The organism is Amycolatopsis sp. NPDC104587 (assembly GCF_055583645.1).
In genome coordinates, this window is sequence record NZ_JBVJNO010000004.1 from 359,203 (window position 1) to 414,506 (window position 55,304).

The window sequence follows — 55,304 nt, forward strand, 5'->3', positions numbered from 1 at the left end:
CGAGAAGCGATACTGCTACGGAAAGGGGGCGGAGTGGGGCGCACCGGAGGCCCCCCCCCCCCCCCCCCCCCCCTCCCGCCCCCCCCCCCCCCCCCCCCCCCCCCCCCACCCCGGCACTGGCGCACAACGTGCTGATCTCCTCGGACCCGGCGAACGGCTCGTCCGTCGCCGCCGGCCCGCAGAAGGTCAGCCTGACGTTCGACCAGTACGTGCAGGGCGCGGACGTCAACCAGATCGCGGTGACCGGACCCGGCGGCGGCCAGTGGGCCGAGGGGCCGATCAGCGTGGTGAACAACGTCATCAGCGCGCCGCTGCGGCCGCTCGGGCCGGCCGGGAAGTACACCATCGGTTACCGGGTGCTCTCCGCCGACGGCCACCCGGTGACCGGCGAGCTGACGTTCACCCTCACCGCGGCGGGCACCGGCACCCCGGCGACCGTGGACGCGGCGAAGTCCCCGGGCTCGGCCTCGCAGGCGACGTCCTCGGCGTCGTCGTCCACCGGGGTGCCGATCTGGGTCTGGATCGCGGGCGCCGTCGTGCTGCTGGCGATCGGGCTGACCGTGGCCCTGCGGTCCGGACGGTCCGTGGAAGAGAAGAAGTAACCGGATGACCCAGGCCGAGGCCACCACCAAGCCCCGCTACGCGACGCTCCTGTGCGTCGTGACGGCGGGACTGCTCGGCGCCCTCATCGGCGTCGCGCTCCTGTCCACCACCCCGGTCCCCGGTGTGGTGGAACCCAGCGCGGTGGTCTCGGCCGGCATCCCGGTCGTGCGGGTCCTGCTCGACCTCTCCGCCGTCGCCACCATCGGGCTCTCGCTGCTCTCGGTCCTCGCCGGCTACGACCGGCCGAAGCTGACCGAGCCGATCATGCGGCTGGCGCGGCCGGCCGGGGTCGCGGCCGCGCTGATCTGGGCCACCACCGCCGTCGTCGCGCTGGTCCTGCAGACCGCGGAGTACAAGCCGGGCTCGTCGACGCTCACCGCGTCGGACATCGGCGGGTACATCGCGGCCGTCGGCGCCGGGAAGGCGCTCGTCATCGTCGCCGCGCTCGCCCTCGGCCACGCCGGGATCGGCGCGCTTGCCCTGCGCTTCGGCGAGAAGGTGCCCGCCGAGGTCCGCGTCGGGCTCGGCCTGTTCGCGCTGCTGCCGCTGCCGGTCACCGGGCACGCGTCGAACTGGAACTACCACGACTACACGATGATCTCGATGGAGCTGCACGTCATGAGCGCCGTCGCCTGGACCGGCGGCCTCGGCGCGATGACCGTGCTCCTGATCGCGAACCGGACGCTGCTGGCGCACGCGCTGCCGCGGTTCTCGAAGCTCGCGACGCTCTGCCTGATCCTCTCGGCGGCGACCGGGCTGTTCAACGGCCTGGTCGAGATCTCGCTCAACCCGACCATCGGGTTCTGGGCGGCGATCTTCACGACGCCGTACGGGCAGCTGTTCGTCCTCAAGTTCCTCTGCACCGGGGTCATCGCGCTGCTCGGCGCGTACACCCGATTCCGGCTGATGCCGCAGATCGTCCGGCACAACCGCACGGCCCTCGCGTCGTGGGCAACGCTGGAGCTGACGGTCATGGGGCTGGCGTTCGGTTTTGCCGTGGTGCTCACGCGCGCGCCGGTCGTCGCGTCCTGAAAGCCCTTCCACGCAGGTGAGAGCCGGTGATCTGTCACGGCGAGTAGCTGCAAATTGCGCATTGGGATGACTGGTGATCCATTGGGGGTGACCGGTCGGACCGAACTTTCTACCCTGAGAAGACTGCATTTGAGAAGCGACGAACGGTCATCTGCAGTCGTCGAATGCACGTGCAGACTGTGGCGCCGGTCACACGAAGTGACAGTCCCGGCTCAGCGGTAACGCGCCCAGCGAGTGTCCGTCCGGCCGCTGCGAAGGTCGTCCAACCGGCGGAAAAGCTCGGGCCGGACCTGCGGCCGGCTACGCAGGATCGGCAGCACGCTGGTCGTCAGCTTCAGCTCGCGGATCGCCCGGAGCACGCCGAACCCGGACCACGACGTCACGTCGAAGCCGTACTCCGCGGCGAACGTCCGGTAGCGCACCGGCGGGTCACCGAACCGCTCGCGGCCGACGGCCAGCGGCGTCAGGTCCCACTCCGGCGGGCCGACGCAGGAGGAGTCGAAGTCGCAGAGCACCGGACCGTCCGGTCCGGGGATGACGTTGCCGGGGTACGCGTCGCCGTGCACCAGGCCCCTGGGCAGCGGAAACTCCAGCCCGGCCAGCGCGGCCTCGAGCTCGGCGCAGCGGTCGAGCAGGAACGCGCGGTCGGCGGCGCCGAGCTCTTCGGCGTCGGAAACCCGGGCCCGGACCGCGGCGAACGGCGCCCACTCGGCCAGGCCGTCGGGCGCGGGCAGCGCGTGCACCCGGCGCAGCAACCGGGCGAGGTCGGCGGACGTCGCCGCGCGGCCGATGCTCGGCACCTGGTGCCACACGGTCACCAGGTGCTCGCCGACCGCCATCGGCTGCTCGACCCCGTCGAGCAGCCGGATCGCGGGGACGTCGTGCCGGGCGAAGTGCCGGGCCACGGTGACGACCGTGCCGACCCGGTGCCGCAGCTGCGTCGAGCCGACGATCCGGACCACCACCGGGGCCGTGACCAGCGCGAACACCGCGTTGTTGGTGAACCGCAGCAACCGCGCGCCCGCCGGGTCGAGGCCCAGCTGCGCGCAGGCCTCGGCCAGCACGCCGCGAAGCTTCCCGGGGGTGAACCGGCCGTCCAAGACGGTGCCGGCGCCTTCGGCGTTACGCGGCGTAGAAAGCGTGGAGGCGGTCGGCGAGGTCACGCGCGTCGGCGTTGTTCCGGCGGCGCTCCGCCTCTTCCTGGAGCGGCCGCATGCGGTCCTTGACCCGCTCGGACTTGATGCCCTCGGCGCAGTCGATGGCCTTGCCGCCGACCTTGGCGCCGTGGTCCAGGTCGCCTTCCAGCAGGTGGTTGGTGGCGAGCGCGCTCAGCATGAACGTCTTCGACCGGGCCATCTCGTCGTCGTAGGACTCGACGGCCCTGGTCAACGCCGGGATCGCGTACTTCGTGTGCTCGGCGTTCTTCTGCGCGAGGACCGTGTGGACGGTGCCGACCATGGCGTAGACGTCGGTCTCGGTGAAGAACTTCACCCAGGACTCGGCCTCGGCCAGGTTGGCGCGCTCGAACTCGTCCTTGCTCCGGCCGAGCAGCTTCACCGCCTGCTCTTCGTTGCCCATCATCGCGTAGGCCCACGCCTCGTTCGCGCAGAGCACGGAGACGGCCAGCTCGGAGCCGGACTCCTGAGCGGCGATCTGGCCCAGCTGGAACAGCTTCAGCGCGTCGTTCGGGGCGTCCTGGTGCAGGTAGACGCGGCCCATGCGGTAGAGCACGTTGGCCACCAGCGGGTGGTTGTCGCCCTGCTTGGCCAGGTCCAGCGCGTTGGCGAAGTGGCCACGCGCGGAGTCCATCAGGCCGGTGTCGAACGACGTCCAGCCGGCCAGCGAGTGCAGGTCGGCCAGCGCCACGTACAGCCGGTTCTTCACCATGTCGGTGCCGTTGGACTCGAGCATCTGCTGTCCCCAGGACAGCTGCGCCACGACGGCGTCGCGGCAGAACCCGCCGCCGTACTGGTAGTCCAGGGCGCGGAGCGCGCGCGTCGCGGCCTCCACCTGGCGCACGTCGGTCATGCCGATGCGCCCGGGCGCCGGCGTCCGCGCCGGTCCCGCCGACCACGTGCCCGATTCCGGACCGAACACCGCCGCACCCATCGTGACCTGGGCGGCGTGCGCGAGGAACCTCCGTCGCTTCACGGACTCGTCCTCCTCAGCCTGCTGGCCGTCGGCGGAGCCGACGACGCGTATCGCCGTGGCCTCGTCGTAGGCGAGGCCCATGTATCCACGGGGGACACCCAGGCCGTCGGCGATCCGCGTGAGGACGTCGTAGGCCATGACCTGGCGACCCTTGAGGATCTCCGACACCTCGGACTGGGACTGGCCGGTCATCGCGGCGATCTGGCGCTGCGAGACACCGTGCTTGCGCAGGAGCCGGTAGACGGCGCTGATCTCGCGACTGGCGAGAGCAGCTCTCATCTCGGGCTGCTCCCACGCGTCGGCGGGAACGGCGTGGTTCTGCCGGGTTTCGGCACCACCGCTACTGGCGTCCATCGCGCCCCCTCCACTGTCCGGTCGGGCGTCTGTGAAACAGCGTAAGCAAACCTGGGAAACCGTGTGAACAGCCGAACTGGCGCCCTGATCGGTCCGGGCGAAGTCCGTTGACCGCTTACCGTGGAACCGAGTCCGGTCACCGCTATGACGCCATTTCGACCTTCTATCGCAGCCGGTTGCACCTCACTGTAGTTGTCAGATCTCCGTCACCGCCCGGACACCGGCAGCGATCACGGAGAGCTACGAAAACCGCAGCGTTGTGACAAAGCGATGTTGCAGAAGGCATCTTCGAAGACTTCGACAGAGCGGAGAAGGGCGTGGAGTTCGTGGACTCGTTCGCAGGGGGACATGCCGGCACGGCCACCCGCGCCGTGCGGCCGGCGGTCACCACCGTCTCTCCCGTCTCCGCCGTCCGCCCCGTCACCCCCGCCGCCGCGGTGGACCCCCGCACCGCGGCCGTCCGGCACTACGAAGGCGGGCAGCTGGTGTGGCGCGTGCAGTGCGGCGACCTCATCAGCCGTGAGCGCGCGGTGACGGTGTTCGTCGAAGACAACCAGGTGGTACTGGTCTCGCCCCCCGGCGAGACCGCGCGGTTGACGTCCGGCCAGCTCGGACAGCTGCGCGCCGCGCTCAACGAAGCCGCCAAGATGGCGGAAAGGTAACGGTGAGCTGATCATGGATCAGGTACTCGGGCAGGTCCTCCGCAATGCGGTCTGGGAGCGCCTCGACATGCTGACCGACTTGGCGAACCGCGCCGACGCCCAGTCGCTCGTCTCGGTCGCGCGCTCCGAACTCCCCCGCTTGACCGAGGCGTGGCGCGCGATGCTGAAGATGCACGAGCCCGACGAGCGCGGCGACTGCCCGACCTGTTCGACCCGGTGGCACCGCTGCAAGGCGCCGTGCTCGGTCTGGCAGGTCGCGCACGAACACCTCGTCGCCGGCGGCCTGGCCCCGCAGCAGGCTCCGGCCCGCGGCGGTCTTCAGGGCCGGCGCAAGAGCCCGGTGCCGACGCAGGGCCGTCCGGCCCCCGCGCCCACCCCGGCCGAGACCACCGGCCGCCACGCGCTGGTCAACCCGCGCCGAGCAGTCACCGCCTGACCCCTCTTGTGAAGTCCACGTGAAGAAGCGCATCTTTCCCTGAGAAAGTGGCGTGAGGTTCGCGTGAAGGGGCGCATCTTTCTCAGGGAAAGTGGCGTCCTACCCCAGATCCGGCGAGCGCGGCCGGCCGATCGCCCCATCGGGCCCGCGTCCGTGTTCGCCCGGCCGGGGACTGTTTCGCCCGCACCCCCGAGCAGTGCGAACCAGTCCTCGGCCCTCCAGCCCGGTCCCCACCGCGATTAATCGAAAAAAATACGCGTTAGCCCTAGCCCGGGCGGTAATCCCCCGCTAGATTGATCAACAAGCGCGGCGTGGACCACTGGTCCAGCTGCGGCGACCCGCCCCCGAGCGGCCCTCGAATTCCGCGGGCCGGTGCCGTTGCACTCCCCTCCCCCGACCGGCACCGGCCCGCGGTTCCAAATCTTTCAGCGCACCGCCTTCACGCGGAGCACGAGCACCGCGGCCAACAGCGTCGCGACGGCCGAAGCGGCGAAGAGCCCCGGATAACCACCCAGGTAGGCGAGCACCAGCGGCGTCAGCAGCGGCGCCACCACCTGCGGCAGCGAGTTCGCGATGTTGATGACACCAAGATCCTTCGCGCGGTCCTGCGCCGTCGGCAGCACCTGCGTCAGCATCGCGAGCGCGACAGCCATGTACGCCCCGAAGCCCACCCCCAGCAGCGGGGACGCGGCGAGCGCGACCGGCCACGTCTGCCAGAGCACCAGCAGCAAAGCGGCCAACGCCATCACACCGGAGGCCGCAAGGACGTACGGCTTACGCCGTCCGGACTTGTCCGAGAAGTGCCCGGCGACCACGGCGCCCGCGACGAGCGCAACGCCGTACAACCCCATCATGATGAGCAGGCCCGTGTCCGGGTCCTCGTAGTGCACCGCGTCCTTGAGGAAGAACAACAGGTAGAGCGTCCCGAACGCGTTGCCGAGGTTGATCATGAAGTGGCATGCCCACGCCCAGGCGAAGTCCGGGTGCCGCCGCGGGGACACCCAGAGGTTGCGCAGCACCTCGCCGGCTGCCGACGACGGCCGGAACTCGACCGGCAGGCGCGCGTCCGGCGTCCGGAGCACAAAAAACGCGGCGCCGACCAGGACGATCCCGGCGCAGACCGCGTAGGCCAGCGGCAGCCCGGCGATGCCGAGCATGACGACGACCACGAGCGCGCCCAGCACGGTGCCGAGCATCTGCGCGATGCCGACCAGCCCGCCGACCTGCGCGCGCTGCCCCACCGGGACCCGGTCGGCGATCGCGGACATCAGGGTGGCGAGCATGCCGTTGAGCCCGGCCTGCACCAGGCACCAGCCGACGATCAGGAGCGCGACGCTCGGCGCGAACGCCAGCACCAGCAACCCGACGGCGGCGACGGCGGCGCCGATGACCGTCCACGGGTGGCGACGGCCGAAGCGCGAGGTCGTCCGGTCGGACAGCAGCCCGACCGCCGGGTTGACGATCAGCGCCACGATCGCGCCGACCCCCATCACCAGGCCGAGCACGAACTCCTTGTTCACCTGGTCGAGCAGCTCGGCCTGCTGCGGCAGCAGCACCTGGATCGGCGCGTAGATCCCCAGCCAGAGCGCGATGTTCGCGAAGAACAGCAGGCTCATCCAGCCGGGCCGCACCCGCACGACGGGCTCGGCGAGCGCGTCCGGCACCGCTTGGGTCGTTTCACTCATCCCGCACCAGCTTCCGGTACCAGTGGAACGAGTCCTTCGGCGTCCGCCGCAGGGTCTCGTAGTCGACGTGCACCAGGCCGAAGCGTGGCGCGTAGCCCTTGGACCATTCGAAATTGTCCATCAGGGACCAGCAGAAGTACCCCCGGACGTCGACCCCGGCGTCCATCGCCTCGCGCAGGGCCGTGAGGTGGCTGTGCAGGAAGTCGATGCGTTCGGGGTCGTGCACACCGCCGTCCTCGGCGACGACGTCGGCGAAGCTGCAGCCGTTCTCGGTGATCTGGATCGGCGGCAGCTTGTCGCGGTAGCGGCGGTGGAAGTCGAGCAGCAGCTCACGCAGGGCGTGCGGGACGATCGGCGAGTCGTTCGTCGTCATCGGGTAACCCTCGATCGGGCGAAGCTCGAAGGGCAGCGGGTTGCCCGGCCCGGGTTTCGCGACCCCCTGCGGCTCGTAGTAGTTGACGCCGTAGAAGTCCAGCGGCTGCGCGATGGCCGGCAGGTCGTCGGCGAAGCCGGCGGGGAGGTGCTCGTGGAGCTGTTCGGGGTAGGTGCCGAGCAGGACGGGGTCGGCGTAGAGCCGGTTGAGGAGCGCGTCGAGCCACTCCGCGGCGTCGTGCGAGTCGTCGTCCGCGGGCCAGATGGGCGAGTGGTTGTTGGCGGTGCCGACGTTCGTCGCGCCGGCCGCCCGCAGCGCCTGCACGGCGAGGCCGTGCGCGAGGTTCTGGTGGTGCGCGGTCGGAATGGCGTCGAGCAGGAGCGTCTGACCGGGCGCGTACTCCCCGATCGCGTACCCGAAGATGGACATCACCATCGGCTCGTTGAGCGGAATCCAGAGTTTCACCCGATCGGCGAAGCGTTCTCCGAGGATGTGGGCGTACTCGGCGAAGCGATCAGCGGTCTCCCGGGCGAGCCAGCCACCGTCGTCCTCGATCGCCTGCGGGGTGTCCCAGTGGTAGAGCGTGACGGCGGGCGCGATGCCGGCTTCGCACACGGCGTCGATCAGCTTGTCGTAGAAGCCGAGGCCTTCGGGGTTGGGCGCGCCCTTGCCCTCGGGCTGGATGCGCGGCCAGGCGATGGACATCCGGTAGGCGCCGACGCCGAGCTCCGCCATCAGGGCGATGTCTTCGGGGTAGCGGTGGTAGTGGTCGGCGGCTACGTTGGCGTTCTCATCGTGGGCGATCTTGCCCTCGGTCGCGGTGAACGTGTCCCAGATGGACGGTCCGCGCCCACCTTCGCTGGTGGCGCCTTCGATCTGGAACGCCGAGGTCGAAACACCCCAGAGGAAGTCGGGCGGGAAGTTCGGGTTCTGCACCGGCTGCTGACCCCTTCGTCAGGCCACCCGTACGGGTGAACATGAAAAGTTCTCATATACTAGGTCTTCACTCGTCCGTGGGGAAGCCCGTCGGCACGATAAAGTCCCAGATCAGACGAGGAGGAGCGCCGTGTCCGACATCCAGGCCGCGAAGGTGCCGGCAGAAGCCACCCCCTTGCGCCGTCAGCCGGTTCAGCAACGCAGTGCGAAGCGGGTCGAGCAGATGCTCGACGCGAGCGCGGCGTTGATCGACGAACTCGGCTACGACGCCCTGACGACAACCCTGATCGCCAAGCGCGCAGGAGTGGCCGTCGGTTCGCTGTACCAGTTCTTCCCCGACAAGCGCGCAGTCGTGCAAGCGCTTACCGCCCGGAATCTGGAGCGCTTCGTCGGCGCGGTGAACGAGCGCCTGAAGCAGCTCGGCCCCGAGCACTGGTGGGACGTCGTGGACTCGATCCTCGACATCTACCTGGAGATGCACCGGTCCGTGCCGGGGTTCTCGAAGGTCCACTTCGGCGACATCATCGACCGCCAGCTGCTCGACGAGACCCGCGACAACAACGCGGTGATCGTGGACTCCCTGACGGACTTGCTCTCCGGCCAGGTCGACCGCCCGGTCGAGGACCTCCGGTTCGCGATCGGCATTGCGAACGAGGTCGCGGACGCGCTGCTGAAGCTGGCGTTCCGGAAGGAGCCGAGCGGCGACGAGAAGATCGTCGCGGAGGCCAAGTACGTGGTGAAGGGGTATTTGGCGGCGCGGTTCGGGGAGCAGTCGTAGCTGTCCACAGAAGTTGTCCACAGGCATGCACAGCTGTGGACAACCTGGGGTTTTCGGCGGCGTCTGTCGGGGGTCGCCGAGGGCATTCCGGGACTCCGCGATCCACGGCGCACCAGCAGCGGCCGCGCTCCCCGCATTGGGGAGTTCGGGCAAGCTCGGTCCTGTGACCGACAACGACGCGAAGGCCTACCTGCACGACGAGCTGCGCTGGATTCGCGAAGCCGTCCTCGCGAAGCTCGATGGGCTCACCGAATACGACGTCCGGCGGCCGATGACGGCTACCGGGACCAACCTGCTCGGCCTCGTCAAACACCTGGCGACCTGGGAAGCCCGGTACTTCGGTGAGGTATTCGCACGGCCCTTCCCCGAACCGCTCCCGGAGCGGGGCACCGACATGTGGGCCACCGAGGACGAGACGCGCGAGGAAATCGTCGATCGGTATCGGCGTGTGTGGGTGCACTCCGACACGACCATCCGCGACCTCGATCTCGACTCCGCCGGGCAGGTGCCGTGGTGGCCTCGGCCTGACGTGACCCTCTTCAAGGTCCTCGTCACTTTCCTCACCGAGATCAACCGGCACGCCGGGCACGCCGACATCCTGCGTGAACAGCTGGACGGCAAAGTCGGGCTGGACGCGGAAAGCACCGCCGCCGGACAGGACCGGCGGGCGGAGGTTGAGCGGGTGGCCGTCAGCCGAAGTTCTGGTGCTCGCCGCGGTACGTCGGGACCGTTCGTTCCACCCGGTCGCCCAGGACCAGGTGGTAGTGCGTGAAGCGCTCTGCCAGCTCGCCCGCCTTTGCGTGGCGCAGCCAGACCCGGTCGCCCAGGTTCAGGGTGCGGGCCGCGCGGCCCGTCACCGGGGTCTGGACTTCGCCCGCTCCCTCGAAACCCAGGAACTTCAGGCCCGTCGGGAGGTACGGCGTCGGCTGGCGCGAGGGGCCCGTCGGCCCCGAAGCGATGTAGCCACCTGAGTACAGCGTTGCGATCTTGCGGGTCGGGCGGCGGACCACTGGGAGCGCGAACAGTGCGGCCGGGCGGGGGCTGAAGCGCGTGTAACCGTCGAAGAGCGTGGGGCCGATCAAGCCCGAGCCGGCCGCTATCTCGGTGACGACCGCGTCCGCTCCGGTCGACTCGATGCTGCCCGTGCCGCCGCCGTTGACGAACTCCAGCGGGGTCACCGCTTCGACCGCGCGGACCACTTCGCCGCGACGCCGGTTCAGCTCCGCCGCCGAGTGGCGCTGCATCCAGCCGATCACCAGCTGGTTGACGCGCGCGCCCGCCTTGTCGCCGAGGCCGGCGATCTGGCCTTCGTACGCCATGACGCCGACCAGGCGGAACCCCGGCCGGGCCACGATCTGGCGGGCGAACGTCGCGGCCTGCTTCGGGGTGAAGATCGGGGACCGGCGGGTGCCGACGTGGACTCCCGGGAGCGGGCGCCACGACGCGTCGAGCTCCAGGCACACCCGGATCTCCGGGTGGCCGTGGCCGAGCGCGGCGTCCACCAGGTCCAGGTGCTCCGGCGAGTCGACCATGATCGTGATCGACGCGCGAGCGAGATCGGACGCGGCCAGGCGGCGCAGCGCCTCGTGGTCGGCCGTCGGGTAGGCGACCACAACGTCGTCCGTCGTGCCCTGCTCGACGTGCCAGACGGCTTCCGCCAGCGAGTAGCACATCAGGCCTTCGAAGCCCGGCTTCGCGAGCACGCGCTCCAGCAACGCACGGCAGCGCACCGACTTGCTGACCACGCGGATCGGCTTGCCCGCCGCGCGGCGGGCGAGGTCGTCGGCGTTCGCGTCGAAGGCAGCCAAGTCGACGACGGCCAAGGGTGGATCGAGGTCCTTGGTCGCCAAGTCATACACCGTCGCACTGGTCACGAGGTCTAAAGTACGACACGAAGGCTTGAAACGCGAATACCGTTCACATACTGTTTCGGGCACTCGACCGATGGAGGGTGCGCGCATGACCCGGTGGACCAACTGGGCGGGCACGGCGTCCGCCTCGCCGCAGCACGTTCACCAGCCACGGAGCACGGCTGAAATCGCGGCGACCGTCGAAGACATCGCCGCGGCCGGCCGGACCGTGCGCCCCTGGGGCAGCGGCCACTCCTTCACCGCGATCGCCGTCGCCGACTCCGACGCGCTCGACCTGCGGCAGTGGACCGGTATCGAGCGCGTCGACCTCGAAACCGGGCACGTCACCGTCCGCTCCGGCACCACGATCAAGCAGCTCAACGCCGAGCTCGACACGCTCGGGCTGGCCATGACCAACCTCGGCGACATCGACGCACAGACCATCGCCGGCGCGATTTCCACCGGCACCCACGGCACCGGCGCCCGCCTCGGCGGCATCGCCACCCAGATCGTCGCGCTCGAGCTCGTCCAGGCCGACGGCTCGGTCGTCACCTGTTCGGCCGGCGAAAAGCCCGACCTCTTCGCCGCTGCCCGCGTCGGCCTCGGCGCGCTCGGTGTCATCACCACGGTGACGCTCAAGTGCGAGCCGTCGTTCGTCCTTCGCGCGCAGGAACGGCCGGAGCCGCTGGAGCAGGTCCTCGAGGGCTTCCACGACTTCGCCGACCAGAACGAGCACTTCGAGTTCTACTGGTTCCCGTACGGCAAGAACGCCCTGGTCAAGCGCAACAACCGGTGCGAGACGGCGGAACCGCTGAGCAAGGTCCGCGAGTTCGTCGACTACCAGATTATGGAGAACGTCGCGTTCGGCGGCCTCTGCCGGACGGGCCGGCTGATGCCGCGGCTCGTGCGCCCGCTGAACAGCTTCGCGTCGAACATGCTCTCCGCGCGCGAGTACAGCGATCTCTCGCACCGCGTCTTCGTCACCGCGCGCAACGTCCGGTTCACCGAAACAGAATACGCTGTTCCACGTGAATCAGTGCTCGACGTGCTCGCCGAACTACGGGCCGTAGTGCCGAAGCTGAAAAACCCGGTGATGTTCCCGGTCGAGGTGCGGGTCGCCGCGGCCGACGACATCTGGCTGTCGACCGCGCAGGGCCGCGACTCCGCCTACATCGCCATCCACCAGTTCACCGGGATGCCGTACCGCGAGTACTTCAGCGCGTTCGAGAAGATCGCCGGCGCCGTCGGCGGCCGCCCGCACTGGGGCAAGATGCACGACCTCGACGCCGGCGTCCTCCGCACGCGCTACCCGCACTTCGACGACTTCCTGCGCGTGCGCAAGGAAACCGACCCGAACGGCGTGTTCACCAACACCTACCTGGACCGGGTGCTCGGGCCGGCCTAGAAGAGCGCGGACACCGATTCGCCGTTGTGGATGCGGCGGATCGCCTCGGCCATGGCCGGCGCGATCGAGAGGATCTTCAGCTTCTCGGTGCGTTCCTCTTCGGGCACCGGCACCGTGTTGGTGCAGACGATCTCCAGCACCTCCGGCCGGCCGCCGATGCGCTCGATGGCCTTCGCCGCGAACAGCCCGTGCGTGCAGGCGACGCGGATCGATCGCGGTTCCAGCTCGGCGAGCTTGTCCAGCAGCTCGATCACCGTGCTGCCCTTGGCGATCTCGTCGTCGAGCACGATGACGTCGCGGCCGGTGATCTCGCCGATCACCGAGCTGATCTGGACGCGGTCGTCGGGGAAGCGCTCCTTGGCGCCGGCCGCGACCTGGACACCCAGCAGCCGCGCGAAGTGCGACGCCTCCTTCGCGTTGCCCAGGTCGGGCGAGACAACGGTGGTGCGCGAAAGGTCGTACTGACGGAAGTGCTTGGCCAGCTCCTGCAGCGCGTGCAGGTGGTCGACCGGGACGCTGAAGAAGCCGTGGACCTGCGGTGAGTGCAGGGTCATCGCGAGCACGCGGTTCGCGCCGGCCGTGGTCAGCAGGTCGGCGACCAGGCGGCCGCCGATGGAGATGCGCGGCGCGTCCTTCTTGTCCGAGCGCGCGTACGAGTAGTGCGGCATCACGGCGGTGATGCGGGACGCCGACGCGCCGCGCGCCGCGTCGAGCATCAGGAGCAGCTCGACGAGGTGTTCCTGCACCGGCCGCACGAGCGGCTGGATGATGAAGACGTCCCGCTCGCGGCAGTTCGCCTGCAGCTGCACTTCGAGGCAGTCGTTCGCGAACCGCCGGACCTCGGCCGGCCGCAGGGGGACGCCGAGGTGGGCGCAGATCTCTTCGGCCAGCTCGGGGTGCGCGCTGCCGCTGAAAACGGCGATCTCTCGGGAAGCCTCGTTGATCACAGTGCTGAGATCGCTTCGCCGATCGCGACCTCACCGGAGATCAGCGTCAGGGTGCGCCGCGCGGTCTCGGGCGCGTCGAGCAGGCCGACGAGCACCGCGGCGACGTCGTCGCGCGGGATCGGTCCGCGATCGGTGCGCTCGGCGAGCAGCACCAGACCGGTGCCCGCGTCGTCGGTCAGCGCGCCCGGCCGGAGGATCGTCCAGTCGAGGTCGCGGGCCTTGAGATCGTCTTCCGCCGCGCGCTTGGCGCGCAGGTAGTGCCGGAACTCCTCGGTGACATCGGGGTTCTCCGGGTTGTCGGCACCGATCGAGCCCACCTGGATGTGCCGCCGGACGCCGGCCTGCTCGGCCGCGTCGGCGAAGAGCGCGGCGGCGCCGCGGTCCACTGTGTCCTTGCGGTCGGTGCCGCTGCCCGGCCCGGCGCCGGCCGCGAAGATCGCCGCGTCGGCACCCTTCAGGGCCTCGGCGACCGCGTCCACATCGGAGTTCTCCAGATCGAGGACGACGGCTTCGGCACCGGCCGCCTCGAGGTCCGCCGCGTGGGCGGGGTTACGGATGATCCCGACCGCGTTGTCACCGCGCGCGGCGAGCAGCCGCTCCAGCCGCAGCGCGATCTGACCGTGTCCACCTGCAATGACGACTCGCATGGAGCCGACCCTAGTGCGAAGCGGGCGCCTCTGCGGTCCGGAGCAGGTGGTCGTAGACCAGTTCGTTCACCAGGCGGGAGACCGGGTCCTCGGCGAGCACGACACGCTCGGTGCGGCCCTCGAGGTCGAGGTCGACGACCGCGTTCGGGTCGGCCGTGACGATCGCGAGGCCGTACGCGCGGGCCCGCGGCAGGCAGTTGCCGACGTAGTCCTCGGTCAGCACGGCCGGCGACGGGAGCACCATCGCGGCCTCGCCGTAGCGGGCGAACGGAACCGCGGAGGCCATCGCGGTGCGCCAGTGGCGCGCGACGGCCAGGACGCCGACGATCTCGGCGGCCGGGGCGGGGGCGGTTCCGGCCAGCTCCGGCCAGGTCCAGGTGTCGACGGTGGCGCGGTCGGCCACCGGGCCGGCACCCATCGCGATGCGTTCGGCGTGCACGTCGGTGCGGAGCTTGGCGACCACGCAGACCTTGCGGCCGAGGATCGTGGTCTCGGGGAGCACGATGCCGTTCCAGCCCAGCTGGGCGGCGGCGGTGCGGGCGAGCTCGTCGACGCTCGTGGGCAGCTCGATCGGCGGCACCACCCGGCTCGGCATCGACCGGCTGCGCTTCGCGCCACCGGCGACCGTCGAGCGCTCGGTGTTCTGAGGTGTAGCCGCCACGAGTCCGCCTCCTTCTGACCTGCACTGCTTCGTGACCGGTGAAAACCGGCACTCAACCTGTCTAACAGCGCGGCGGCGCGGCGTCGCCGGGTAGTGCGAGTGGCTGCGATCGGCGGCGCCCAGCGGTCGATGACCGGTCGGTAGGCGGTCATCCGACTTCGGTCGAACGGTGCGGCCAACCGAGTGATCGCGGGGTGAGTGGCACTACCGTCCGCCCGCGACCGACTACCGAAGGCACCCTCGTCCGATTGGGCCGTTCGGCGCAACCGGGGGAAAATCCACAGTGGACGCAGGCGGCTGAGCTGCGGTTGTCCACTGTCACCCACCCGGCGGTGACTTGCGCCGCAGCGGTGTCGCGCGCGCCGGACTAAAGTTACCGATCAGTCACTTAGTCGTCGCCGTGGAGGACCGATGCGCTCCCCGAAGGACTTCTTCGCCCCGCTCGCCCTGGGCGCGCCCGCCCCCGTGCGGGAGATCCCGGTGACGCCGTCCCGGATGATCCACTTCTTCGACCCGGGCAACGAGAAGATGGCGGCGAAGGTGCCGGACATCGCCAAGAAGGTCGACGTCCTGCTCGGGAACCTCGAGGACGCCGTGCGCGCGGACCGCAAGGAGGCCGCGCGCGCCGGGCTCGTCGCGATCGCCAAGGCCAACGACTTCGGGAAGACGCAGCTGTGGACGCGCGTCAACAGCCTGGACTCGCCGTGGGTGCTCGACGACCTGGTGACGCTCGTCACCGAGATCGGCGACAAGCTCGACGTGATCATGGTGCCGAAGGTCGAGGGCGCGCCGGACATCCACTACGTCGACCGCCTGCTGGCGCAGCTCGAAGCGCGCGCCGGGCTCACGAAGCCGTTGCTGGTGCACGCGATCCTCGAGACGGCGAGCGGGGTGGCCAACGTCGAGGAGATCGCCGGCGCGAGCCCGCGGCTGCAGGGCATCTCGCTCGGCCCGGCCGACCTGGCCGCGAGCCGCCGGATGAAGACGACCCGCGTCGGCGGCGGCCACCCGGGTTACCTCGTGCGGACCGACCCCGTCGGCGACGACCTGAACGAGGGCCGGACGACCTACCAGCAGGACCTCTGGCACTACACGGTCGCGCGGATGGTCGACGCCTGCGCGATGCACGGGATCCTGCCGTACTACGGGCCGTTCGGGGACATCCGCGACGTCGTCGCGTGCGAGGACCAGTTCCGGAACGCGTTCCTGCTCGGCTGTGTCGGCGCGTGGAGCCTGCACCCCGTGCAGATCGACATCGCGAAGAAGGTCTTCTCGCCTTCGCCGTCCGATGTGGCCTGGGCGCGTCGCGTCATCGCGGAGATGGGCGACGGCACCGGCGCCGTGATGATCGACGGGAAGATGCAGGACGACGCGTCGGTGAAGCAGTGCCGCGTGGTCGCCGAACTGGCCGACACGCTCGCGGCGGACGACCCCGAGCTCGCGGCCGCCTACGACGCCGCCACCAAGGAGATCCTCGGATGACCCAGCCCCGACGCTCTGTCCTGTACATGCCCGGCGCGAACGAAAGAGCGCTGGAGAAGGCCAAGACCATCCCCGCCGACGCGCTGATCCTCGACCTCGAGGACGCCGTCGCGCCGGACGCCAAGGAGGCCGCGCGCGAACGCGTCTGCGCCGCCGTGGGCAACTACGGTTCGCGCGAAGTGACCATTCGCGTCAACGGTCTCGACACCGAGTGGCACGACGCCGACCTGCGCGCGGCGGCGTCCGCCGGGCCGGCCGCGGTGGTCGTGCCGAAGGTGAACTCGGCGGCCGAGGTGCACAACATCGAGCGCGCGCTGGAGCTCGGTGGCGCGCCGGAGCACACGAAGATCTGGGCGATGGTCGAGACGCCGGTCGCGATGCTGCACGCGGAAGAAATCGCGGCGGCGTCCGAGCGGCTGACGGTGCTCGTGATGGGCACGAACGACCTGGCCAAGGAGCTGCACGCGGAGTTCGTCCCGGGCCGCGGCCCGCTGCTCGGCGGGCTTTCGCTGTGCCTGCTGGCCGCGCGCGCGACCGGCAAGGTGATCCTCGACGGCGTCTACAACGACGTGAAGGACCTCGAGGGGTTCGAAGAGGAGTGCAAGCAGGGCCGTCAGTACGGCTTCGACGGCAAGACGCTCATCCACCCGTCCCAGGTGGAGCCGTGCAACCGGATCTTCGCGCCGTCCGAGGAGGAGATCGACCGGTCGCGGCGGATCATCGAAGCTTTCGAGAAGGCCGGCAGCGGGGTGGTCACTGTGGACGGCCGGATGATCGAAAACCTGCACGTCGACAACGCTCGACGGGTGCTGGCGCTGGCCGAGGCCGTCAAGAGCTGACGGCCCCGGCCCACGGGGGTCACTCCGGCAGGTCGTCCGTCCACTCGCCACTGACCGCGTACGTGTCGCCGTTCGCGTTGTGGGCCGGTTTGCCGTCCGAGCCCAGGAACACCGACGAGCCGTCCACCTGGCCGGTCGCCGGGTCGACGACGAGGCGGCCGCCGCCCGGGAGCCGGACGCTCCGTTCGTCCAGCGCTTGTACGCCCGGGTACGCGGCGATCGCGCGGAACGCCCCTGCCCGGACCGCCGGGGGCGACGGCACGACGGAGACCAGGTCGATCAGGGACTGGAGCACGGCCACGTCCCGCTGGTCCGCCGGGGAGTGGTTCCGCAACTCGTTCGCGAGCCAGTCCCGCAAGGCCGCCGGGTCGGTGGGCAGCGTCAGGATCTGGCTGAGGGTGACGTCGTCGCCGGTCAGCCGGATGGGCCGCGAGCGGGGTTGGAGCACGGCCTTGCCGTGGGTGTTCCCGTCGCGGTACCACTCCTGTCCTTGAGGGGTGGTCCAGTACTCCCAGGTCTCCTTGCCGAACTTCGTCGCGGTGTGCCAGTACTTGCCGGCGCCGACCTGAGCGTGCTCGGCGGCGGTGGCGGCGGCCAGCAGGACCGCCGGGCGGGTGTCGACCGGCAGCACCACCGCCTGGCGAGGTGGTGGGGGGCTGGGAAGGGTGGCGACGCCGACCGCGACCGCCGCCGCGGTGGCGACGAGTCCGGCGCCGATCGTGAGCGGGCGAACGCGCCTGCGGCGCCCGTGCAGCATGTGGTTCTGCAGCCGGTGGCGGCTGCGGTCGACGGCTTCCGGGGTGGGTTCGGCGGACCGCAGCGTGGCGCGCAGCGTCTCCAGGTCATTCATCGGTGGCCTCCGGGGAGAGAACGGGGGTGAGCTTCTTGCGGGCGCGCGTCAGCCGGGAGCCGACCGTGCCCGGGGAGATGCCGAGCGCCTCGGCCACTTCCGCGTAGCCGAGGTCGGCGAGGGCGACCAGCAGCAGGACGTCGCGTTCGCCCGAGGTCAGCCGCGACAGCGCTTTCGCCAGTTGCCCGCTCATGACGACGCGGTTTTCGTGGCCCTCGACCGGCCCGGGGACCTCGATCCGGGCCAGGGCGCGGTAGTGACGTGCTTCTTTGCGACGATGGCGGGAAACGAGGTTCGTCGCGATGCCGAACAGCCAGGCCCGCACGTCGCCGCGGGTCGGGTCGAACGTCTTCCGGCGGTCGTAGGCGACGAGGAACGTCTCCGCGGCGACGTCCTCCGCCACCTGGGCGCCGAGCCGGCCGGAGACGTAGCGGTGGATCGCCGCGAAGTGGTGGTCGTGCACCTCGGTGAACCGGTCGACGCCGGTCACCGGGGCTGCCTCTGTCATGGGGTTCCTTCCCGTCGGCGAGAGCTTCACCCCCACTTCGCCGCGGGCCCCGATCTTCTTCCCTATCCGATCGGCCAGGGGCGCTGTGGCTCGCGAAGGCGCTCGTACGCCGCGGCCACGCGCAGGACGCCGACGTCGTCGAAGCGGCGTCCGGTGAGCTGGAGGCCGATCGGGCGGCCGTCGTCGGTGTACCCGCAGTTCAGCGACACCGACGGCTGGCCCGACATGTTGTACGGGACCGTGAACGCGATGTGCTCGAACGGCCTCGACGGGTCGTTCGTCGGCGACGCCCAATCCGCCGGTGGGGCCGCGACCGGGCAGGTCGGCGAGAGGACGACGTCGTACGCCGAGGTCGCGCGCAAGGCGGCCACGCTGATCACGTCGATCTGGGCGAAGCCGCGGTAGACGTCCACTCCGGACACTTCGGCGCCGCCCGCGGCCCAGTCCGCGATGTACGGCAGGACCTTCGCGCGCCGCTCCGCCGGCAACGCGAGCATGTCCGACCAGGCACGCGTGCGCCAGAAGACGTCGAGACCGCTGAGCATTTCGCGGGTCAGGAACGGGCCGACCGGCTCGACGACCGCGCCCGCGGCTTCGAACGCGCGGGCCGCCGCCGTGACCGCGTCGCGGGTCGCCGGGTCGACCGGGAGGCCGACGCCGGGGTCGAGGTGCAGGCCGACGCGCAGGCCTTCGAGGGAAGAGTCCAGTGATGACCAGTCCAGCTCCGCCGGCGGCAGGCTCAGGTGGTCACGCGAGTCGGGCGCGGACAGGACGCTCATCAGCAACGCCGTGTCGGCGACCGTGCGGGTCATCGGGCCGGCGACGCGGCCGAGGAACGGCGGGTCGACCGGCACGCGCCCGAAACTCGGCTTCAGCCCGACCAGGCCGCACCAGCCCGCCGGCAGCCGGATCGAGCCGCCGATGTCGGTGCCGACGTGCAGCGGGCCGTACCCGGCGGCGGCCGCCGCACCGGCGCCCGCGCTCGAGCCGCCCGGCGACGCCGACGGCTGCCACGGGTTCCGCGCCGTCGTGTGGAAGCTCGAGAGGCCGGACGTCAGCATCCCGTAGTCCGGCATGGTCGTCTTGGCCAGCAGGACACCGCCGGACTCGCGAACCCGTGCGGCCGCCGGGGCGTCCTCGGCGGCGGGAACGAGCGCGGTCGCCGCCGTGCCGAGCGGGACCGGCGTGCCGCGGGTCGCGATGTTCTCCTTGAGCGTCAGCGGGACACCGTCGATCGGGCCCAGCGGTTCGTCGGACGCCCAGCGCGCTTCGGACGCCTTCGCGTCGTCGCGAGCCGCCGAAGGGTCGTGCGCGTACAACGCGTGCAACTCCGGTTCTCGCGCCTCGATGCGTGCGAGGACGGCTTCGGTGACCTCGACCGGCGAGAGCGTCTTCGCGCGGTACTGCGCCACGAGCTCAACGGCGGTCAGATCGGGCAACTCAGGCATGGACGCTCCTCAGGAGGCGGGCGGTTCGAAGCGGCCGTCAACAGCGGTCCAGCCACCGTCGACCGCCAGCACGGAGCCGGTCACGAACGACGAAGCGTCCGAAGCGAGGTACACGACGGCGCCGGCCAGCTCGTCCGGACGCGCCCAGCGGCCCAACGCGCCCTTCTGCGCGTACGCGTCGTACCACTCCGGGTTCGCCTTGATCTGGGCGGTCAGCGGGGTTTCGACGACGCCGGGCGCGATCGTGTTGACCCGGACGCCGGCCGGGCCGAACTCGGCGGCGGCCGTCCGGAACAGCTGGACGAGCCCGGCTTTGGTGGCCGCGTAGGGGCCCTGGCCGGGCTCGACGGTCGTGCCGCGGATAGACGAGAAGCCGATGATGCTCCCCCGCCCGCGCGCGACCATGTCGGCGCCGAACACCCGCACGACCTCGAACGACACCCCGAGGTTCAGCGCGATGACGCGGTCGAACTCCTCGCGGGTGTAGTCCAGCAAACGTTTGCGGACGTTCGTCGCGGCGGTCAGCACCACGATGTCCTGCGGGCCGAGGTCGGTCGCGGCCCGGTCGACCGCGCCGGGTTCGAGCAGGTTGATCTCGTACGCCTCGCCGACGCCGGCCTCGCGTGCGGCTTCGAGGTCGCGGTCGGCGCAGACGACCGAAGCGCCGTGCGCGGCCAGCGCCCGCGCGGCTTCACGGCCGATGCCGCCCGCGCCGAGCACCACGGCCCGGCGGCCGTCGAGGCGGAACAGGTTCTCGTAGCTCACGGGCGCAGCACCGCCATCCTCGTCACGGTCAGCTCTTCGACGGCGAACCGCGGCCCCTCGCGGCCGATGCCGGAGTCCTTCACGCCGCCGTAGGGCATGGTGTCCGAGCGGAACCCGGGCACCTCGTTGACGACCACACCGCCGACTTCCAGCTCGTCGAGCGCGCGGAAAGCCGTCTTCAGGGACCGGCTGTAGACGCTGGCGTGGAGGCCGTAGCGGGAGGCGTTCACCGCGGCGAACGCTTCGTCCACATCGGACACCGTGCGGAGGCAGACGACCGGGCCGAAGATCTCCTCGTCCCACGCCTCGACACCGTCGGGGACGTCGAGCAGGACCGTCGGCCGCAGCACGGTGCCGTCGACTCCGCCGCCGACCTGGCGGGCACCGGACTTCTCGATCCACGCCGCGACGCGGTCGGTGGACGCCGGGTCGATCAGCGCCGACACCCGCGTCTTCTCGTCACGCGGATCGCCGACGACAACTTCGTCGAGCCGGGCCAGCAGCCGTTCGGTGAAGTCCGCCGCCACCGACGCGACGACCAGGACGCGCTGCACCGAGATGCACGCCTGGCCGGACGCGTAGAAACCGCCGCGCAGCACCGCGCCCACGGCCGCGTCGAGATCCGCGTCTTCCGCGACGACGAGGGCCGCGTTCGAGCCCAGCTCCAGCAACGTCTTGGTGGGCGCCGCGTCGCGGGCGATGCGGTGGCCGACGGCGGCCGAGCCGGTGAAGGAGACCGCGCCGATGCGGCGGTCGGTCGTCAGCGCGGCGCCGACCGAAGCGTCCCCGGTGACCAGCTGGACCATCGCCGCGATCGGGGCGAGCGACCGGACCAGGTGCACCAGCCGGAGGGTGGCCAACGGCGTCTGCGGCGCCGGCTTGACGATCACCGGGCAGCCGGCGGCGATCGCCGGGGCGATCTTGTGCGACGCCAGCAGCAGCGGGTAGTTGAAGCCCGCGATGCCGACGACGACGCCGATCGGCTTGCGTTTCCAGAACCCGACCAGCCCGTCACCCGAGGGCAGGAGATCCAGCGGCACGGTCTCGCCGTGCAGCCGAGACACCTCTTCAGCCGCGGCTTCCCAGGTGACGATCGTGCGGGCGACTTCGACCCGGCAGTCGACCAACGGCTTGCCGGTCTCCAGCACGAGCAGGTTCTCGAACTCCTCGCGTCGATCCCGAAGCGCCGAAGCGACGTCGTTGAGGAGAGACCGGCGAGTTCGCGAAGGGAGCGAAGCCACTTCACGCGCGACGGCGACAGCCTCGTCGACAGCGCGCTTCGCCAGCTCCGGCGTCCCGATCGGGGCGGTGCCGACCACGCTCCTGTCGTAGGGGAAAACGATTTCCGCACTGTCTACAGTGGACATCCAGTCGGCGCCGACCGGCAGCCCTCCGGGATACTCAGCCATCTTCACCTCCGCTCAACCGGGCCAGTTCCGCACGCAGGTTCGGCGCGGCGGCCAGCAGTTCCCGGGTGTACTCGTGCTGCGGCGCGTCATACACCTGCGCGACGTCGCCCAGCTCGACGATCTCCCCGCGGCGCATCACCGCGACGCGGTCGCAGACGTGCCGGACCACGCCGAGGTCGTGCGACACGAAGACCAGCGTCAGCGCGAACTGCTCCACCAGCGACGCGAGCAGGTCGAGGATCTGGCCGCGCACGGAGACGTCGAGGGCGCTGACCGGCTCGTCGGCGATCAGCACGCTCGGGTTCGGCGCCAGCGCGCGGGCGATCGAGATCCGCTGCCGCTGCCCGCCGGAGAACTGGTGCGGGTACCGCCCGGCCGCGTCTTCGGGCAGGCCCACGGCGGCGAGCAGCTCGGCGACGCGGTCGGGTTCGCGGTGGCCCAGCGGCTCGGAAACGATGTCCCGCACGCGCATCCGCGGGTCGAGCGAGCCCATCGGGTCCTGGAAGACGATCTGCAGCTCGGACCGCAGGAAGCCGAGGCGGCGTTCGGGCAGGTTGTCGATGCGCCGGCCCTGGAACGAGACCGTGCCGGCGGTCGGCTTGTCGAGCGCGGCGAGGAGCCGGACCAGCGTGGACTTCCCGGAGCCGGACTCGCCGACGATGCCGAACCGCTGCCCCGCTTCGACGTCGAAGCTGACGCCGCGCAGCGCTTGGACGTCCCGCCGGGCGTAGCGGCGTTCGAGGTCACGGACTTCGATGATCATCGCCGGGCCTCCAGATCCGAGGCGTCGAGGAGCTTCCGCGTGTACTCGTGCTTCGGCGACGTCAGGACTTCGCGCGTCGAGCCCGCTTCGACGATCTCGCCGTCGAGCATCACGAGCACGCGCTCACACACCGACGCAACCACCGCGAGGTCGTGCGTGATGAAGAGGAGCGAGCTTTCACGTGAAAGCTCCGTCTTGATGAGCGAGAGGATCTGGGCCTGGACCGTGACGTCGAGGGCGGTCGTCGGCTCGTCGCAGATCAGCAGGGCCGGGTTGTTCGCCAGGGCCATCGCGAGGACGACGCGCTGGCGCTGGCCGCCGGACAGCTGGTGCGGGTACGCGCGGGCCGTGCCTGGCAGGCCCACCGCGCCGAGGAGCTCCTCCGCGCGGTGGCGGCGACCGTGGATCCGGCCCGGCTCGGTGACCTGACGCCCGACGCGCATGGCCGGGTTCAACGCCGTCATCGGCTCCTGGAACACCATCGCCAGCTCGTCGCCGCGCAGCCGGGAAAGGTCCTTTTCGGACATTCCCAGCAGCTCACGGTCGCCGAGCCGGACCGAGCCGGACGCGTGGAGCTCTTCCGGCAGCAGGCCCATGATCGCCAGCGCCGTCAAGGACTTCCCGGAGCCGGACTCGCCGATCAGCCCGACGCGCTCGCCCGCGCCGATCTCGAAGGAAACGTCCTTGACCAGCGACGACACCGACAGTCCGGTAACCGAGAGAGTCATACCTTCGCCGCCAACCGGGGGTCGAGGCGGTCGCGCAGGCCGTCACCGAGGAGGTTGAACCCCAGCACGGCGACGGCGATCGCGATGCCCGGCACCAGCGCGAGCCGCGGCTGCACGGTGAGCAGTTCCTGGGACTCCTGCAGCATCCGGCCCCACGACGGCGTCGGCGGCCGCGTCCCGAAGCCGAGGAACGACAACGCCGCTTCGGCGAGCACGGCGATCGCGAACGACACCGACGCCTGCACGATCAGCAGTCCTGAGATGTTCGGCAGCACGTGCCGCAGCGCGATGTTCACGCGCGACCGGCCGCCGGCGCGCGCGGCGAGCACGAACTCCGTGCTCATCACCTGCAGCGTCCCGGACCGGGCGATCCGCGCGAACGACGGGATCGTCGCGATGCCGATCGCGACCATCGCGGTGAGCGTGTCCGCCCCGAAGACCGCGCCGAACATGATCGCCAGCAGCAACGCGGGGAACGCGAGCACGAGGTCGTTGACGCGCATGACGAACTCGCCGAGCCACCGCGGGGACATCCCGGCGAGGATGCCCAGCGGCGTCCCGATCACCGCGGCGATGCCGACCGCAACCACACCGACGTACAGCGTGGTCCGCGCGCCGACCATGATCTGGCTGAGCAGGTCACGCCCGAACTTGTCGGTGCCGAACAGGTTCGAGCCGCCGAAACCCAGGAGCCGGTGGGCCGCGTCGACCTTCACCGGGTCGAACGGCGTCCAGAAGAACGACAGCACCGCGGCCAGCACGACCAGGCCGACGAGTACCCCACCGATGACGAGACTGCGCATCACGAACCTCGCAATCGCGGGTCGAGCACGGTGTAGAGCACGTCGACGACGAAGTTGACCAGCAGCACACCCACGACCAGCACCAGCACGATCCCCTGCACGGTCAGCAGGTCGCGCGACGCGACCGCGTCCAGCAGCATCGACCCGAGCCCGGGCAGCACGAACACGCGCTCGACAACGACGGCGCCGATCAGCAACGTCGCCAGCTGCAGGCCCAGCACCGTGACCACCGGGACCGACGCGTTGCGCAAGCCGTGCCGCACCAAAGCCTGCCCCGGTCGGAGCCCCTTGGACCGCGCGGTGCGCAGGTAGTCCTGGCCGAGCGTGTCGAGCACCGCCGAGCGGACATACCGCGTGAGCACCGCGCCCTGCACCAGGCCGAGCGACAACGCGGGGAGGACCAGACCCCGGAAGAACTCGCCGAAGTCCTGGTCCGGCGGGGTCCAGCCGCCCGACGGCAGCCAGCGCAGCTGCACCGCGAAGATCTGCACCAGGATGATCCCGGCGAGGAACGCGGGGATCGCGACGCCGATCTGCGACAGCCCGGAAACCCCGGCGCCGGACGCCTTCCGGTGCTTCACCGCGGCGAACGTGCCCGCGGGGATCGCGATAACCAGCGCCACCAGCATTCCCGCTCCGACCAGCCAGAGCGTCACGCCGAGGCGGTCGAGCAGCTGCGGGCCGATCGTGTCGCGCGTGACGTACGAACGGCCGAAGTCGCCGTGCAGCACCCCGCCGATCCAGTCGAAGTACTGCGTGACGAGCGGCCGGTCGATGCCGAACTCCGCGCGTGTCTTGGCCAGCAGCTCCGGCGTCGCGTTGACGCCGAGCGCGACCTGCGCGGGATCGCCCGGCAGCACGGCCATGAAGAGGAACACCACGATCGACGCGACCAGCACGCTGACCACGAAGATCGCCACCCGGCGCAGCACCTTGGCCGTCATCGCGGCGCCAGTCCGGTGAGGTCGAACGACTCGCTGACCTGGTTCGCCGCGAACCCGCCGACCTTCGCCTTCGCGACGATGACGTTGGGGAACAGGAACAACCAGTCCGCGGCGGCGTCGGTGTTCAGCTGCCGCGCCACCTGCTTCATGTCCGCGACCTGCTGCTCCGGCGTCCCGCTGTCGGCGTCGGCGAGCAGCTGCTGGACGCGCTTGCCGTCGTACCCCCAGTAGTACTCGGGCTTCCCGAACGTCGTGATGTCGCGGGCCTCGACGTGCTGGATGATCGACAGGTCGTAGTCGTGGTCGGTGAACACCTGCTTCAGCCAGACGGCCGGGAAGTCGAGCGGCTCGATCGTCGTCCGCACGCCGACGTCGGCCAGCTGCGACTGGACGACCTGCGCGGCCGACACCGCGTACGGCAGGTTCGGGATCCGCAGCTGCAGGTTCAGGTTCGTGGCGCCCGCCTCGGTCAGCAGCGCCTTCGCCTTCGCGGGGTCGAACGGGTAGACGTTCGCCAAGTCCTCGTACCAGGGATCAGTGGGCGGGACCATGCTGCCGATCAGCGTGCCGCGGCCGGCCCACGCCGTGTCGAGCAACGCTTTCCGGTCGATCGCGTACGTCAGCGCCTGGCGCACGCGCGGGTCGTTCAGCGGCGGCCGCGCGTTGTTCATCGCGAGCGTGACCTCGCTGTTCGAGGTGCCTTGGATGACCTGGAACCGGTTGTCGGCCTGGAACTGCGGGATCGAGTCCGGCGCGGTGATCGCGGAGATGACGTCGATGCCGTTGCTGTAGAGCGCGTTGTTGAGCGCGGTCGGGTCCTTGATGTACTTGAGGACGACCGCCTGGTACGCCGGTTCCCGGCCCCAGTACCCGGGATTCGCCTTGAGCACCACCGAATCACCGCGCTTGCGCGCCGCCACGACGTACGGCCCGGTGCCGATCGGCTTGTTCGCCAGGTCGGCGACGCCGCTGGGGCTGAACATCGCGCCGAGCCGGCTGGTGAGGCTGAACAGCCAGCCGTTCGACGGCTTCGACAGCACGACTCGCGCGTGGTCCGGCGCGACGACGTCGACGTGGTCGACCACGTCCATCGTGGACTTGATCGAGATGGTCCAGTCGGTCTTCACGCGCAGCAGCGAGAACTTGACGTCCTCAGCGGTGAACGGCGCGCCGTTGCTGAACTTCACGCCCGGCTGCAGCTGGAAGTCGTAGGTGCGGCGGTCCGGGCTGATCGTCCATGACTTCGCGAGCAGCGGGACCACGCGCCCCTGCGAGTCGAGCTTCACCAGGCCTTCGTAGACGTTGTAGAGCAACGCCTGCGGGATGGCGGCGCCGTCGGTCTTGGTGAAGTCGAAGTTCGCCGGCTCCGCCGTGAAACCTACGGAAAGTGTGTCCGGACCAGCGGAAACGCTTGCAGACGAGCCAGCCGAGCAGCCGGACACCACGAGCAGCAGCGCCGCTGCCACCGCGGGAATCCGGACTTTCATTCCGCCTCCAGGTCAGTACACTGGTCAGACCAGTAGCCTGCACGCGACGGACGTCGAGGTCAAGGGATGCGGTTCGAACCGGTGGCTCCGGTCCGCGCGTACGAGCGGGTCGTCGAGCAGATCGAGCAGGCCGTGATCAGCGGTGAGCTCAAGCCGGGCGAACGGCTGCCGAGCGAACGCGAGCTGATGACCCAGTTCGGCGTCGGCCGCTCGACGATCCGGGAAGCCCTGCGTGTGTTGCAGGCGGCCGAAATGATCCGCTCGCGACCCGGCGACCCGCGCGGGCCCGAGGTGCTGGCCGCGTCCCCCGTCGCATTGCACCGCTCGATGCACCGGCTCGCGCGTGCCGACCACGTCGGGCTCGCCGAGCTCCTGCAGTTCCGGATGATCCTCGACGGCTCGGCCCACCTCCTCGCCGCGGAGCTCCGCACGGAAGACGACCTGACCGGCCTCGACGCCGCGCTGGAGTCGATGCGCGAAGGCGTTTCGCGTGGTTACGCCGAATTCAGCCGCGCGGACGTCGCCTTCCACGAGGTCATCGCGCGCATCTCACGCAACCCGCTGCTGGTGGTCAGCGAAGAAGTCGTGCGCGGCGTGGTGCTGGAGCTGATCGAGGACAAGCTGGAGCACGCCAGCAACCGCGCGTCCCTCATGCGCGCTTGGCTCGCGCACCACGCCGAGGTGCTCGACGCGGTCCGCGCGGCCGACGGCGCCGGCGCGGCCCACCTGGCCAAACAAGCGTTGTACGACAACTACGCCGAGTATGTCCCGGCCGGGCAACGGCCACTTCTCACGCCGTTGTTGCGCTGACCGGCCTACACTCCGTCGGGTGGATTCCTCGGAGCGCGACGGTGTCGGACTCGCACTTTCCGGCGGCGGTTACCGCGCGATGCTCTTCCACGCGGGCGCGCTCTGGCGGCTCAACGAGCTCGGCTGGCTGCCCAAGCTGACCACCGTCTCCAGTGTGTCCGGCGGTTCGATCGCCGCGGGGGTGCTCGCGCACGCGTGGCACAAGCTGTGGTTCGGCGAAGACGGCGTCGCGGAGAACTTCGGCAAGGAGGTCGTGGCGCCGCTGCGGAAGCTGGCCCGCACGAACCTCGACGTCCCGGTGACGCTCAAAGCGTTGTTCACGCCCTGGCGCAGTGCGGGCGAAGAGCTCGCGCGCCGCTACGCCGAACACCTCTTCGGCGACTGCAAGCTCGCGGACCTCGACCCGGCCGGGCCGCAGTTCGTGTTCACCGCGACCAGCCTGCAGGACGGCTCGCTGTGGTGGTTCTTCCGGCAGCCCGGCCCGCACGGGCAGGTGCCGCTGGCCACCGCCGTCGCCGCGTCGTCCGCCTTCCCGCCGTTGCTCTCGCCGGTGGTGATCCCGGACCCGCACCAGGCCGGCCGCAAGATCGTGCTCAGCGACGCCGGGGTGTACGACAACCTCGGCCTCGACCCGATCGAGAACCAGCGCGCGACCGTCCTGGTCAGCGACGCGGGCAAGAAGATGAAGCACGAGGAGAAGCCGAAGCGGAACTGGCCGTTCCAGATGTTCCGGGTGCTGACCGTGATGGACAACCAGGTCCGCGAGCTGCGCACCGGCTCGCTGCTGAAGTCTTACCAGGACAAGCAGTTCGCCGGGACGTACTGGGCGACCTACAGCAACATCGAGAACTTCGAGCTGCCGGACGCGCTGCCGGCGCCGATCGAGAAGACCCGCGCGCTCGCCGAGACGAAGACACGGCTCACGAAGACCCCGGAACACCAGCAGGACCAGCTGATCAACTGGGGTTACGCGGTCTGCGACGCCGGCATGCGGCGCTGGGTGTGCCCCGGCGCCAAGGCCAAGCCGGCGTTCCCGTACCCCGGCTCAGGCGTTGGCTAGCTTCGCGTAGACGACGATGTTGTCCTTGTAGCTGTGCTCGGCGTGGTCGAAAACGCCACCACAGGTGATCAGCCGCAGCTCGGGCTGGTCGCTGTTCCCGTAGACGGCGTCGCGCGGGAAGGTGTCCTTCGGAACCTGGGTGACGCGGTCGACGACGAACTTCACCTTCTTGCCGTCGCTGCGGTCGACGTCCACCTCGTCGCCGGGCGTGAGGTCCTTCAGCTTGTAGAAGATGCCCGGCTTCTTGTCGCCGTCGACGTGCCCGAGCACGATCGCCGGGCCGACGTCGCCGGGCACCGGCGAGAGCTTGTACCAGGCTGCCTGCATCGGTGTGTGCACCGACGGGACGGAGATCGAGCCGTCGGTCTTGACCGCCACCGCGAGCAGGCTCGACTCCGCGCCGATCTTGGGGATCTTCACCGACGTCGGCCGGAGGCCCTTGAACGGCACGCTCACCGGGGCCGACGGCGGCGGCGGTGACTTGGGCGCGGCCGCCTGCGGTTCGGCGGTGCTGCACCCGGCCACCAGGACGGCGAGCGCGGCGACCACCGCGCCCGCTCGCCGGCCGGTCATCAGGCGGTACCGCCGAAGCCGGTCTCGATGCCACCCTTGGGCGCGACCTTGACCTGGGCCTTCGGCGTGGTGCTCCCGGGCGCCGCGGACGTCGCGGTGGTGACCGGCGCGGTGCTCGACGGCGAGCTGCTGGAGGTGCTGGTCGGCGCGCTGCTCGACGTCGTCGGCGGCTGCTCCTGCTCGAAGTCGACGATCCCGATGCCCTCGACGCCGTCGCAGGTGAAGGCGAACCGCGCGGTCGGGCCGGAGGGCGGCGTCACGACGGTCACCTGGTAGTTCCAGAGCCGGCCGTCGGACTCGTCCTGGTCCGGGCCCGCGGTGACGCTGAGGTTCTGGCTGAGGATGCCGCCGACCTTGCCGGACGCGCAGTTGACGACCAGGATCCCCTCGCCGCTGAGGCCGATGAAGCCGTGGCCGACGCCGTCCTGGTAGTCGGGGTCGTCGACCGGCGGCTCGCTGGTGGCCGAAGTGGACGTCGGCTTGTCCGGCTTCGTGGTCGTGGTGACGTCGCCGGTCGGGTCCGCCGAGGTGGTGGTGGTCGTGACCGGCGTGGACGGAGCCGTCGTCTCCGAGGTCGACGGCGCCGTGGTGGTCGTCGTGGTCTCGGACGTGCTGGTCTCGGTCGTCGACGGCACGGTGGTCGTGTCCGTCTGCGCCAGTGCGGCCGGCGCGGCGACCACGGTGGCGAGCGCACCCGCGAAAACGACCCCGGCGACCCGGCTCAGCGTTCTACCCACGACGACTCCCAAAAGCCAGCGAACTGCGATGCCGCGACTATCGAGGATTCAACCGTTGGTGTTACTCCGCGAGGGCGATGGACAAATCCCGCCAGAGGTCTTCCGGATCTTCGAGACCCACGCTGAACCGGACCAGACCGGCCGGGACGCGCTCCTCGCCGGGCAGCCACGCCCGCCGTTCGACCAGGCTTTCGACCCCGCCGAGGCTCGTCGCCGGGACGATCAGCCTGGTCGACGCGCAGAAGCGGTCGGCGGCCCCGGCGTCGGCCAGCTCGAAGGAGACCATCATCCCGAAGCCCGGGTACCGCACTCGTGTCACGGCGGGGTGCTCACCGAGGCGCGCCGCCAGCAGCGCGGCGGTGCGGGACTGTTCGGCCAGCCGGACCGGCATGGTCCGCAGGCCCCGCAGCGCGAGCCAGGCTTCCAGCGCGCCCGGCGTCGAGCCGACCCGGGTCCGCGCGCCCTTCAGCTCGGCCGCCACCTCGGGGTCCGCCGCGACAGTGATGCCCAGCAGCAGGTCGCTGTGCCCGCCGATGAGCTTCGTCGCGCTGTGCACGACGACGTCGGCGCCCAGCTCCAGCGGCCGCTGCTGCAACGGCGTCGCGAAGGTGTTGTCGACGACGACCCGGCCGCGCGCGGCGGCGGCGATCGTCTTGATGGCCATCACGTCGAGGGTCGGGTTGGTCGGCGACTCGAGCCAGACCAGGTCGGACGTCGCCGCCTCGGCCACCCAGGACTCGGTGTCGGTCGGCTCGAGCTCGGTGACGGCGAGCTTGCCGAGCTTCTGCGCGTGGGCGAGCACCCCGCGGGTCACGGCGTAGCTGAACGTCGGCACGACCACCCGCGACCCGACCGGCAGCAGGTCCAGCACGGCCGACAACGTCGCGACGCCGGACGCGAACGCCGTCGCGTGCCCGCCTTCGAGCGCCCCGACGGCCTCTTCGAGTGCGTGCCAGGTCGGCGTCCCGTCACTGCGGGCGTACACCGAGCCGCCACCCGCCTGGTACGTGCTGGTGGCGACGAGCGGGGTGTTCAGCGGCTCGCCGGGGCCGTGCGGCCGGCCGGCGGTGATGGCCTTGGTGCGGGGCGTCCAGTCGTCCATGCGATCACGGTAACCGCAGGTCATCCCCTGGTCACTGTGACGAAGACGGCCGGCTCGCCCCCGCGTCCGGGAGCGAGCCGGCCTGGCTCCTTCTAGTGGGCGTAGACCTCGAACTCGTAGAGGGAGTACCCGTACTTCGTGCCGCGCTGGACACCCTGCAGCTTCACGAACCTGGCCTGCGTGGGCGTGAACGACAGGTTGTCCTGTCCGCCGTCCCCGTCCGTGACGACCGCCGCGTCCGTCCAGTTCACCGCATCCGGCGAGGTCTGGACCTGGTAGCTCTTGCCGTAGGCGGATTCCCAGCTCAGCCCCACCCGCGAAACCTGCTGAACCGCGCCGAGGTCGACGGTGATCGCCTGGTCGTCGCTCCAGTCACTGGCCCAGCGGGTCGAGGCGTTGCCGTCGATCGCGTTCGACGCCGGCGAGTTGTAGAAGCCGGTCTCGGCACTGGTGGCGCTGACCGTCTTCCCCGGCGCGAGGTTCGTGATGTTGTCCCCGCGGTGCGCGGTGTACTCGACGACCTGCTGGAACGTCGGCCGGTTCTGCCAGCTGATCTTGTCCTGCGTGATCCCGCCCAGCGGGTTGTGCACGATCGTGTCGGCACACCACTGGTCACCCGCGGAGCAGGACGCGTCACCGGGGTAGACGGTGTTCGCGGCCTGGCCCGCGGCCGTGGTCAGCGAGTCGACGAGCGCCTGGCGGCACGTCGTGACGTTGCCGCCGCCGCAGAACGTCTGACCGAGCGGGCCCGCGACCGGCTGGCCGAGGACCTGCCGGATGTCCTTGCTGACGTAGCCCCACCAGCCGAACTGGAACGACGAACCCTTGTGGGGCTGGCCGGTGTGCTGGCCGTTGCCGTTCTGGAAGCCGGACGGGCTTTCGTTGATGCCCAGCACGCCGGTCATCGCGTTGTAGGCGTTGTCCCCCATGCCCGGCTTGAACTCGGCCTGCACGAGCAGCGGCCACCAGGCGTCGAAGATGCGGATCGCGTCGGCGTCCGCGTACGCCTTGCTGCCCGGCGAAGTCTCCTTGCGCTGCTGGCCGTGGGTGAGCCACGCCTTGAGCTTCGCCTCGGCGTCCGCGGCCGGGCCGGTGGTCGGCGCCTTGTCGAGCACCTGCAGCAGCAGCGGCAGGACGCGCTCGGCGCGCAGGTCGGCGAGCGCGGCGTCCTCCATCGCCTGGGTCAGGTTGACCCGGGTGACCTTGGTGCCGCTGGAGATCAGCTTCTTGACCCGCGAGTCGAGCAGGTCGACGCGGTGCACGGCGGACTTGTCGGCGCCGGCCGCGGCGTACCCGTTGGCCTGCGCGTTGTTCCAGCTGACGTAGTAGTCCTGGTTGACCGACTGCGGGTGCTGCGACGCCGGCGTGTAGTTCGCGACGTTGCCGTTCGGGTTCCAGCCGGTCCAGTCGTGCCCCTGGTCACCCCACACCGGCATGTTCGGGTCCACATTGGACTGCCGGGCCGGGTTGGCGCCGGAGTTGAAGTACGCGATGTCCTTCGAGTCGGCGTAGAACCAGTTGAACGTGTAGTTGATGTCGGCCGCGGCCTTCTGGAAGTCCGCCGCGGACTTGACGAAGCCCGGGTCGTTCAGCTCCTGGAAGCCGATCAGCGAGTCGACCTCGTGGAAGTAGGACGACCGCAGCGCCGCGTACGCCACCGGCTTGCCGCCGACGGTCGCCCGGCTCTGCACCGGCCCGTACTTCGTCCGGTAGCTGCGCAGGGTGTACGAGCCCGCCGCGGTGCCGTCGGCCACCGTCGGGTTCCAGGCGTTCTTCACCTCGACGGTGTCCATCGGGATGCACTGGCCCTGCCAGGTGTAGTAGTTCGAGTCCTTCGTCGGCGCCTTGCCGCTCGGGTCGCACAGGGTGAGCGCGTAGGTGTCGATGATGTCCTGCGCCGACGTCGTCGCGCTCCACGAGTAGTCCTGGCCGCGCCCGAGGAGCGTGTACATGCTCAGGCCGGCGAAGGCCGCGCCGCGGGAGCTGATGCCCGGGCCCTGCAGCTCCTGCAACAGCAGCAGCTGCGGGGCGAAGTACCCGGTCTGCGGGCCGAAAACGGCGACCGGGTGGCCGCTCGCGGTCTTCGAGCCGGAGACGAGCAGCGCGTTGGACATGCCGTGCTTCTCGCTCAGCAGGTTGCCCGGCAGCACGCCGTTCTCGAACATCCCGCGGGCGGGCTCCTGGTCGGCGGGCGCGGCGACGTCCACAGTGGACGGCGTCGCGGTCGCGGCCGAGCCGGTCTTGTCGAACACCAGCTGCTGCCCGGTCACCGAGCCCTTGTCCGGCAGGGCCTGCCCGACCGCGTTGGCCGGCGTCTTGCCGTACGGGAAGGTCTGGCCATCGTGCAGGGTCTTGACGGCTTCGGGGTCGTCCTCGGAACGGAGGCTCTGCCACACCTTCTCGCCCTGCACGACGCCGTACTGCTCCTGCAGCGCGAGCTTCGCGATCGCGTTCTGCACCTCACCGCCGCCGCCCGCGCCGAACTCGGCGCCGACGAGCGAGGCGAGCACGACGAGGTCGGTCAGCTTGAACGGGTCGATCGTGCCGGCGTTGGTGATCGCGTCGACGTGCCCGGTCAGCACGTACTCACCCGGGAAGTACCGGCCGTTGTGGGAGTCGGTGATGTACTTGTTGATGCCGTCGACGTAGGCCTGCGCGTCGGCCAGGCCCTGCGCGCCGCGCGGGCCGCTGGCGGCGACGCGGTCGATCTGCTGCTGCAGCTCGGCTTCGGTGTACGGCGCGTTGGAGAAGAACTGCTGTTCCAGCTCCCGGTTGGCTTCGGCGCCCCCGGCGAACGGGGTGACCTGGCCGCGGGCGGCGTGCCGCAGGACGTCCATCAGCCACAGCCGGTCCTGCGCCGCGGCGTACCCGGCGCCGAACTCGGTGCCGGCGCGGGTGGTGCCGGTGATGTGCGGGACGCCGAGGGCCTTGTCCCGCACGATCGTCACGTCGGAGCGCGGCTTCGTCGTGCTCGCGACCTGGTCGGCGGCGACGCCGAACGACGAGTCGTTGAAGTACTGGTTGATCGTGCCGGTGGTCAGGGTCTGGTACCCGTTCGCCAGCGACGAGTACTTGCCGAGCTGGTCGGCGGAGTGCGCGGGCCGGGTGCCGAGCACCTTGTGCGCGAGGATTTCGGCGAGCGTGGCGCTGCCCTGCTCGCCGGGCGGGAGGATGTCGCTGCACTGCCCCCCGCAGTAGTCGTCGGGCGACACGGCCGCCTGGGCGGCCGGCGCGGTGACGGCGACTTGGGCGAGCCCGGCCACGAGGGCCCCCAGTGCCGTGTAGGTCAGGGCGCGGATGCCTCGTCGCATGCCGGGCTCCCCTCCGTCCAGAAGAGTGACGAAGCGCACGCTACCCATCAGTAGGACAAGTGTGAAGACTTTTCGCGTTTTTCAGCCCTTGGGTGTAGTCCGAACGGCGCAGCCTCGCGCGCGTGGGTACGGTGAGTGCCATGACCTTGGAAAAGCCCCAGATCGACCGCCCCGAGGGCAACCCTCCGGCCGACCTCGAGATCACCGACATCACGGTCGGTGACGGCGCGGAGGCCACCCCCGGCAAGGCCGTCACCGTGCACTACGTCGGCGTCTCCCACTCGACCGGCGAGCAGTTCGACGCCTCCTGGGACCGCGGCGAACCGCTGCGCTTCGGCCTCGGCGCCGGCCAGGTCATCTCCGGCTGGGACCAGGGTGTCGCGGGCATGAAGATCGGCGGCCGCCGCCAGCTCGTCATCCCGCCGCACCTGGCCTACGGCGACCGCGGCGCGGGCGGCGTCATCAAGCCCGGCGAGACCCTGATCTTCGTCGTCGACCTGGTCGGCGTGAACTGATTTTTCGCGCGCCGTGCTTCGTGCCGCAGGGATCGGGCTGCCGGATCGCCGCACACTTGGGCTGAACGGCGTATTTTCCCCCGCCACGGCGTCGATACGCTCGAAGGTGATCACCGGCCTTCGACGGCCGGTGCGTGACAAGGGGGATCCACCGATGCGCGTTCGCGCTGTGTTTTCCGCTGCCCTTTTGACCTTGGCCGCCGGGCTCGCCACCGCGAGCCCGGCGGCCGCCGTGGCCAACGGCGCCGACGTCCCGGCGGGGACGTTCAAGTTCGCCGCGAAGCTCACGATGACCAACATCCCGAAGCCCGACGGGACGAAGTACAACAGCGCCTGCTCGGGCGCGCTGATCGCGGCGAAGTGGATCATCACCGCCGGCCACTGCTTCCACGACGCGAACCGCAACCGCGTCTCCGGCCCGGTGCCGTACCCGACCTCGGTGCTGCTCGGCACGGTCAACCAGAGCACGCCCGGGGTGACGCGCAACGTCGTGACGGTTTACCAGGCCGCCGCCAACGACATCGCGATCGCCACGCTCGACACCGCCGTCAGCGGCATCACGCCGCTCACGGTCAACCGGCTCACGCCGGCGCTCGGGCAGCAGCTGACGCTGGCCGGCTGGGGCAGCCTCACCGCCACCAACCCGACACCGTCCACGAAGCTGCAGCAGGGCACGGTGAAGATCGGCCAGGTCGCCACCTCGACGCTGGGCGTGCAGGGCGTCGCGCCGACGTCGACGACGAGCGCGTGCGTGTACGACTCGGGCGCGCCGTACTTCGTCGCGGCGGGCACCGGCGGCCAGCTCGTCTCGGTGGAGTCGTCCGGCCCGGACTGCCCGCACAACCAGCTCGAGACGACCTCGCGCGTCGACGTCGTCGCGGATTGGATCGCTTCGCACACGGGCTGACCTCCGTCCGGGCGTCACCCGGTGGTCCACCGGGTGACGCCCGGCCAGGGAATTCCCCCGGCCCGGCGGCGGCCCTAGCCTCGAACGTCGATCATCGTTTCGACGAAGGGGAAGAATGCGCCTGCGCGCCGTGCTCGCCGCTGCTGTCCTGACCATCACCACCGCCCCTGCCGCCTTGGCCGCGCCAGGGATCGCCCACGGGTCCGACGTGCCGCCCGGCCGGTTCGGGTTCGTCGCGAAGCTCGCGATGACGAAGATCCCGCGTCCGGACGGCTCGACCTACAGCAGCTTCTGCACGGGCGCGCTGGTCGCCCCCGCCTGGCTCCTGACCACCGGCCACTGCTTCCACGACGCCGCCCGCAACCGCGTCTCCGGCAAGACGCCGTACCCCACGACGGTCACCCTCGGCCTGGTGGACGAGGCGACGGAGTCCGGCGTCGCCCGCAAGGTGACCGAGGTGGTCCAGGCCAAGGAGAACGACGTCGCCCTGGCCCACCTGGACACGCCGGTGACCACGGTGCAGCCGCTCAAGATCACGACGAAGGCCGCGAAGGTGGGCGACCAGCTGACCCTCGCCGGCTGGGGCAGCCTCACGAGCACGGACCCGAAGCCGGCGACGCGCCTGCAGCAGGGCACGGTCGCGGTCGCCAAAGTGGAGCCGACCACGCTGGGTGTCCGCGGCGCGGCCCCGGAGATCACGACGAGCGCCTGCACGTACGACTCCGGAGCCCCGTACTTTACCGGCGACGAGCTGGTCGCGCTGGAGGCCACTGGCCCGGGCTGCCCCCACGCGGGCATCGAGACGACGAGCCGCACCGACGTCCTCAAGGCCTGGATCACCAAAACGGCGTCTTGACCAATCTCCGATCGGCCACTGGCTCTGTGCTGTGAGCACCAGTCATCACAGCACAGAGCCTCCAGGCTCCTCCACACACAGCACAGCTCGTGTGCTGCTCAGACCCCTGCACGGTCATCAGATCGGATGACTGTGCGGCTCGGCGCGCTGAATTGCCGAAAAGTGCGATCACACTGCCACTAGTCTCCGCCGCATGAAGTCCCGGCCTAGTGATCTTGTTATAGCCACGGTGGCCCGGCAGCTGGACGAGTCCATCGACGTGGCCGAAGCCACGAAGGACAAGCTGCTGGGACGCATCGAGGCCCTACAGCTGCGAGTCTCGGAACAGCAGCAGGAGATCGCACACAAGCGACAGTTGCGTGAGTATCTGCACAACGGCCTCGATGAGTTGCTGCGCCCGGCGGTCGACGCGTGCACCACCGATGCGGGCGAGAAGCCTGATCGCCGATCGGACACCCGACGTAAGCCCGTTTCGGCCGGCGATGGTGAGCCGGCCGATCGTGGTCAAGAACATGACAGCGATCGTGTCCGGCTGCTGCTCGCCGGCAAGCCCGACCAAGTCTGGGTTGCCCGCCAAGTGCAGAACCACCTGCCGCACATCAGGATCGAGTACATCCGAAGCATCCTGCAAAGGCTGCACAAGCAGGGCAAACTCGTCCGACCGGAAAAGGGGAAGTATCAGCACTCGACTGCGCTTCCCGGCTCTTCGATGGACGAGCGCCAGTACGTCGACGCGTCGTCGGATCAGGGGCCTGCCACTGATCCGATCACAGCGAAAGACTCGCTCGAAGACGACGCCTGTAGCAATGATCCGATCCGAGAGACGCTAGGCACGAGCCTCGATGCGCGCATCCTTGGCGTGCTGGGCGCATCGGCCGGCCGCAGCTGGCAACTCACCGCGCTGGCCGAAGCAGTCGACAACTCCCCGACGGTCGTGCATGCCGCGTTGCAGGCGCTCTTGCGCACTGGCGAGGTCGTGACGGCGATCGACGGCGGCTACTTGGTGCCTTCGGTCGGAGAGTCGGCTGCCGCGAACTGACCCACGGGCTCCATGCCCGGGCAGGCGCCGTCCACTGGTCCCGTTGCAGCGGGCCGTGGACGGCGCCTTGTAACGACAACCCCACACCCTCGACGACTCGAACCAACAAAAGCACGTCGTCGAGGGCGGCACGCGGGTCCCGTTGGCGTGCACATTAACGCCGCCCTCCTGGTCAAGGTGGCAATGTCGCTCGATCGGGTCCCGTCGTGTCGTGATGACTTCTCGAAGGAACTCACGATGCCCAAGAACCACCGAGGTCGGGGCCCTGCCCGCCCCCTGATACCCCTCGTGCCCCTGGCAACCCTCCGATATAGCGTCCACGCTATGGACTGGGGTACCATCGAACTCGAACAAGAGGTTCGCGATTGGCTGAGGTGCTTGGATGAGAACGCGATCCACCACGTCGCCTTCTACATCGACCTCCTGGCCGAGCGTGGCCCACTGCTCGGTGAGCCGTACACGCGGCAGCTCGATGGAAAGCTCCGCGAACTCCGCTTCTGGCTCGGAGACCAGCCCACCCGGATCAGCTACTGGATCGCGCCAGGCAAGCGGATCATCTTGATGACCGTGTGGTGGAAGACGAAGATGCGGGAAACCGCACAGGTCGAGCGGGCCAGGCGGGCGTTGCGAGTCTGCCAGGACGAGAAGCACACCGTGGACGAGGAGGAGTCATGAACGATCGGACCTCGTGGCATGAGCTGCGCGAGGAGATCGGCGTCGACCGCGCCCACCCTGCTTACGACGCGGCCCGACTGGCCTACACGCTCGGAGCCGAGGTCCGCGTCCTGCGGGAGCAGCGCGGCTGGACACAGACCGAACTGGCCGAGCGTGCCGGCATGACCCAGTCGGCGATGGCGAGGTTCGAGGCCGGCGGCACGGTGCCGACCCTGCCCGTGCTCGAACGCATCGCGGCGGCACTTCAGATGCGACTGTCGATCGAGCTGACTCCCGCCTGATACACCCGGAAGTCCGCCGTGAGCGAACACCACGCAGAGCCAAACGGGTGATATTCCCCACCTGAGCGCGGATGTCCGCTCGGCCGCTAGAACACGAAAAAGGGCCCCGGCAGCCAGCCGGGGCCCTTTTCGAGTGGGCGAGGAGGGAGTTGAACCCTCACGTCCTTTCGGACACACGGACCTGAACCGTGCGCGTCTGCCATTCCGCCACTCGCCCGAGTGCTTCTCTCTGACAGCGAGGAGAAGACTAGCAGGTCGTTTGGGCGGGTTTCACCGGGGGCCGTGTCGAGGCTCGCTCACCCGGATAGGATCGGTGCGGAAGCACACGTGCAGAGGAGGTTTTCCCCGGTGGGCCGCGCCGAGAGATTCGACAGGCGACTCGAGAACCTGGTGGGGAACACTTTCGCGCGCATGTTCGGTGGCAACGTCGTCACGCAGGAAGTGGCGATCGCCCTCGAGCGGGAGAGTGAGGAGAACGTTCGTGAGCTGGCAGGCGGTCGGCAGCTCGCCCCGAATCACTACATCGTGTCCTTGGGGTCGGCTGACCACGAACGCATGGCCGGTGACGAGCAACGGGTCACCCAGGTCCTCGCCAAGGCGGTCGCGGAACACCTCGCCGCCGAAGGCCTGGACACCTATGGTGACGTCGTCGTATCACTCGAGCGCAACGAGGCGCTGCATACTGGACAGTTCAAGACCCGTTCGTCCGTCGATCCCGACGCCCGCCCCTCAGGCGCCGGTTCACCACGGTCGGCACGACCCAGCAACGCAGGAGACCCAGCAATGAGCCAGCCCCCCGGCTACGGCCAATACGACCAGGGTGACCCGTACGGCCAGCAGGGCCAATACGGCTACGGACAGCAGGGTGGCCAGCAGCCCGGGTACGACCAGGGTTACGGCCAGCAGCAGGGCGGCTACGACCAGTACGGCCAGCCGCAGCAGGGTGGGGCCTACGACCAGGGTTACGCCCAGCAGCAGGGCGGTTACGACCAGGGTTACGGCCAGCCCCAGCAGGGCGGCTACGACCAGGGTGGCTACGCCCAGCCCCAGGGCGGTGGCTACGACCAGGGCGGGTACGCCCAGCCCCAGCAGGGTGGCTACGAGCAGGGCGGCTACCAGCAGGGTGGCTACGACCAGTACGGCGGCCAGCAGCAGGCGCCCGGCTACGACCAGTACGGCGGCCAGCAGCAGGGCGGGTACGACCAGTACGGCCAGCAGCAGGCGTACGGCCAGCCGGCCGGCGACCCGTACGGCCAGCAGCAGGGCGGTTACGGCCAGCCCGCGGCCGGGCGCCAGCTCGCGGCGAGCCTGCAGCTGGACGACGGGTCGAACCGGACGTACTCCCTCAAGCAGGGTGGCAACGTCGTGGGCCGCGGCCAGGACGCCGACTTCCGCCTCCCGGACACCGGCGTCTCGCGCCGGCACCTGGAGATCACCTGGGACGGCCAGAGCGCGACGCTCGCCGACATCGGGTCGACCAACGGCACGACCGTGAACGGCACTCCGGTCCAGACCTGGCAGCTCGCCGACGGCGACGTCATCCGGGTGGGTCATTCGTCCCTGGTGTTCCGTACACAGGGCTGACTCCGGGCACGGAATACTGTTCCCGCAGAATTGACGTGCGGGGGGACCGCGGCGTACCCGCGTCGCGGCTGCACGGAAGAGTCGGGAGCGGACACACCAAGTGCCAGAGCTGGTCGTACAACTCACCAGGGTGGGCTTCCTCGTGCTGCTCTGGCTCTTCGTGTTCGCCGCGCTCAGAGTCGTCCGCTCGGACCTCTACGCGGCGTCGGGCATGCGCGTCCAGGTGCCGACCTTCGGGCGCAAGAAGGAGAAGAAGCCGCGCAACAGCAAGTCACCGCAGCAGCTGCTGGTGACCCACGGCGCGCTCGCCGGGACCCGCATCGCGCTGGACGGGCGGCCGATCCTCATCGGCCGCGCCGACGACTCCACGTTGGTGCTCGACGACGACTACGCGTCGACCCGGCACGCCCGGATCGCCCAGCGCGGTGAGGACTGGTACGTGGAAGATCTGGGCTCGACGAACGGGACCTACCTGGACCGGGCTAAGGTCACTGCACCCCTCCGGGTCCCGCTCGGAGTCCCCATCCGGATCGGCAAGACGGTGATCGAGCTTCGCCCATGACTCTCGTCCTCCGCTATGCAGCCCGCAGCGACCGGGGCCTGGTGCGTTCGAGCAACCAGGACTCCGTGTACGCCGGCCCTCGCCTGCTCGCGCTCGCCGACGGCATGGGTGGTCACGCGGCGGGTGAGGTGGCCAGCAAGGTCGTCATCGCCTCGCTCGCGCCACTCGACGACGACGAACCGCGCGACGACCTGCTCGCCCAGCTGCGGGAAGCGGTGGCGAACGGCAACGCCGCCATCGCCGAGCTCGTCTCGCAGGACCCCGATCTCGACGGCATGGGCACCACGCTCACCGCGGTGCTGTTCGCCGGCACCCGGCTGGGGCTGGTGCACGTCGGCGACTCCCGTGCCTACCTGCTGCGCGGCGGTCAGTTCGCGCAGATCACGCGCGACGACAGCTTCGTCAACGAACTGCTCGAACAGGGCCGGATCACGCCCGAGGAAGCCGCGGTGCACCCGCAGCGGTCGCTGCTGCTGAAGGCGCTCACCGGGCACGAGGTCGAGCCGAGCCTGACCGTGCGCGAGGCCCGCTCCGGCGACCGGTACCTGATCTGCTCGGACGGCCTGTCCGGCATGGTCAGCGACGAGACGCTGACCGAGGCCGTGCAGATCCCGGACCCGCAGCAGTGCGCGGACCGGATGATCGAGCTGGCGCTCAAGGGCGGCGGCACGGACAACGTCACGGTGATCATCGCCGACGTCGTCGACGTCGACTTCGGTGAGGACGCGCCCATCGTGGGCGGCGCCGCCGGGGACGGCAGCGACGAGCTGCACCAGGGCGACTCGCCCGCGGCCCGGGCGCGGGCGCTGACCCAGCCCGCGCCGCAGCCGCGCCCGGAGCTCCCGCAGCCGCGGGAAGATCCGAAGGCCAAGCGCCGGAAGCGGTTCCGCTGGCTGGCCGGGGCGCTGGTGGTGCTCGTGGTGCTCGCCGCGGCCGCCATCGCCACCCGGTACTTCGTGCTGAGTCAGTACTATGTCGGCGAAGGTGCGGACCAGGAGGTCGTGATCTACCGCGGCGTCCCCGGCAGCATCCTCGGCATCGACCTGCACACCTACGAGCAGGGCTCGTGCCCGCCCAACCAGGTGTGCACGGACAAGCTGCGCGTCGACTCGCTCCAGGAAGACGCGCGGCTGGCGGTGCAGAACGGCGTCAAGAAGGACAGCCTCGACGACGCCCGGAAGTACATCGACGACTTCCTGCAGCTGCACAAGCGCCTGAACAACTGCGCGCCGGCGGGCGGCCAGACGTCCCCGACGCCGACACCTTCGGCCACGCCGACGCCCACCCCGTCGGCTCCGGCCGGTTCCACCGCTCCGTCGTCGGCGAACCAGCCAGCGGGGAGGGACTGCTCGACGCCGAGTTCGACGGCACCGACGACGGGAGGCGGTAACTGATGAGCCAGCCCGCCGCGCGCGCCGCCGAGCCGCTCGCCGCGCAGTTCCAGACGAACCCGCCGCGCGAGGTCCCGACCCGCCGCAACACCGAGCTGGTGCTGCTCGGGTTCGCGGCCTTCATCGTCACCATCGCGCTGGTGCTGGTCGAGGCGAACCAGGAGCAGGAGCTCACCGCGTCGATCCTCTGGCTCGGGCTGGCGTACCTCGGCATCTTCGCCGCCGCGCACCTTGCCGTCCGCAAGTGGGCGCCGTACGCGGACCCGGTGCTGCTCCCCTGCGTCGCGCTGCTCAACGGCATCGGCCTGGTGATGATCCACCGGATCGACCTGGCGCTGGCCGAACGGGCCGTGCAAAACGGCAAGGACTACACGCCTGCCGTCACCGCACAGGTGCTGTTCACGGTGATCTCGCTGGTGTTCTTCGTCGTGGTGCTGGTCGTGGTGAACGACCACCGCACGCTGACCCGCTACGGCTACACCGCGGGCCTGGTCGGGATCGTCGCGCTGGCGCTGCCCGCGCTGCTGCCGGGCTCGCTGTCCGAGGTCAACGGCGCCAAGGTGTGGCTGAAGCTGCCGTTCTTCTCGATCCAGCCGGGCGAGTTCGCGAAGATCCTGCTGATGATCTTCTTCGCCTCGTTCCTGGTGTCGAAGCGCGACCTGTTCATGGTGGCGGGCAAGAAGCTCGTCGGCGTCGAGCTGCCGCGCGCCCGCGACCTCGGCCCGATCCTGATCGCCGCGTTCGTCTGCATCGGGATCCTGGTGTTCGAGAAGGACCTCGGCACGTCGCTGCTGTTCTTCAGCGTCATCCTGGTGATGCTGTACGTCGCGACCGAGCGGGCCATCTGGGTCGTCCTCGGGCTCAGCTTCTTCGCCGCCGGCTGCGTCATCGCGTACAACCTCTTCACGCACGTCCAGCAGCGCGTCGCGAACTGGCTCGACCCGCTGGCCACCTACGACGACGCCGGCGGCGGCTACCAGCTCGCGCAGGGCCTGTTCGGGCTCGGCACCGGCGGGGTCGGCGGCACCGGGCTCGGCGCCGGGCGGCCGGACATGGTGCCCGAGGCCGCCACCGACTTCATCACCGCGGCGATCGGCGAAGAGCTCGGCTTCATCGGGCTGGCCGCGGTCCTGATGCTGTACTTGCTGGTCGCGATGCGCGGCATGCGCAGCGCGCTCGCCGTCCGCGACACGTTCGGCAAGCTGCTCGGCGGCGGGCTGGCGTTCACCATGGTCATGCAGATCTTCGTCGTCGTCGGCGGGGTCACGAAACTCATCCCGGAGACCGGTATCACCGCCCCGTTCCTCTCGAAGGGTGGTTCGTCGCTGCTGGCGAACTACATCCTGGTCGCGCTGCTGCTCCGGATCTCCGACGCCGCCCGCAAGCCCGCCACCCGGTCGAAGCCGCAGCCGCAGCAGCAGGCGCCGATCGCGGAAGCGCACACCGTGCTCGTGCAGCGGCCCTCGGCGGACGGGGGCGCGCAGGCATGAACACCCCGCTCCGCAAGGTCGGCATGGCGATGCTCGTGATGGTCGTCCTGCTGCTCGCGAACGCCACCTACATCCAGGTGGTGAAGGCCGACGACTACCGCACCGACTCGCGCAACGCCCGCGTGCTCTACGACGAGTTCGCCCGCCAGCGCGGCAAGATCGTGTCGCAGGCCAACGGCGAGGTGCTGGCCAGCGTCAACCCGTCGAACGACAAGTACAAGTACATCCGGACCTACGCCGACGGCGCGATGTACGCGCCGGTCACCGGCTACTACTCGATCAACTACGGCGCCGGCGGCCTGGAGCGCGCCGAGGACGACGTCCTCAACGGCTCCGACCCGCGGCTGTTCGTGCGGCGGCTCTCGGACATGGTCACCGGCCGCGACCCGAGCGGCGGCAACGTCCGGCTGACGATCGACCCGGCCGTGCAGAAGGCCGCGTACGACCTGATGACGCAGCGCGGCTACACCGGCGCCGTCGTCGCGATGGAGCCCAAGACCGGCCGGATCCTCGCGATGGTCTCGACCCCGTCGTACGACCCGAACGCGCTGGCCTCGCACACTTCCAAGGCGCAGACCGACGCCTGGAACGCGAACAACAAGGACCCGAAGAAGCCCATGCTGAACCGGGCGATCTCGGAGACCTACCCGCCGGGCTCGACGTTCAAGCTGGTCACCGCGGCGGCCGCGCTCGAGGACGGCAAGGGCCCGGACACGCCGGTCAACCCGGCGCCGAACACCAAGCTCCCCGGCACGAACGTCACGCTGGAGAACTACGCCGGCGCCGGCTGCCCCGGGACGACGTTCAAGGACGCGCTCGCGCACTCCTGCAACGTGCCGTTCGCGGAGTTCGCCGGCCAGCTCGGCGCGGACAAGATGAAGAAGACGGCCGCGAACTACGGCATCGGGCAGACCGACCTGACCGTGCCGATGAAGGTCGCGCCGTCGACGGTCGGCCCGCTCGACTCGCAGGGCGCGCTCTACCAGAGCGGCATCGGCCAGCGCGACGTCCGGCTCACGCCGCTGCAGGACTGCCTGCTCGCGGCCACCGTGGCCAACAACGGCATGGCGATGAAACCGCAGCTGGTGCAGTCGGTGCTGGCGCCGGACCTGTCGACCATCGAGGACTACAGTCCCACCGAGCTCACCGGCACGCCGGCGCTGTCCTCGGCCAACGCCGCGATCCTCAAGGACATGATGATCGCTTCCGAAGGCTTCACCAAGGGCGGCGGCAAGCGCCCGGACATCCAGATCGCGTCGAAGACCGGCACCGCCGAGCACGGCACGGACTCCAAGAACACCGCGCCGCACGCCTGGTACACCGCCTTCGCCCCGGCCAACGACCCGCAGATCGCGGTCGCCGTGATCGTCGAGGACGGCGGCAACCGCGGCCTCGCGGCCACCGGCGGCACCGTCGCGGCGGACATCGGCCGCGCGGCGATCAACGCCAAACTCGGGGGTGGATAGCGCATGCTGTCCTCCGGTCAGCTGCTGGCCGAGCGCTACAAGCTGACGAGCCGGATCGCCGTCGGCGGGATGGGTGAGGTCTGGCAGGCCAGCGACACCCGGCTGGACCGGACCGTCGCCGTCAAGATCCTCAAGGCCGAGCTCTCCGGTGACGCCGAGTTCCTCCACCGCTTCCGCACGGAAGCGCGGATGACGGCTTCCCTGAACCACCCCGGCATCGCCGCGGTGCACGACTACGGCGAGACGGTGTTCGACGGCGACCTGTCGATCGCGTACCTCGTGATGGAACTGGTCGACGGCGACCCGCTGGCCGGGCTGCTGGCCAAGCACGGGCGGCTGTCGGCGGAGTTCACGCTCGACATGCTGGAGCAGGCGGGCAACGCGCTGCAGGCCGCGCACTCCCACGGCCTGGTCCACCGCGACGTCAAGCCGGGCAACATCCTGGTGACGTCGGCGGGCCAGGTGAAGATCACCGACTTCGGCGTGGCGAAGGCGGCCGACGCGGCGCCGGTCACGCGCTCCGGCATGGTCATGGGCACCGCGCACTACATCGCGCCGGAGCAGGCGCTCGGGCACCCGGCCGAGCCGGCGTCCGACGTCTACTCGCTGGCCGTGTGCGGGTACGAATGCCTCGCCGGGCACCGGCCGTTCCTGTCGGAAAACGCCGTGACGGTCGCGATGATGCACATCCGCGACATCGCGCCACCGCTGCCGCCCGACGTGCCGCCCGCAGCCCGCGCGGTGATCGAGGCGACGCTGGTGAAGGACCCGCGGCAGCGCTACAACAACGGCGGCGAGTTCGCGAACGCCGTCGCCGCGGTGCGCGCCGGCCTGCCGCTGCCGACGCCGTCCGGGCTGGTCAACGCGGCGTACGCGACCGGCCAGCAGCCGGTGCAGCAACAGCCGCCGCAGCACCAGGTCCCGCCACCGCCGCCGCAGCAGATGCCCGGCGGCCCGCCGTCGCCGGCGGTGAACCCGATGGTCGCCATCGGCCCGCCGTCGCGGCCGGTCATGCGCCCGGCCATGGCGCCGGTGCCCCGCAAGAAGTCCCAATGGGGCTGGTGGGCGCTCCTCGCGGCGATCCTGCTCGTTGTCCTGGTGGCGGGCATCGTGCTGGTGGCGAAGATGATCGGCAGCTCCGGCTCGCCACCACGCACCGGCCAGACGACGAGCCAGGTGGTCCCGGGCAGACAGCCGCCCGCGGAGGAGCCGCCCGCTTCGAGTGCTTACCCGGCGGACACTCCCGGCACGACCGACGATGGCCAGCAAGGCATCATGACCACACCTTGGACGGAATGGAACGGCACCCAGAGATGAGCACACCCAGACTGCTCTCCAACCGGTACGAGCTGGGCGAAACGCTCGGCTACGGAGGCATGTCCGAGGTCCATCACGGCCACGACGTGCGCCTCGGCCGGGAAGTCGCGATCAAGATCCTCCGTGCCGACCTCGCCAGGGACCCGCAGTTCCAAGAGCGCTTCCGCCGTGAAGCGCAGAACGCCGCCGCGCTGAACCACCCGGCGATCGTCGCGGTCTACGACACCGGTGAAGCGAACACCGACTTCGGGCCGCTGCCGTACATCGTCATGGAGTACGTCGAAGGCCGGACGCTGCGCGACATCGTCAAGACCGAAGGCCCGATGTCGCAGAAGCGGGCGATGGAGGTCATGGCGGACGTCTGCGCGGCGCTGGACTTCTCGCACCGCCACGGCATCGTGCACCGCGACGTCAAGCCGGCCAACGTGATGATCACGAAGAACGGCGCGGTCAAGGTGATGGACTTCGGCATCGCGCGCGCGATGCACGACGGCCAGTCCGCGATGACCCAGACCGCCGCGGTGATCGGCACGGCGCAGTACCTGTCGCCGGAGCAGGCCCGCGGTGAGTCGGTCGACGCCCGTTCGGACGTCTACGCCGCCGGCTGCGTGCTGTACGAGCTGATCACCGGCGAGCCGCCGTTCACCGGGGACTCCCCGGTCGCGGTCGCCTACCAGCACGTGCGGGAGGACCCGAACCCGCCGTCGTCGGTCAACCCGGCCGTGGCGCCGGAGCTGGACGCCGTCGTGCTGAAGGCGCTGGCGAAGGGCCCGGCGAACCGCTACCAGTCGGCCGCGGAGATGCGCTCGGACCTCGTCCGCACGCTTTCGGGACAGCGCCCGGCGGCGCCGATGGTGATGTCCGAAGACGAGCGCACGCAGGTGATGAACGCCGACCGGCGGCAGCCGCAGCGCTACGAGGAGTACAACGAGCCGGACGACGAGGACCCGAAGGCCAAGCGCCGCCGCCGGACGATCCTCGCCGTGCTGGCCGCGGTGTTCGTGCTGGGCGCGGTGCTGCTGATCATGTGGCTGTCCAACGCGTTCAAGAGCACGACGGACACGGCCGCCATCCCGGACGTGCTGCACCAGTCGGTGCCGCAGGCCCAGGAACAGCTGCGCGCCAAGGGGTTCCAGAGCTTCGAGAACAAGAGCGTCCCCTGCGGGGTCGCGCCGACCGACGGCAGCCCGCAGTGCAGCCAGGACGACATCAACAAGGTGATCCAGGTCAACCCGGCGGTCGGCACCGAGGTGGCGACCAGCACGAAGATCGTGCTGACGGTCGGGGTCTCGCCGGGCAAGGCCAGCGTGCCGGACCTCAAGGGCAAGACCCGCGACCAAGCGGAAAAGGCGCTGACCGACGCGAAGCTGACCCTCGACCAGAACGTGGACGAGGTCGAGGTCGACGACCCGAACCAGGCGGGCCTGGTGCAGTCGCAGACCCCGGCGGCGGCGTCCGAGGTCGCCGAGGGCACCAGCGTGAAGATCACCGTGGCCAAGTCCAAGGAGCTCAAGCAGGTCCAGGACTTCACGGGCAAGCCGTACTCGACGGCCGACTCGTCGCTGCGCTCGGCGGGCTTCAAGACGAAGCGCGTCGACCAGGCGTCGGACACGGTCCCGAAGGACACGGTCATCACGCAGAACCCGAACGGCGGTTCGGTGACCGCGGGCAGCCTGATCACGCTGACGGTGTCCACCGGCCCGGACCAGACCAAGATCGAGATGCCGAACCTCTCCGGCATGACGGTCGACGAGGCTCAGCAGAAGCTGGCGAGCATGGGCTGGACCGGCACGCTCCGGCAGCAGTCCGACAAGACCAGCAACAAGCCCGAGGGCACGATCACCAAGCAGGACGTCAAGGCGGGCAACGAGATCGACAAGGACCAGGCGATCACGGTGTCGGTCTCGGAGGGCAACGGCGGTTTCCCGTTCCCGACGACCACACCCACCACACCCTGACGCACTGACGAAGAAAGGGCCCGCACGGTTCGCCGTGCGGGCCCTTTCTCGTTGTTCAGGCTTTGTCGAGGAACCCCTGGACCGCGCCGAGGACCTGGTCGGCGTCACTCGCGGCGCCGCAGTCGAGCTCGAGCTCCTCGGCGGCGCCCGAGCGTTTGACCTTGAGGAAGACGCGGGATTCGCGGTAGCGCCGCAGCCACGCGAAGAGCGAGCGGCAGAAGACCCCGGCGGAGTTGCTCGTCACGCCGACGAGCACGGCGTCGAACAGCTGGACGCGGCCGCGGAGTTCGTCTTCGTTTCGCAGCCACGCGGCGAGCCCGGGGAGCTCACCTTCGGAGTTTGGCACGGTGATCGCAACGATCCCAGCCGTCACCCGGTCTCCCTTCGCCCAGAATCGGAGAGGACCCGAACCTTAGTCGGGTTCGTGGCCACTCAGGAAGCCTGTCGAGGAAATTGAATTCTGCAATGTGCAGTCAGGATCGGCGCTGCACGAGCCGCGAGACGACGGCGAAGCTCGCGGCCAGCACCACCACCGACGTCACCACCGCCAGAACCAGCGGCCCGCCGACCGGTTCTTCGTCGGTGAGGGCGTGCAACAGGGGGTGGACCAGCGGAATCTTCGCCAGCAGCACGACCACCAGCGTGACCACGGCGGCGAGCACCGTCCAGCCGATCCGCTGAACCAGCAGCCGCGAGCACGGCAACGCGATCGCGATGCCCAGCAGCGCGCAGGCCAGGTGGGCGAGCAGCCCGACGCCGAGCGCCGACGGCTGGACCTTGAACGACTTGAGCGCCGACCACGTCTCGGTGATCACGGTGAGGACCAGCGAACAGGCCAGCACGGTGAGGATCGCGCCGGTGATCATCCGCCGCCACTGCCGCGCGTGGCTCAAGGTGACCAGCCGCTGCACCGGGTCCTCGATGTCGAGCAGCGCGATCGTCAGCCAGCACGACACGACCAGCAGCCCCCCGGCGCTCACCCCGAACAGCGGCAGCGGCGGCGAGTGCGGGTCTGCGTAGAGGATCACGCACAGCGCCAGGTACGCGAGCAGCGCCGGCAAATACCGCTGTGAATGGCCGAGCAGCGCGAGATAGTACCGCGTCAGGGCGAGCACGGCGCCACCTCCCGCACCGACCAGCCGTCCTTGAGCGCGCGCAGCAGCACGGCGTCGACGTCGGCGACCTCGACGGTGAGCACCACCTGGGCGCCCTCGGTGACGGCGTGCCGGACGCCGGGCTCGTCCGCCCAGCCGGTGCCGTGCCCGCGCAGGACGATCCGCGTTGTCGGCTCGGCGCTCTCCGCGGTGAGGCGGCCGTCGTTCATGAGGTGGACGACGTCGGCGTGGTCGTGCACCACCTGCGGCCGGTGGTCGGTGAACACGACGCTCGCCCCGCGCGACCGCGTCTCGGCGACGAGCTCACCGAGGATCGTGTGCGTGCCGACGTCGAGCCCGGACCACGGCTCGTCGAGGATCAGCAGGTCCGGCCGGACCAGGACGGCCTGCGCGAGCCCGACCTTCTGCGCGTTGCCCTTGGACAGCGTCCGCAGCGGCGCCGTCGGGCCGCCGACCAGCGCGAGCCGTTCGAGCAGCGGGTCGATCGTCGACAAGTCGGTGAGGCCGCGGATGCGCGCCATGTGCCGTAGGTACGCCCGCGCGCCCATGCGCTGCCCCGCCGGGAAACGGTCGGGCAGGTAGCCGATCCGCGGCGTTCCGGTGACGGTGCCGGTGGTGGCGTGCGAGACGCCGGCCATGATCCGCAGCAAAGTCGACTTGCCGGAGCCGTTGCTCCCGAGGACGCCGACGACGTGGCCGGGCTCGACGCTCAGGTCGACGTCGTGGAGGACGAAGTCACCACGCCCGTACCGCTTGCCGACTCCCTCGAGCCGGATCACGCAACAGCGGCCTTCTGAAGCGCCTTCGTCGCCCGCTCGAGCTCGTCCACTCGGGCCGGGTCGACCGGGTGCCCGGCGGCGGCCAGCCAGTTCGCGAGCATCCGGTGCCCGCCCTCGGTGAGCACCGACTCGGGGTGGAACTGGACACCTTCGAGCGGCAGCTCACGGTGGCGCATGCCCATCACGATGCCCGAGTCGGTCCGGCCGGTGACCTCGAAGACGTCGGCCGGAATGGTCTCCGGCAGCACGGTCAGCGAGTGGTACCGCGTGGCCGTGAACTCCGCCGGCAGGTCCTTCAGGACGCCGGCGCCTTCGTGGTGCACCTGGCTCGTCTTGCCGTGGAGCAGCTCGGGCGCGCGGTCGACGGTCGCGCCGTAAACCACGCCGAGCGCCTGGTGGCCGAGGCAGACCCCGAGCATCGGCGTGCGCGTCTCGGCGCACTTGCGGACGACGTCCATGCTCTGCCCGGCGCGTTCGGGAGTTCCGGGACCGGGCGAAACGAGCACGGCGTCGAACTCGGGCACGCGGTCGAGGTCCACGACGTCGTTGCGCCAGACCGTGCAGTCGGCGCCGAGCTGGGCCAGGTACTGGACCAGGTTGTAAACGAAGCTGTCGTAGTTGTCGACGACCAAGACGCGCATGGCCGCGAGCTTACCGGCTCCCACCTGGTGGACCGTACTGCAGATCACATTTTAGGTTAGGGCAACCTAACTTACGGTGGAGGGTGTGAGCCGATCCCTTCGCGTAGCCGTCGTGGGCGCTGGTCCCGCCGGCATCTACGCCGCCGACATCCTGGACAAGTCCGACGCCGACGTGACGATCGACCTCTTCGAACGCATGCCCGCGCCCTTCGGGCTGATCCGGTACGGCGTCGCGCCCGACCACCCGCGCATCAAGGGCATCGTGACGGCGCTGCACAAGGTGCTCGACAAGCCGAACATCCGCCTGCTCGGCAACATCGACTACGGCACCGACATCAAGCTCGACGAGCTGCGCGAGTTCTACGACGCGGTGATCTTCTCGACCGGCGCGTCCGCCGACCGCGCGCTCGACATCCCGGGCGCCGGCCTCGAGGGCAGTCACGGCGCCGCGGACTTCGTGTCCTGGTACGACGGCCACCCGGACGTCCCGCGCACGTGGCCGCTGGAGGCGACGTCGGTCGCGGTGCTGGGGGTCGGGAACGTGGCGCTGGACGTCGCCCGCGTCCTCGCGAAGACGGCGGACGAGCTGCTGACCACGGACATCCCGGACAACGTGTACCAGGGGCTGCGCACGAGCCCGATCACCGACGTCCACGTGTTCGGCCGCCGCGGCCCGGCGCAGGCGAAGTTCACGCCGCTGGAGCTGCGCGAGCTCGACCACTCCCCGAACGTCGAGGTCATCGTGTCCCCGGAGGACATCGAGTTCGACGACGGCAGCATCGCGGCGCTGCGCGCGTCGAAGCAGATCGACATGGTCGTGAAGACGCTGCAGGAGTGGGCGATCCGCGAGCCGGGCACCCGCCCGCGCCGGCTGCACCTGCACTTCTTCCACTCCCCGTCGGAGATCGTGGGCGAGAACGGCCGCGTGACGGGCCTGCGCACGGAACGCACGGAGCTCACCGGCGACGGCAACGTCCGCGGCACGGGCGAGTTCCACGACTGGGACGTCCAGGCGGTGTACCGCGCGGTGGGGTATCTGTCGTCGCACCTGCCGGAAATCCCGTTCGACCACGTCGGCGGCGTGGTCCCGAACGAAGCCGGGCGGGTGCTGGACCTGGACGAGAACCAGCTGCCGGGCGTGTACGTGACGGGCTGGATCAAGCGCGGCCCGATCGGCCTGATCGGCCACACCAAGGGCGACGCGGCGGAGACGATCGCGAGCCTGCTGGCGGACGCGGACACGCTGGCGGCCCCGAAGTACTCGTCACCGGACGCGATCCTGGATTTCCTTGACGCACGCGGAATTCCGTTCACGACTTGGGAGGGCTGGGGGAAGCTGGACGCGCATGAGAAGGCGCTCGGTTCGGCGGCCGGCCGGGAGCGGATCAAGGTTGTGGAGCGCGAGGAGATGACGCGGGTGTCGCGCGGATAGGTTTTCTCAACGCCGTGGCGGCCATTCCCGGGTAGGCCGGGGTGGCCGCCACGGACCATCAGACGCGTTGCGGCAAGGCGAGTCAGCTCGCGCCGAGGTAAGCGAGGACCGCCAGCACCCGGCGGTTCGTGTCGTCCGAGGCGGTGATCGTCAGCTTGGCGAAGATGTTCGCCGTGTGCTTGCCGACCGCTCCCTCGCTGAAGTGCAGGCGGGCCGCGATGGCCGCGTTCGAACAGCCCTCCGCCATCAGGCCCAGGACTTCGCGCTCGCGGGCCGTCAAGGCCGCCAGGGGGTCGGAGGTGTTGCCCGCCACCAGTTTGGCGATCACCTCGGGGTCCATCACCGTGCCGCCGGCCGCGACGCGGCGGACCGCGTCGATGAACTGGTCCGCGTTGAACACGCGGTCCTTCAGCAGGTAGCCGATCGCGCCGGTGCCGTCGGCCAGCAGTTCTCGTGCGTACAGCTGCTCGACGTGCTGGGACAGCACCAGGATCGGCAGCCCGGGCAGCTCGCGGCGGGCCGCCAGCGACACCTGCAGGCCCTCGTCCGTGTGGGTGGGCGGCATCCGGACGTCCACAATGGACACCTCCGGCCGGTGGGACCGCAGCGCCGCCGCCAGTTCCGGGCCGCTGCCGACCGCCGCCACGACGTCGAAGCCGTGGGCGGCCAGCAGGTGCGTCAGGCCGTCTCGGAGGAGGTACTGGTCTTCCGCGACGACGGCTCTGAGTCGATCTGGCACGGAATCTCCACGGTCGCCCTCGTCGGCCCGCCGATCGGGCTGGTCAGGGCCAACCTACCGTCGAACGCGCCGAGCCGGCGCTCGATTCCGCGCAGTCCCGAACCGAGCGCCGGGTTCGCGCCGCCCGGGCCGTCGTCGGTCATCGCCAGGGTCAGCAGGTCGTCGGCGAAACCGATTTCGATCGACACGCGCCGTGCGCCATGTTTCGCCGCGTTTCCCAGCAGCTCCGACACCGTGAAGTACGCGCACGCCTCCACCGGCTCCTCGACGCGGCCCGGTAGCGCGCCGTCGACCTGTGCCTTCAGCGGGCTGTCCAGCGCGAGCGCGCGCACGGCGTCGAGCAGGCCGCGCTCGGACAGCACCGGCGGGTGGATGCCGCGGATCAGCACCCGCAGTTCGGTGAGCGCCTCGGACGACGACGCGCGCAGCTCGGCCGCGAGCCGCTTCGCCGCCGCCGGGTCGGTGTCCACCAGCGCCTCGACCGCGCCGAGCTTCATCCCCATCGCGACCAGGCGCGACTGGATGCCGTCGTGCAGGTCGCGTTCGATCCGCCGCAGCTCCGCCGCCTGCGTGACCGTGACGTCGGTGCGGGTCTGCTTCAGCCGTTCGACGCGCGCGGCGAGCCGGGTCGCGTCCGTCGGCCCCAGCCAAACCCGCGCGAAGCGGGCCTGCTGCCGGGCCAGCCACGTCGCGGGCGCCACCCCGGCGAGGATCATCACGAGTGCCACCGGGGTCTGCACGGCGGCGCCGAAGTGCGTCGAGACCTCGGGGAACGGCCACCACGTGACCGGAGACGAGACGAAGGGCCGCCACACCCACAGCGTGAAGAGGCCGACAGCGCCACGGCCGACCAGCGCGACCGTCGGCACCACGAGCAGCAGCGAGACGAGCGGGATCAGCGCGCCGCCTGCCATGTCCCGCCAAGTGGCCCGGTCGCGCAGGACCCATCGCGAGCGCGCGTGCTGGACGGGCCAGAACGGCTCCTCGTACAGCTGCTTGCCGACCTGGTAGAGCCCGTCCGGGCGGGGCACCGGCAACGCGGGCGGCGGCAGGTAGGGCCGGGCGATGCGGACGCCGGTCCAGTTGCCGGACTCGCGGCGCAGCGTGTCGGTGATCGTGCGGCTCCACAGGATGATCGGCGCCGCCACCGGGTACGCGCCCACGATCACGACCAGCTGCCACACCGAGAACACGAACAGCACCGCGCCCAGCGCCAGGATGCCCATCTGGTGCCCGAGCGACTCGAGCCGGCGGTGCAGCCAGCGCCCCTGGCCGCGGACGGGCGCCGGCCGCGGGCCGAGCCACCAGCGTGTCCACCGGCCGTAGCCGCGCAGCACGGCCGGGCCGCCGAGTAGCACCGCGACCGGCAGGAAGAGCGTCACCAGCGGGTTCACCAGCTGCCAGCCGAACTCGCGGCCGGACGCCGGGTCCTCCATCGCCCAGGTGAACCGGCGGTTCCAGCGGATCCAGAACGCGCGCTTGTAGAGCGTGTTGCCGTCGCGGTACCAGCCGTCGCGCTCGCGCTGCGGTTCCGGCGGCTCGGGCCGGTACGGCGATCCGATCTCGACGTCGCACCAGCGCGCGGCCAGCAGGCGGGCGGTCGCCGAGCGGCGCCGGGTCCATTCGATCACCGGCCCGAGGAAGAAGACCAGCCCGACGCACAACGCCGCGAACGCGATCATCTCGAGCAGGACGTCCAGCCAGCTGAGGAACGCGTACACAGCCAGCGCGCACGCCCGGCCCAGCGCTCGCAGGTACGGCATCCGGCACCTCCTTCCCCCGAGATCCTCGCCCGGACACCGCGGGCGGCGCACTCCCCGCGGCCCCACGACCGGGGTGGGCCCAGCCCCACCCCCGCGTCAGCAAAACCCTACTTGAGCTGGGGATTCAGCGTCATTCTGCGCGCGGCCCGCAGTTCGTAGCTTCGTCACCATGCCACTCATCGAAGTCACCGACCTCCACAAGCGCTACGGCACCCGGGTCGCGGTCGACGGCGTTTCGTTCACCGTCGAGCGCGGCGAAATCTTCGGCATCCTCGGCACCAACGGCGCCGGGAAGACCACCACCGTCGAATGCCTGCAGGGACTCCGCCGCGCCGACCGCGGCACGATCTCCGTGCTGGGCCTCGACCCGGTGACCGACCGGGCGGCGCTGACCCGCCGCGTCGGCGTCCAGCTGCAGGAGAGCGCGTTGCCCGCGAAGCTGCGGGTCCGCGAGGCGCTGGAGCTCTTCGCGTCCTTCTACCCGGACCCGGCCGACGTCGACGTCCTGCTCGACCAGCTCGACCTGCGCGACCACCAGCGCGCCTGCTTCGGGAAGCTCTCGGGCGGCCAGAAGCAGCGCGTCTCGATCGCGTTGGCGCTGGTGGGCAACCCCGAGCTGGCCGTCCTCGACGAGCTCACGACGGGACTCGACCCG

General features: G+C 70.2%; 54 protein-coding genes and 1 tRNA gene (1 of these 55 running past the window's edge). 26 read left to right on the plus strand and 29 right to left on the minus strand.

What is annotated here, in order from left to right; translation table 11 throughout:
- Positions 1 to 116: 116 nt before the first annotated feature.
- Together ACZ61C_RS13575 and ACZ61C_RS13580 are read left to right on the plus strand one after the other, a co-directional pair.
- Positions 117 to 602: a copper resistance CopC family protein gene (locus ACZ61C_RS13575; protein WP_465307020.1), complete on the plus strand. Its 486-nt coding sequence runs from the start codon at positions 117 to 119 to the stop codon at positions 600 to 602.
- A 4-nt stretch (positions 603 to 606) separates the two neighbouring features.
- Positions 607 to 1,635: a copper resistance D family protein gene (locus tag ACZ61C_RS13580; RefSeq protein WP_465306315.1), complete on the plus strand. Its 1,029-nt coding sequence runs from the start codon at positions 607 to 609 to the stop codon at positions 1,633 to 1,635.
- A 212-nt stretch (positions 1,636 to 1,847) separates the two neighbouring features.
- On the opposite strand, the gene ACZ61C_RS13585 is transcribed toward ACZ61C_RS13580, so the two are convergent.
- Both ACZ61C_RS13585 and ACZ61C_RS13590 read right to left on the minus strand, forming a co-directional pair.
- Complete coding sequence (locus tag ACZ61C_RS13585) at positions 1,848 to 2,735, minus strand: phosphotransferase family protein (RefSeq protein WP_465307022.1); 888 nt, start codon at positions 2,733 to 2,735, stop codon at positions 1,848 to 1,850.
- Positions 2,736 to 2,757: 22 nt separating this feature from the next.
- A complete protein-coding gene (locus tag ACZ61C_RS13590) occupies positions 2,758 to 4,140 on the minus strand; it encodes a tetratricopeptide repeat protein (protein ID WP_465306317.1) in 1,383 nt (460 codons plus the stop codon).
- A 317-nt stretch (positions 4,141 to 4,457) separates the two neighbouring features.
- Here ACZ61C_RS13590 and ACZ61C_RS13595 point away from each other — a divergent pair, with 317 nt between their 5' ends.
- Positions 4,458 to 4,802 carry a hypothetical protein gene (locus ACZ61C_RS13595; RefSeq protein ID WP_465306319.1) on the plus strand — a complete coding sequence of 115 codons (345 nt, stop codon included), beginning with the start codon at positions 4,458 to 4,460 and terminating at the stop codon, positions 4,800 to 4,802.
- Positions 4,803 to 4,815: 13 nt separating this feature from the next.
- Positions 4,816 to 5,238 (plus strand): hypothetical protein, encoded by a 423-nt coding sequence (locus tag ACZ61C_RS13600; RefSeq protein ID WP_465306321.1) that lies wholly within the window; start codon positions 4,816 to 4,818, stop codon positions 5,236 to 5,238.
- Positions 5,239 to 5,663: 425 nt separating this feature from the next.
- Here the strand turns inward: ACZ61C_RS13600 and ACZ61C_RS13605 are convergent, their stop codons facing one another.
- Positions 5,664 to 6,923, minus strand: coding sequence for an MFS transporter (locus ACZ61C_RS13605; RefSeq protein ID WP_465306323.1), 1,260 nt, complete (start codon positions 6,921 to 6,923; stop codon positions 5,664 to 5,666).
- Positions 6,916 to 8,232 (minus strand): GH1 family beta-glucosidase, encoded by a 1,317-nt coding sequence (locus tag ACZ61C_RS13610; protein ID WP_465306325.1) that lies wholly within the window; start codon positions 8,230 to 8,232, stop codon positions 6,916 to 6,918. The genes ACZ61C_RS13605 and ACZ61C_RS13610 overlap by 8 nt, the downstream gene beginning before the upstream one ends.
- Before the next feature lie 130 nt (positions 8,233 to 8,362).
- Here ACZ61C_RS13610 and ACZ61C_RS13615 point away from each other — a divergent pair, with 130 nt between their 5' ends.
- Positions 8,363 to 9,010: a TetR/AcrR family transcriptional regulator gene (locus ACZ61C_RS13615; protein ID WP_395920062.1), complete on the plus strand. Its 648-nt coding sequence runs from the start codon at positions 8,363 to 8,365 to the stop codon at positions 9,008 to 9,010.
- A 163-nt stretch (positions 9,011 to 9,173) separates the two neighbouring features.
- Positions 9,174 to 9,782: a DinB family protein gene (locus tag ACZ61C_RS13620; protein ID WP_465306328.1), complete on the plus strand. Its 609-nt coding sequence runs from the start codon at positions 9,174 to 9,176 to the stop codon at positions 9,780 to 9,782.
- Here the strand turns inward: ACZ61C_RS13620 and ACZ61C_RS13625 are convergent.
- On the minus strand, positions 9,700 to 10,884 hold the full coding sequence (locus ACZ61C_RS13625; protein ID WP_465306330.1) for an amino acid deaminase/aldolase: 1,185 nt from the start codon (positions 10,882 to 10,884) through the stop codon (positions 9,700 to 9,702). The two genes, ACZ61C_RS13620 and ACZ61C_RS13625, sit on opposite strands and share 83 nt — an antisense overlap.
- Positions 10,885 to 10,969: 85 nt before the next feature.
- Here ACZ61C_RS13625 and ACZ61C_RS13630 point away from each other — a divergent pair, with 85 nt between their 5' ends.
- Positions 10,970 to 12,265: a D-arabinono-1,4-lactone oxidase gene (locus ACZ61C_RS13630; protein ID WP_465306332.1), complete on the plus strand. Its 1,296-nt coding sequence runs from the start codon at positions 10,970 to 10,972 to the stop codon at positions 12,263 to 12,265.
- On the opposite strand, the gene ACZ61C_RS13635 is transcribed toward ACZ61C_RS13630, so the two are convergent.
- The 3 genes from ACZ61C_RS13635 to ACZ61C_RS13645 are packed head-to-tail and all read right to left on the minus strand — an operon-like array spanning position 12,262 to position 14,520.
- Positions 12,262 to 13,212 carry a ribose-phosphate diphosphokinase gene (locus ACZ61C_RS13635; RefSeq protein WP_465306334.1) on the minus strand — a complete coding sequence of 317 codons (951 nt, stop codon included), beginning with the start codon at positions 13,210 to 13,212 and terminating at the stop codon, positions 12,262 to 12,264. The two genes, ACZ61C_RS13630 and ACZ61C_RS13635, sit on opposite strands and share 4 nt — an antisense overlap.
- Positions 13,209 to 13,859 carry an SDR family oxidoreductase gene (locus ACZ61C_RS13640; RefSeq protein WP_465306336.1) on the minus strand — a complete coding sequence of 217 codons (651 nt, stop codon included), beginning with the start codon at positions 13,857 to 13,859 and terminating at the stop codon, positions 13,209 to 13,211. Before ACZ61C_RS13640 ends, ACZ61C_RS13635 begins: the two co-directional genes overlap by 4 nt.
- A gap of 10 nt (positions 13,860 to 13,869) precedes the next feature.
- Positions 13,870 to 14,520: a hypothetical protein gene (locus ACZ61C_RS13645; protein WP_465306338.1), complete on the minus strand. Its 651-nt coding sequence runs from the start codon at positions 14,518 to 14,520 to the stop codon at positions 13,870 to 13,872.
- A 411-nt stretch (positions 14,521 to 14,931) separates the two neighbouring features.
- Here ACZ61C_RS13645 and ACZ61C_RS13650 point away from each other — a divergent pair, with 411 nt between their 5' ends.
- Entirely contained in the window at positions 14,932 to 16,002 is a 1,071-nt protein-coding gene (locus tag ACZ61C_RS13650) for an HpcH/HpaI aldolase/citrate lyase family protein (protein ID WP_465306340.1), read from the plus strand.
- Positions 15,999 to 16,841, plus strand: coding sequence for an HpcH/HpaI aldolase/citrate lyase family protein (locus tag ACZ61C_RS13655; RefSeq protein WP_465306342.1), 843 nt, complete (start codon positions 15,999 to 16,001; stop codon positions 16,839 to 16,841). Before ACZ61C_RS13650 ends, ACZ61C_RS13655 begins: the two co-directional genes overlap by 4 nt.
- Before the next feature lie 19 nt (positions 16,842 to 16,860).
- Here ACZ61C_RS13655 and ACZ61C_RS13660 read toward each other — a convergent pair whose 3' ends face one another.
- The 10 genes from ACZ61C_RS13660 to ACZ61C_RS13705 all read right to left on the minus strand — a co-directional run bounded on the left by ACZ61C_RS13660 (position 16,861) and on the right by ACZ61C_RS13705 (position 26,546).
- Positions 16,861 to 17,691 (minus strand): CU044_5270 family protein, encoded by an 831-nt coding sequence (locus tag ACZ61C_RS13660; protein WP_465306344.1) that lies wholly within the window; start codon positions 17,689 to 17,691, stop codon positions 16,861 to 16,863.
- On the minus strand, positions 17,684 to 18,199 hold the full coding sequence (locus ACZ61C_RS13665) for an RNA polymerase sigma factor (RefSeq protein WP_465306346.1): 516 nt from the start codon (positions 18,197 to 18,199) through the stop codon (positions 17,684 to 17,686). The genes ACZ61C_RS13660 and ACZ61C_RS13665 overlap by 8 nt, the downstream gene beginning before the upstream one ends.
- A 62-nt stretch (positions 18,200 to 18,261) precedes the next feature.
- Positions 18,262 to 19,647, minus strand: coding sequence for an amidase (locus ACZ61C_RS13670; protein WP_465306348.1), 1,386 nt, complete (start codon positions 19,645 to 19,647; stop codon positions 18,262 to 18,264).
- Positions 19,648 to 19,656: 9 nt separating this feature from the next.
- Positions 19,657 to 20,412, minus strand: a complete 756-nt coding sequence (locus tag ACZ61C_RS13675) for an SDR family NAD(P)-dependent oxidoreductase (RefSeq protein WP_465306350.1) — start codon at positions 20,410 to 20,412, stop codon at positions 19,657 to 19,659.
- A complete protein-coding gene (locus ACZ61C_RS13680) occupies positions 20,409 to 21,821 on the minus strand; it encodes an aldehyde dehydrogenase family protein (protein ID WP_465306352.1) in 1,413 nt (470 codons plus the stop codon). The genes ACZ61C_RS13675 and ACZ61C_RS13680 overlap by 4 nt, the downstream gene beginning before the upstream one ends.
- On the minus strand, positions 21,814 to 22,584 hold the full coding sequence (locus ACZ61C_RS13685; protein ID WP_465306354.1) for an ABC transporter ATP-binding protein: 771 nt from the start codon (positions 22,582 to 22,584) through the stop codon (positions 21,814 to 21,816). Before ACZ61C_RS13685 ends, ACZ61C_RS13680 begins: the two co-directional genes overlap by 8 nt.
- Entirely contained in the window at positions 22,581 to 23,312 is a 732-nt protein-coding gene (locus ACZ61C_RS13690; RefSeq protein ID WP_465306356.1) for an ABC transporter ATP-binding protein, read from the minus strand. The genes ACZ61C_RS13685 and ACZ61C_RS13690 overlap by 4 nt, the downstream gene beginning before the upstream one ends.
- Positions 23,309 to 24,115 (minus strand): ABC transporter permease, encoded by an 807-nt coding sequence (locus ACZ61C_RS13695; RefSeq protein ID WP_465306358.1) that lies wholly within the window; start codon positions 24,113 to 24,115, stop codon positions 23,309 to 23,311. The genes ACZ61C_RS13690 and ACZ61C_RS13695 overlap by 4 nt, the downstream gene beginning before the upstream one ends.
- Positions 24,115 to 25,059, minus strand: a complete 945-nt coding sequence (locus ACZ61C_RS13700; RefSeq protein ID WP_465306360.1) for an ABC transporter permease — start codon at positions 25,057 to 25,059, stop codon at positions 24,115 to 24,117. Before ACZ61C_RS13700 ends, ACZ61C_RS13695 begins: the two co-directional genes overlap by 1 nt.
- Positions 25,056 to 26,546, minus strand: a complete 1,491-nt coding sequence (locus tag ACZ61C_RS13705) for an ABC transporter substrate-binding protein (protein WP_465306362.1) — start codon at positions 26,544 to 26,546, stop codon at positions 25,056 to 25,058. Before ACZ61C_RS13705 ends, ACZ61C_RS13700 begins: the two co-directional genes overlap by 4 nt.
- A gap of 66 nt (positions 26,547 to 26,612) precedes the next feature.
- Here ACZ61C_RS13705 and ACZ61C_RS13710 point away from each other — a divergent pair, with 66 nt between their 5' ends.
- The gene (locus ACZ61C_RS13710; protein WP_465306364.1) at positions 26,613 to 27,356 is read left to right on the plus strand and encodes a FadR/GntR family transcriptional regulator; all 744 of its coding nucleotides are present in this window, start codon (positions 26,613 to 26,615) and stop codon (positions 27,354 to 27,356) included.
- Positions 27,357 to 27,375: 19 nt separating this feature from the next.
- Entirely contained in the window at positions 27,376 to 28,416 is a 1,041-nt protein-coding gene (locus ACZ61C_RS13715; RefSeq protein WP_465306366.1) for a patatin-like phospholipase family protein, read from the plus strand.
- On the opposite strand, the gene ACZ61C_RS13720 is transcribed toward ACZ61C_RS13715, so the two are convergent.
- The 4 genes from ACZ61C_RS13720 to ACZ61C_RS13735 all read right to left on the minus strand — a co-directional run bounded on the left by ACZ61C_RS13720 (position 28,402) and on the right by ACZ61C_RS13735 (position 34,139).
- Positions 28,402 to 28,989: a class F sortase gene (locus ACZ61C_RS13720; RefSeq protein WP_465306368.1), complete on the minus strand. Its 588-nt coding sequence runs from the start codon at positions 28,987 to 28,989 to the stop codon at positions 28,402 to 28,404. The genes ACZ61C_RS13715 and ACZ61C_RS13720 overlap by 15 nt on opposite strands.
- Positions 28,989 to 29,726 carry a hypothetical protein gene (locus tag ACZ61C_RS13725; RefSeq protein ID WP_465306370.1) on the minus strand — a complete coding sequence of 246 codons (738 nt, stop codon included), beginning with the start codon at positions 29,724 to 29,726 and terminating at the stop codon, positions 28,989 to 28,991. The genes ACZ61C_RS13720 and ACZ61C_RS13725 overlap by 1 nt, the downstream gene beginning before the upstream one ends.
- 61 nt (positions 29,727 to 29,787) lie before the next feature.
- Positions 29,788 to 30,828: a trans-sulfuration enzyme family protein gene (locus ACZ61C_RS13730; protein WP_465306372.1), complete on the minus strand. Its 1,041-nt coding sequence runs from the start codon at positions 30,826 to 30,828 to the stop codon at positions 29,788 to 29,790.
- A gap of 92 nt (positions 30,829 to 30,920) precedes the next feature.
- Entirely contained in the window at positions 30,921 to 34,139 is a 3,219-nt protein-coding gene (locus ACZ61C_RS13735; RefSeq protein WP_465306374.1) for a penicillin acylase family protein, read from the minus strand.
- A gap of 140 nt (positions 34,140 to 34,279) precedes the next feature.
- Here ACZ61C_RS13735 and ACZ61C_RS13740 point away from each other — a divergent pair, with 140 nt between their 5' ends.
- From ACZ61C_RS13740 to ACZ61C_RS13765, 6 genes are all read left to right on the plus strand, one after another.
- Positions 34,280 to 34,654, plus strand: a complete 375-nt coding sequence (locus tag ACZ61C_RS13740) for an FKBP-type peptidyl-prolyl cis-trans isomerase (RefSeq protein ID WP_465306376.1) — start codon at positions 34,280 to 34,282, stop codon at positions 34,652 to 34,654.
- 154 nt (positions 34,655 to 34,808) lie between these two features.
- Positions 34,809 to 35,561, plus strand: coding sequence for a S1 family peptidase (locus ACZ61C_RS13745; RefSeq protein WP_465306378.1), 753 nt, complete (start codon positions 34,809 to 34,811; stop codon positions 35,559 to 35,561).
- A gap of 115 nt (positions 35,562 to 35,676) precedes the next feature.
- On the plus strand, positions 35,677 to 36,417 hold the full coding sequence (locus ACZ61C_RS13750) for a S1 family peptidase (RefSeq protein ID WP_465306380.1): 741 nt from the start codon (positions 35,677 to 35,679) through the stop codon (positions 36,415 to 36,417).
- A 229-nt stretch (positions 36,418 to 36,646) separates the two neighbouring features.
- Positions 36,647 to 37,456 (plus strand): hypothetical protein, encoded by an 810-nt coding sequence (locus ACZ61C_RS13755; protein ID WP_465306382.1) that lies wholly within the window; start codon positions 36,647 to 36,649, stop codon positions 37,454 to 37,456.
- 324 nt (positions 37,457 to 37,780) lie between these two features.
- Positions 37,781 to 38,131: a type II toxin-antitoxin system RelE/ParE family toxin gene (locus ACZ61C_RS13760; protein WP_465306384.1), complete on the plus strand. Its 351-nt coding sequence runs from the start codon at positions 37,781 to 37,783 to the stop codon at positions 38,129 to 38,131.
- Positions 38,128 to 38,412, plus strand: coding sequence for a helix-turn-helix domain-containing protein (locus tag ACZ61C_RS13765; protein WP_465306386.1), 285 nt, complete (start codon positions 38,128 to 38,130; stop codon positions 38,410 to 38,412). The genes ACZ61C_RS13760 and ACZ61C_RS13765 overlap by 4 nt, the downstream gene beginning before the upstream one ends.
- A 134-nt stretch (positions 38,413 to 38,546) precedes the next feature.
- Here ACZ61C_RS13765 and ACZ61C_RS13770 read toward each other — a convergent pair.
- A tRNA-Leu gene (locus ACZ61C_RS13770) sits at positions 38,547 to 38,629 on the minus strand.
- Between the two features lie 131 nt (positions 38,630 to 38,760).
- On the opposite strand from ACZ61C_RS13770, the gene ACZ61C_RS13775 reads away from it, so the two are divergent.
- The 7 genes from ACZ61C_RS13775 (at position 38,761) to pknB (ending at position 48,180) form a co-directional block, all read left to right on the plus strand.
- Entirely contained in the window at positions 38,761 to 39,996 is a 1,236-nt protein-coding gene (locus tag ACZ61C_RS13775; protein ID WP_465306388.1) for a DUF3662 and FHA domain-containing protein, read from the plus strand.
- A 100-nt stretch (positions 39,997 to 40,096) separates the two neighbouring features.
- Positions 40,097 to 40,558 carry an FHA domain-containing protein FhaB/FipA gene (locus ACZ61C_RS13780; RefSeq protein ID WP_003079002.1) on the plus strand — a complete coding sequence of 154 codons (462 nt, stop codon included), beginning with the start codon at positions 40,097 to 40,099 and terminating at the stop codon, positions 40,556 to 40,558.
- Positions 40,555 to 41,952, plus strand: coding sequence for a PP2C family protein-serine/threonine phosphatase (locus ACZ61C_RS13785; protein ID WP_465306390.1), 1,398 nt, complete (start codon positions 40,555 to 40,557; stop codon positions 41,950 to 41,952). Before ACZ61C_RS13780 ends, ACZ61C_RS13785 begins: the two co-directional genes overlap by 4 nt.
- Positions 41,952 to 43,439: an FtsW/RodA/SpoVE family cell cycle protein gene (locus ACZ61C_RS13790; RefSeq protein WP_465306392.1), complete on the plus strand. Its 1,488-nt coding sequence runs from the start codon at positions 41,952 to 41,954 to the stop codon at positions 43,437 to 43,439. Before ACZ61C_RS13785 ends, ACZ61C_RS13790 begins: the two co-directional genes overlap by 1 nt.
- Entirely contained in the window at positions 43,436 to 44,905 is a 1,470-nt protein-coding gene (locus ACZ61C_RS13795) for a peptidoglycan D,D-transpeptidase FtsI family protein (protein ID WP_465306394.1), read from the plus strand. The genes ACZ61C_RS13790 and ACZ61C_RS13795 overlap by 4 nt, the downstream gene beginning before the upstream one ends.
- 3 nt (positions 44,906 to 44,908) lie before the next feature.
- Positions 44,909 to 46,222 carry a serine/threonine-protein kinase gene (locus tag ACZ61C_RS13800; protein ID WP_465306396.1) on the plus strand — a complete coding sequence of 438 codons (1,314 nt, stop codon included), beginning with the start codon at positions 44,909 to 44,911 and terminating at the stop codon, positions 46,220 to 46,222.
- Positions 46,219 to 48,180, plus strand: coding sequence for a Stk1 family PASTA domain-containing Ser/Thr kinase (pknB, locus tag ACZ61C_RS13805; protein ID WP_465306398.1), 1,962 nt, complete (start codon positions 46,219 to 46,221; stop codon positions 48,178 to 48,180). The genes ACZ61C_RS13800 and pknB overlap by 4 nt, the downstream gene beginning before the upstream one ends.
- Positions 48,181 to 48,235: 55 nt before the next feature.
- On the opposite strand, the gene ACZ61C_RS13810 is transcribed toward pknB, so the two are convergent.
- The 4 genes from ACZ61C_RS13810 to ACZ61C_RS13825 all read right to left on the minus strand — a co-directional run bounded on the left by ACZ61C_RS13810 (position 48,236) and on the right by ACZ61C_RS13825 (position 50,715).
- The gene (locus ACZ61C_RS13810; RefSeq protein ID WP_465306401.1) at positions 48,236 to 48,553 is read right to left on the minus strand and encodes an effector-associated constant component EACC1; all 318 of its coding nucleotides are present in this window, start codon (positions 48,551 to 48,553) and stop codon (positions 48,236 to 48,238) included.
- Positions 48,554 to 48,653: 100 nt separating this feature from the next.
- Positions 48,654 to 49,295 carry a hypothetical protein gene (locus tag ACZ61C_RS13815; RefSeq protein ID WP_465306403.1) on the minus strand — a complete coding sequence of 214 codons (642 nt, stop codon included), beginning with the start codon at positions 49,293 to 49,295 and terminating at the stop codon, positions 48,654 to 48,656.
- Complete coding sequence (locus tag ACZ61C_RS13820) at positions 49,283 to 50,074, minus strand: ABC transporter ATP-binding protein (protein WP_465306405.1); 792 nt, start codon at positions 50,072 to 50,074, stop codon at positions 49,283 to 49,285. Before ACZ61C_RS13820 ends, ACZ61C_RS13815 begins: the two co-directional genes overlap by 13 nt.
- Complete coding sequence (locus ACZ61C_RS13825; RefSeq protein WP_465306407.1) at positions 50,071 to 50,715, minus strand: aminodeoxychorismate/anthranilate synthase component II; 645 nt, start codon at positions 50,713 to 50,715, stop codon at positions 50,071 to 50,073. The genes ACZ61C_RS13820 and ACZ61C_RS13825 overlap by 4 nt, the downstream gene beginning before the upstream one ends.
- 112 nt (positions 50,716 to 50,827) lie before the next feature.
- Between ACZ61C_RS13825 and ACZ61C_RS13830 the strand changes: the two genes are divergently transcribed.
- On the plus strand, positions 50,828 to 52,147 hold the full coding sequence (locus ACZ61C_RS13830; RefSeq protein WP_465306409.1) for an FAD-dependent oxidoreductase: 1,320 nt from the start codon (positions 50,828 to 50,830) through the stop codon (positions 52,145 to 52,147).
- 82 nt (positions 52,148 to 52,229) lie between these two features.
- On the opposite strand, the gene ACZ61C_RS13835 is transcribed toward ACZ61C_RS13830, so the two are convergent.
- Both ACZ61C_RS13835 and ACZ61C_RS13840 read right to left on the minus strand, forming a co-directional pair.
- The gene (locus tag ACZ61C_RS13835) at positions 52,230 to 52,886 is read right to left on the minus strand and encodes a response regulator (protein ID WP_465306411.1); all 657 of its coding nucleotides are present in this window, start codon (positions 52,884 to 52,886) and stop codon (positions 52,230 to 52,232) included.
- On the minus strand, positions 52,826 to 54,649 hold the full coding sequence (locus ACZ61C_RS13840; RefSeq protein WP_465306413.1) for a sensor histidine kinase: 1,824 nt from the start codon (positions 54,647 to 54,649) through the stop codon (positions 52,826 to 52,828). Before ACZ61C_RS13840 ends, ACZ61C_RS13835 begins: the two co-directional genes overlap by 61 nt.
- A 169-nt stretch (positions 54,650 to 54,818) precedes the next feature.
- Here ACZ61C_RS13840 and ACZ61C_RS13845 point away from each other — a divergent pair, with 169 nt between their 5' ends.
- Positions 54,819 to 55,304, plus strand: the 5' portion of a protein-coding gene (locus tag ACZ61C_RS13845; RefSeq protein ID WP_465306415.1) for an ABC transporter ATP-binding protein. Its footprint extends 228 nt past the window's final position; only the first 486 of its 714 coding nucleotides appear in the window; the start codon lies at positions 54,819 to 54,821; its stop codon lies off the right edge, out of view.

What these genes read in the sequence shown, in the direction of transcription:
- ACZ61C_RS13580 (WP_465306315.1), top strand. Translation starts at nt 607, where the DNA reads ATGACCCAGGCCGAGGCCACCACCAAGCCCCGCTACGCGACGCTCCTG.
- ACZ61C_RS13590 (WP_465306317.1), bottom strand. Translation starts at nt 4,140, where the DNA reads ATGGACGCCAGTAGCGGTGGTGCCGAAACCCGGCAGAACCACGCCGTT.
- ACZ61C_RS13600 (WP_465306321.1), top strand. Translation starts at nt 4,816, where the DNA reads ATGGATCAGGTACTCGGGCAGGTCCTCCGCAATGCGGTCTGGGAGCGC.
- ACZ61C_RS13605 (WP_465306323.1), bottom strand. Translation starts at nt 6,923, where the DNA reads ATGAGTGAAACGACCCAAGCGGTGCCGGACGCGCTCGCCGAGCCCGTC.
- ACZ61C_RS13630 (WP_465306332.1), top strand. Translation starts at nt 10,970, where the DNA reads ATGACCCGGTGGACCAACTGGGCGGGCACGGCGTCCGCCTCGCCGCAG.
- ACZ61C_RS13640 (WP_465306336.1), bottom strand. Translation starts at nt 13,859, where the DNA reads ATGCGAGTCGTCATTGCAGGTGGACACGGTCAGATCGCGCTGCGGCTG.
- ACZ61C_RS13650 (WP_465306340.1), top strand. Translation starts at nt 14,932, where the DNA reads ATGCGCTCCCCGAAGGACTTCTTCGCCCCGCTCGCCCTGGGCGCGCCC.
- ACZ61C_RS13655 (WP_465306342.1), top strand. Translation starts at nt 15,999, where the DNA reads ATGACCCAGCCCCGACGCTCTGTCCTGTACATGCCCGGCGCGAACGAA.
- ACZ61C_RS13660 (WP_465306344.1), bottom strand. Translation starts at nt 17,691, where the DNA reads ATGAATGACCTGGAGACGCTGCGCGCCACGCTGCGGTCCGCCGAACCC.
- ACZ61C_RS13665 (WP_465306346.1), bottom strand. Translation starts at nt 18,199, where the DNA reads ATGACAGAGGCAGCCCCGGTGACCGGCGTCGACCGGTTCACCGAGGTG.
- ACZ61C_RS13670 (WP_465306348.1), bottom strand. Translation starts at nt 19,647, where the DNA reads ATGCCTGAGTTGCCCGATCTGACCGCCGTTGAGCTCGTGGCGCAGTAC.
- ACZ61C_RS13680 (WP_465306352.1), bottom strand. Translation starts at nt 21,821, where the DNA reads ATGGCTGAGTATCCCGGAGGGCTGCCGGTCGGCGCCGACTGGATGTCC.
- ACZ61C_RS13685 (WP_465306354.1), bottom strand. Translation starts at nt 22,584, where the DNA reads ATGATCATCGAAGTCCGTGACCTCGAACGCCGCTACGCCCGGCGGGAC.
- ACZ61C_RS13690 (WP_465306356.1), bottom strand. Translation starts at nt 23,312, where the DNA reads ATGACTCTCTCGGTTACCGGACTGTCGGTGTCGTCGCTGGTCAAGGAC.
- ACZ61C_RS13695 (WP_465306358.1), bottom strand. Translation starts at nt 24,115, where the DNA reads ATGCGCAGTCTCGTCATCGGTGGGGTACTCGTCGGCCTGGTCGTGCTG.
- ACZ61C_RS13700 (WP_465306360.1), bottom strand. Translation starts at nt 25,059, where the DNA reads ATGACGGCCAAGGTGCTGCGCCGGGTGGCGATCTTCGTGGTCAGCGTG.
- ACZ61C_RS13705 (WP_465306362.1), bottom strand. Translation starts at nt 26,546, where the DNA reads ATGAAAGTCCGGATTCCCGCGGTGGCAGCGGCGCTGCTGCTCGTGGTG.
- ACZ61C_RS13710 (WP_465306364.1), top strand. Translation starts at nt 26,613, where the DNA reads ATGCGGTTCGAACCGGTGGCTCCGGTCCGCGCGTACGAGCGGGTCGTC.
- ACZ61C_RS13720 (WP_465306368.1), bottom strand. Translation starts at nt 28,989, where the DNA reads ATGACCGGCCGGCGAGCGGGCGCGGTGGTCGCCGCGCTCGCCGTCCTG.
- ACZ61C_RS13730 (WP_465306372.1), bottom strand. Translation starts at nt 30,828, where the DNA reads ATGGACGACTGGACGCCCCGCACCAAGGCCATCACCGCCGGCCGGCCG.
- ACZ61C_RS13735 (WP_465306374.1), bottom strand. Translation starts at nt 34,139, where the DNA reads ATGCGACGAGGCATCCGCGCCCTGACCTACACGGCACTGGGGGCCCTC.
- ACZ61C_RS13740 (WP_465306376.1), top strand. Translation starts at nt 34,280, where the DNA reads ATGACCTTGGAAAAGCCCCAGATCGACCGCCCCGAGGGCAACCCTCCG.
- ACZ61C_RS13745 (WP_465306378.1), top strand. Translation starts at nt 34,809, where the DNA reads ATGCGCGTTCGCGCTGTGTTTTCCGCTGCCCTTTTGACCTTGGCCGCC.
- ACZ61C_RS13750 (WP_465306380.1), top strand. Translation starts at nt 35,677, where the DNA reads ATGCGCCTGCGCGCCGTGCTCGCCGCTGCTGTCCTGACCATCACCACC.
- ACZ61C_RS13760 (WP_465306384.1), top strand. Translation starts at nt 37,781, where the DNA reads ATGGACTGGGGTACCATCGAACTCGAACAAGAGGTTCGCGATTGGCTG.
- ACZ61C_RS13765 (WP_465306386.1), top strand. Translation starts at nt 38,128, where the DNA reads ATGAACGATCGGACCTCGTGGCATGAGCTGCGCGAGGAGATCGGCGTC.
- ACZ61C_RS13785 (WP_465306390.1), top strand. Translation starts at nt 40,555, where the DNA reads ATGACTCTCGTCCTCCGCTATGCAGCCCGCAGCGACCGGGGCCTGGTG.
- ACZ61C_RS13790 (WP_465306392.1), top strand. Translation starts at nt 41,952, where the DNA reads ATGAGCCAGCCCGCCGCGCGCGCCGCCGAGCCGCTCGCCGCGCAGTTC.
- ACZ61C_RS13795 (WP_465306394.1), top strand. Translation starts at nt 43,436, where the DNA reads ATGAACACCCCGCTCCGCAAGGTCGGCATGGCGATGCTCGTGATGGTC.
- ACZ61C_RS13800 (WP_465306396.1), top strand. Translation starts at nt 44,909, where the DNA reads ATGCTGTCCTCCGGTCAGCTGCTGGCCGAGCGCTACAAGCTGACGAGC.
- pknB (WP_465306398.1), top strand. Translation starts at nt 46,219, where the DNA reads ATGAGCACACCCAGACTGCTCTCCAACCGGTACGAGCTGGGCGAAACG.
- ACZ61C_RS13825 (WP_465306407.1), bottom strand. Translation starts at nt 50,715, where the DNA reads ATGCGCGTCTTGGTCGTCGACAACTACGACAGCTTCGTTTACAACCTG.
- ACZ61C_RS13840 (WP_465306413.1), bottom strand. Translation starts at nt 54,649, where the DNA reads ATGCCGTACCTGCGAGCGCTGGGCCGGGCGTGCGCGCTGGCTGTGTAC.